Source organism: Pseudanabaena sp. lw0831 (genome assembly GCF_016584665.1).
GTDB lineage: Bacteria > Cyanobacteriota > Cyanobacteriia > Pseudanabaenales > Pseudanabaenaceae > Pseudanabaena.
On the sequence record NZ_BBJB01000056.1, the window covers coordinates 57,672 to 115,342 of the forward strand.

Consider the following 57,671-nt stretch of genomic DNA (forward strand, 5'->3'; position numbering starts at 1 on the left):
ACGAAAGTGTCGCCACACTTTCGTGGATTGGTATAATTAGTTTGCTTGACATATAATGAGGTTAAATTTTGTAAAAATTTAACCCTATACATGACCACTACTATTGCGCCCGAAACCGTGACCGTTAAGCACGAGATTAAGGATATTACTCTTGCACCTCTAGGCAAACAACGCATCGAATGGGCTAGCCGCGAAATGCCCGTATTGCGTCAAATCCGCGATCGCTTTGCTGCTGAGAAGCCCCTTGCAGGTATCCGCATCGCCGCTTGCTGCCATGTCACCACTGAAACTGCTAACCTCGCGATCGCCCTCAAAGCCGCTGGTGCAGATGCAGTTTTGATCGCCAGTAACCCTCTCTCGACCCAAGACGATGTTGCCGCATCCTTGGTTTACGATCACGGCATCTCGGTATTTGCCATCAAAGGCGAAGATAATGCTACATACCATCGCCACGTCGAAATGGCTCTTGCTCACCGTCCCCACATCATCGTTGATGACGGTAGCGACGTAACCACCACTTTGGTATTGCATCACGCCGATCAAGTTTCCGAAATCATCGGTACTACCGAAGAAACCACCACAGGACTAGTTCGCCTCAATGCCATGTTCCGCGATGGCAAGCTGACCTTCCCTGCGATCGCCGTTAATGATGCAGAAACCAAGCATTTCTTTGATAATCGCTACGGTACTGGTCAATCCACCCTTGATGGGATCATCCGCGCTACTAATATCTTATTGGCTGGCAAAGTGATCGTCGTTGCAGGCTATGGCTGGTGTGGTAAGGGTGTTGCCCTTCGCGCACGCGGTATGGGCGCAAATGTTGTCGTCACTGAAATCAATCCTGTAGCTGCGATCGAAGCTGCAATGGATGGATTCAGAGTCATGACCATGGACGAAGCAGCTAAAATCGGCGATATCTTTATCACCGTTACTGGCAATAAGCACGTCATCCGTCGCGAACATTTTGAAACCATGAAAGATGGTGCGATCGTCGCTAACTCTGGTCACTTTGATTTGGAAATTGACCTTGTTTCCCTCAACGATCTCAGCGAATCTGCTAGCTTTGTTCGCAACTTCACTCAAGAGTACCAACTCAAAACTGGCAAATCGATCATCGTCATCGGGGAAGGTCGTCTAGTGAACCTTGCCGCTGCTGAAGGTCATCCTGCTAGCGTTATGGATATGAGTTTCGCTAACCAAGCTCTTGCTTGCGAATTCTTAGTTAAGAACAAGGGCAATTTACCTGCGGGTGTTGTGCCAATTCCTAAGGATATCGATCAAGAAATCGCTCGCTTGAAGTTACAAGCAATGGGCATCACCATTGACACTCTAACTCCTGAGCAAGTTCATTATCTCAATTCTTGGACAGAAGGAACATAAGCTTTCTAAAAAAAAGAGGGAGCGCAGCGCGCTCCCTCTTTTTTTTGTAATTAATATCATTTTATAAGTTATGCCCCAAACAAAAATCTATGGAAACGCTGATTTTATTCAGCAAAATCGTGAACCTCTATCAACTACCATTCATTCCTGCGTAGTTGATGCGCTCAACTATCCTCCAGAAAAGAAGTTTCAGAGATTCTTTCCATTGCAATCTGAAGACTTTGAGTATCCTAGCGATCGCACTGAAAAATATATCATCATCGAAATCCTACTGTTTGCAGGACGTACTGTAGAAGCAAAGAAAAATCTCTATCGCTTATTATTTGAACGTCTAAAAGAAAAATTGGATATTGCTCCATTAGATATTGAAATTATTTTAATCGAGACTCCAAGCCATAATTGGGGCATTCGTGGGGTGTCTGGGGATGAGTTGAACTTGAACTATAAGGTAAACGTCTAGTCTATGAGTGAACTTAATCTTGATTTTCGCCTAGCACAATTTATTGATATCGATCCACTGATGGAACTTGTGCAGGAGTTCTATCAATTTGAGAGTATCGCTTTTGATGAAGGTGTAGTCAAAGCATTTATTGCTTTGCTGAGTGATGAACAATTTGGAGTGATTTGGCTAATTTGCGATCGAGATCGACCGATTGGATATGTTGCCCTGACCTTCTTTTTTAGTATGGAATATCACGGACGCTGTGGACTTGTTGATGAGTTATATATCCGTGAAGACTATCGTGGTCGAGGTATTGGCAAAAAAGTATTTAAGCTGATTGAAGGATATCTACAAAGTCAAAAAATGCGATCGCTATCTCTAGTTGTAGACTTCTGGAACGAGCCAGCCGAAGCCCTCTATACCAAACTAGGGTTTTGCCGCGAAAAACGTCACTTGATGGTCAAGCAGATAGACAGCTATTATCCATTGCTATAGAAGTCAGCTTAAATAGTTGTTAGGGACTTGCCATTAATTAAAGTACCTGTGGCTTCGACTTCGTTCAGCCAACTTTGGCTGAACGAAGTCGAAGCCACGGGTACTTAGTGGGACATTTTTTCTCAGTAAGTACCTTAAGACAAAAAATGATAGGGCGGCAAAGCATCACTCCATGAAATCTGCCAATAGGAATGTTGAGCTTCCCAGGATCGCAATGATTTTTGCAAAAAGTCAACCTGCGATCGCGGCAACAAAGCATACACCCGCACATCCTCCGAACCTTGAGTCTCCACATGCTGAAATTCAGGTTTATAGATATCAGGATTTAAGCTGTTAGTAATCATCTGACGATAGTCGAGAACTTCCTCTTGTAACTGCGATCGCCATTGTTCCTGTTGCAGATATTGCGATCGCTTAGCCAAGAGATAATCTTTGCCTTTGAGATTAGCAACAGCTTCAGTTTTAGGTGCGATCGCCGAACCAGTAATCAAAAATTCCGCATATCCATCTAATCTCTCCAAACTTGCTAATAATCTTTCACCTTCTTCTTTCAAATAAGTTTCTAAAGCCCCAGTAGACACAAACGCCGTCCCAAATCGCAAAGGTAAAAGCGTGCGCTGATTAAACAACTCACAAATTAAGCGATCGTGCTGAACGATCGCCTGCATTAAAGACTGCTCAGGCAAAAGCTTCAATGCCTCAATATCCACATCTGGCTCAACTACCGCAATTAAGCGATCGCACTGCAAATACTGAATAGGCTTACCCATAATTCCCATCGGCAAATCGTCTGGAGTGGGCGCAAGTAAAATCGCAAAGGTATAAAGCATTGTTTCTGTTTTCTTGTTCTCCTCTCCCTCTGGGAGCTACCGTGTACACACAAGTCTAACTGTCTACGTTTCGATTTTTCTAAGCCCCCTAAATCCCCCAATTCTGGGGGAGTTTGAAAGAGTTTTATTTTCTTGTCCCCCCAGAATTGGGGGCTAGGGGGCGATTAATTGTTGACTTGACTGGGTTTTATGACTTGTGTGTACACGGTAGCCCTCTGGGAGAGAGGGGCTAGGGGTGAGAGCTATCTTTTCAGCTTAATCTGCTTAGGAACCTTAATCTCATGGGTCTTGTGAAAATCGTCTTGTACCTTTGCTGTTAGGCTTTTAGAGACGCGCTTTACCACAAACCCCAGCACTCCATCACCTGTTTTTTGGAGCATATCCTGAGACAAGAGCTGAATGAATTGGGGAAATTGCAGCGTCACAGTGAGATTTAAATCCCACTCAATACTGGTCATCACCCAATTTTGTCCTAACTTCTGACCTGCTTGTAAATCTAGAGGCTTCTCCTCCAAGCGCATCTCGGCTTGAAAATCCACCTCATAGCCCTGTGGAGCTTGATTTGGAATCGGAATTGTGGTGATGCGATATACCGAGTTTTCATCAGGAGGTAATAAATTTAGCCCTACCCGCGCATCAACTTGGAAACCCATAGCACCGACTTGCCCCACACCCATGGCATAGCCCATTTCCCCAATCGGGTCAGCCTTAAAGGGATGAGCGCAACGCCTGAACCAACCTTGATGAGCATTAAGGTACTTCATCACCGTCAGCTTATCGGCAAACAAATCCATGTAGCCAATGTAGTGATTATGAAATGAACTTTTATCACCCTTTAGAGATTGCTTAAGATCCTGATTTTGCTCAGGGCTTTGCTTATTTTCTGAGACCTGTTCATCAGCATCTGGATCTTGAAGATCGAACTTAGAATCATCATTACCTGTGCCATAGGTAGCCAGCATGGCGGCTTCCTGTGCAGGTGTTAACAAAAAATCAGAGTCGCTTTCTCCCAATATTTCTGGATTTGGCTCTTGATTTGCAGGCGATCGCATTGGTTCTTGCTGCATGACAAATATCCTAAAGCTGCTTATGCGCTAGTTGTTAACTATTTCCATCATAATAGTCTTAGAAGTTCGATTAGGGAAAGCATATGGCTCCGCGTACAGCAGTGATGGAGGCCGTCGAAAAGCTCAACTATCGGGTCACGATAGGTGATGTGGCGGCACAATCTGGACTTAGTTTGAATGTAGCACAGCGTGAAGTTCTGGCGCTTGCCTCGGAGACTGGGGGCAATATCCAAGTTGCCGAGTCGGGCGAAATTGCCTATAAATTTGCGCCAAATTTTCGTCAAGTCCTTGTCAGTCGTTCATTTTGGCTACAGGTCAAGGAATGGCTAAAGGGCGCATGGAAATGGGTGTTTTACGCGATCCGTATTTCCTTTGGTATTTTGCTGATTGTTTCGATTTTGATCGTAGTACTGGGCATTATTGCCGCGACGATCGCGATCCAAAGTCAGGGACGCAGCGACAACGATCGCGATGATCGCCGTAACGAAAATCGTGGCGGTGGTGGTGGCTTTATTTGGCTCGGTGGTTGGGGTAGTCCCTTCGGCAACCCATTCATCATGTTCGATCCTTACTACTACGAACCAGAGCAAGTCCGTAAGCGCGATCCCGATGAAATGGGCTTTTTGGAAAGCGTATTTTCATTTTTGTTTGGCGATGGCAACCCCAACGCCGATCTTGATGAACGTCGTTGGCGTGATATCGCATCAATGATCCGTAGTAATAATGGAGTTGTCATTGCTGAGCAAATAGCGCCCTATCTCGATGAAACTAGCCGTCTAGAGGGTGATGAATATTTTGTGATCCCCGTGCTGTCAAAATTCAATGGTTTTCCTGAAGTCAGCGACGCGGGAACCCTTGCCTATAAATTTCCTGAATTGCAAAAGGTCGCCTCAGAGCGCAAATCCAAAACTAGCAGTTCCTATTTGCAAGAAAAACTTTGGAAATTCAGCCAAGCCTCTCAAGGCAAAATAGCTTTAGCGATCGGCTTAGGTGTTTTTTATCTAGTTGCCTCGCTATATCTGGGCAGTTTGTTAGGCGATCCGCGCCTCGCTAAGTCCCTTGTCGGATTTTTAGGCTTTATCAAAGCGGCTTATGGCTTCCTGTTAGGCTATGCAGTGCTATTCCTGTCAACACCTGCGGTGCGATATTTTGTCCTGCAATTTTTGAATAAGGGTATAGAAGATCGCAACCAAAAGCGGGCGACCAATGCTGAAAAGTTACAAAAGCCATCGACAGCTTTGCGTGAAAAGCTAGATTTTGCGAAGACTTTTGCGATGAAACAAGAGGCGATCGATCAAGATAATCTTGCCTACACCACCGAGCAAGATTTGGCGGATCAAGAATATGCCAAAATGCTCAAAGAGCAAAACCCATAGTTTTGGGGCAGCTAAGCTGCCCCAAAATATTTATTCGCGATTTTTTTAAAGATAAACAATGAGTCAAAAAGAAGTAATCCTAACCGACAAAGCGCCTGCTCCTGTTGGCCCCTATAATCAAGCGATCGCAGTTCCTGCCACCAGCAAGTTAGTTTTCATGGCGGGACAAATTGCGATCGATCCTGCTGTTGGCAAAGTCGTTGCTACCACAATCGAAGAACAAACCGAGCAGGTTCTCAAAAACATTCAAGCTGTTCTCGCTGAAGCAGGTGCAGATTTTGCCAATGTCGTTAAAACCACCGTCTTCCTAGTAGATATGGCAGACTTCGCCGCCATGAATGCAATCTATGGCAAATATTTCACTGCTCCCTATCCTGCTCGTTCTTCAATTCAAGTCGCCAAATTGCCCCTTGATGTTCGAGTAGAAATCGAGTGTATCGTCGCGATTTAACGTAGGGTGGGCAATGCCCACCTCAATCAATTTTAAATAGGTGGGCATTCCACCCTACATTCAGAATTTGAGGTAATAGTGAAAAGTTTGTGGAGCGATCGCGAGGCTGCAAAATATCAAAGTGATTTGGGATTAAGAGTATATACATCACAGCTACTGGGACGAGATCCATCGTTGGTGCTGCATGGTGGTGGTAATACTTCCGTCAAAATCCGTGAGCAGAATCTGGTTGGGGAAGAAGAAGAGATTCTCTATGTTAAAGGAAGCGGCTGGGATTTAGAAACGATCGCAGAGGCAGGTTTTGCCCCTGTCCGCATGGCGCATTTATTGAAATTAGCCAAGTTGCAAGTTCTCTCCGATTCACAAATGGTGAATGAACTGAAAACGCAGATGACTAGAGCCAGTGCTCCTGCACCTTCCGTAGAGACGATTTTACATGCTAGTTTGCCATACAAATTTGTCGATCATACCCATGCTGATGCGGTAATTTCGGTGACGAATACTGCGAATGGATGGGAGAGAATTCAGGAAATATATGGCGATGATGTGGTGATTATTCCCTACGTGATGCCAGGGTTTGATCTTGCGCGAGTCTGCGCCGAGAAGTTTGCCGCAGAAAAGAGCGATCGCACCATCGGCATGGTGTTAATGAATCATGGTATTTTCTCCTTCGGCGCAACGGCTCATGAATCCTATGAACGGATGATTGATTTAGTTGATCGTGCTGAAGTTTATCTTCAAAAACATCATGCTTGGGAAATTTCACCGCCAGCTTCTCTAATTATGGAAAGCGAGGCAAGATTAGAGATTTCCAAACTCCGCTCTGAAGTTTCTCAAGTTGCCAAGTTTCCCGTAGTTTTAAGTTCTCACGCCGACGAAAAAAGTTTAGCCTTTGCGCAAAGGAAAGATGTAAACATCATTTCGCAACAGGGCTGTGCGACTCCCGATCACGTCATTCGTACTAAGCGCTTGCCCTTAGTGGGGAGAGATACAAAGGCTTATGCTGAATCCTATCGCACCTATTTTGCGGAAGAATCTGCTAAGTCAACCCAGTCTGTGACAATCCTTGATACAGCCCCCCGTGTAATTATCGATCGCAAATTAGGGCTAGTCACAGTTGGCAAATCCGCTAAAGATGCCGCGATTGTGGCTGATATCTACGAACATACGATGGAAATCATCCAGAGATCGCAACTTTTGGGGGGCTATCAAGCATTACCTACCAGCGATATCTTTGCTGTGGAATATTGGGAATTAGAACAAGCTAAGCTCAAAAAAGGTGGTTCTTCTCCTGCTTTTACTGGGGAAATTGCATTAGTTACGGGTGCGGCTTCAGGTATTGGGAAAGCTTGCGTAGATTCATTACTAAAACGCGGCGCGGCAGTAGTGGGGTTAGATATCAATCCCGAAATTGAGAAGTTATATGATCGCCCCGATTTTGTCGGTGTTACCTGTGATGTCAGTGATGAAACTGCGATCGCTAATGCTCTCGATCAAGCCGTAAAAGCTTTTGGAGGTCTAGATATTCTCATTCTCAATGCAGGAATTTTCCCATCTGGCTGTCGCATTGAGAATCTTGATACTGCCACATGGCAAAAGGTGATGCATATCAATCTTGATGCAAATTTAATTATGATGCGTGAATGTTATCCATTGCTGAAATTTGCGCCCAACGGTGGTCGAGTTGTCGCGATCGGGTCTAAGAATGTCCCTGCCCCTGGTCCTGCGGCGGCGGCATATTCTGCCTCGAAGGCGGCGTTAACTCAACTGATGCGCGTGGCGGCTTTGGAATGGAGTAGCGATCGCATTCGCATCAACACCTTACATCCCAATGCGGTCTTTGATACGGGCATTTGGACAGAGGATGTGTTGACATCGCGCGCTCAGCATTATGGATTAACGGTTGAGGAATATAAAACCAATAATCTACTCAAAGTGGAAGTCACCAGCCGCCATGTTGCCGAACTTGCAGCAGAGATGTGCGGTGCGCTGTTTGCCTGTACGACTGCGGCTCAAGTTCCCATTGATGGCGGTAACGATCGCGTGATTTAACCAAGCAAGGCTCGCATTGCGAGTCTTGCTTTTATGACAGTCCTTTTCTTTCATCAATCAGACCAATCAAGTTTCCATTCATGCTAAGCGATGGTAGAGTTCAGCATTCTTTGAGCAGCAAAAGTTTTTGGTTTTTGTATTACGTTAGGGTACTTGCAACCCAGAAGGTTAGCAGCGCACAAAGATCTGTCAAGCAAACAAGAAAATCTACTAATAGTGTGATCAATAATTTTTGTTTAGTCTTTGACACTAAATGTGAGTTAAGGTATTATCTGACCCAACGTTAAAACAAAAGCATTTTTATGGTGCAAGAATTCACCCGCCTCTCCAAAGAGGTTAGATTCCCCGACAGCGCTCCTGCCGCTTATCCCGTATTTTTTAGGACATACAGCCGCAAATATAATAACAAGCGCGAAAGCTGGGCTGAAGTATGCGATCGCACACTTACAGGTTTAAAAACGCTAGGCAAGCTGACCAAAGAACAAGCTGACCTGATCGACAAAATGCAGAAACAGCTCAAGTCCCTCACCTCTGGACGTTGGCTGTGGGTTGGTGGTACGGAATGGGTCGATCGCCCCGAAAATTTCTCAGGCTCCTATAACTGCACCAGTACCAATGTAATCGATTGGCGCTCTTTTGGCTTGATGATGGATCTCGCGATGCAGGGATCTGGCACTGGCGGCGTATTAGAGCCGCAGTACATTAGCCAATTGCCTGTAATCCGTAACCAGTTGCAGGTAAATGTGATCGGTGCGATCGGGGCAACACCTGTTAGCGATCGCCGCCACAATACCGAAGTAGAATTTGACTATGCCAACAATGCCGTTAAGTTCTTCGTTGGTGATAGTCGCCAAGGTTGGGTCAAGTCCTACCAATCGCTACTTGAGCTATGCAGCGATGAGCAGTTTGACGCAGCTAAGCCTGTCCAAGTCACCGTTGACATCAGCGATGTTCGCCCCAGTGGTGAAGCCCTCAAAGGTTTTGGCGGTATGGCAAATCCTGTCAAGTTGCCTACGCTTTACGATCGCTGCGCCAATGTTTTAAATAAAGCGATCGGTCGTCAACTCACCTCGGTTGAGTGCTGCATCCTCATCGATGAAGCCGCAGTCTGTATCGTGGCTGGGAACATCCGCAGAAGTGCGGGCATGAGACAGTTTTCTTCAGAGGATACACTCGGTTCTGTCGCGAAGGATAATCTCTGGCAACAGGATGAAGCTGGTAACTGGCGTATCGATCCCGAACGCGATGCTTTGAGAATGGCAAATCATACCCGTGTATTCCATCGCAAGCCGACTGAACAAGAATGTGTTGATGCAGTTCGCAAACAATACTATTCAGGTGAAGGTGCAATTCAATGGGCGGGTGAAGCGATCGCGCGTTCTAATGCTGATTTGATTACGACTCCCGAACTTAAGCGTGATTTTCTGTCCACCTATGTCAAAGGTGCAGGAAAAGAATGGTTGCGATCGCAGCAGCCTGAAGTCTCTGAACATGAGCTAGAGCATAGATTACAGCGTTATGCTCTAAATCCCTGTGGTGAAATTTTGGGAGCAGATTTCCATTGCAATCTCTCGGAGGTGCATCTTAATCTGATTAATCCTAAGGATGAAAAAGAACAGGAAGCAGCCTTTAAAGCTGGTGCTTTATCAGTTGCATCACTTCTTAATCATCAATTCATCGAGAAGCGCTATCAATTTAGCCGTGATGTTGATCCGATTGTCGGTGTATCTTTCACAGGACTATTTGACTTCTTCGTTCATGCCTTTGGTGTGGATTGGTTGCGCTGGTTTGAGGCGGGTCGTCCTGATACTGTGCAGGGGCTAGACTTCAAAGAGAAAGAAGCAAATTATCTCAATCGCTGGCGTGAGATTGTGCATCAGACGGTTTGGGAATATTGCGACGCGCATGGCTTACGCCGTCCGAATCGCTGCACAACGACACAGCCAGCAGGCACAAAATCCTTGCTGACAGGGGCTTCCCCAGGTTGGCATCCTCCCAAGGCACAGCGCTTTATCCGTCGGATTACTTTCCGTAAGGATGATCCTGTGGCACGGGCTTGCATGGACTACGGCTATAGCATTATTCCTTCGCAATCAGATAAGGATGAGAACGGACAATTGTTGAATGATCCCTTCGATCCGAGATGTACAGAATGGCTGGTGGAGATTCCTGTGAGCGTTTCTTGGGCTGACCTTGATGGTGCGGACAAGGTTGACATCAGCAAGTTCGATGTGATGGCGCAGTTTGATTTCTATATGCAGGTGCAGAAGCATTACACTCGTCATAATACTTCTGCAACTTTGGAGTTGCGTGAGGCGGAAATCGAGCCTTTAGGGAAGAAGATTTACGAAGCGATTCGTGATGATGAGGGTTATATCTCGGCGGCGCTGTTGGCGCGTTTTGACGACCTGCAAACTTTCCCTCGGTTGCCTTTTGAGCCAATCGATAAGGCTGCCTATGAGAAGCTCAGTGCTGAGGTGCTAGTACGTCGCAAGTCTGATGATTTTTACGCGAGTTTGTTGCGTTATGATTCGGGTGAGTTGATGGATGCGGGCCCTGCGGGTTGCGATTCTGATAAGTGTATGTTTCCTGAACAGAAGCCATAGGAAACGTTTTAACATAATGATTTAGGTGATTAGGTAGAAATTTTCTTGCAAATCACCTAAATTAGTAAGAGTGTGAATTCGGCTATAATCTAAAAATATGCTTTAAGAATGTATGCAAACGCAGGAAATATAAAGCTATGCAAGCAATTCGGTTACATCAAACTATAGAAAAAGATGGTGAAATTCATCTAAGCAATCTTCCTGTTTTTCAAGGGCAACAGGTTGAAGTAGTAGTTTCACTTTCTCCTTTGCCTGAGTCTAAAAAGACTTTTACTGCGCGTCAATTACTGAATTCTGGGTTAATTGGTGTGTGGGAGAATCGTACTGATATTAAGGATAGTTTGACCTATGCTCGTCAGTTGCGCGATCAATCTCAAGCAAAACGTTATGATCTTTTTGGATAGTGACATTATCATAGACTTCCTGCGAAGATATCCGCCAGCAATTAGTTGGTTAGAATCTCTAGAGGATGAGAAGATTGCTTTATCTGGTCATGTGGCAATGGAATTAATGCAAGGCTGTAATAACAAAGTTGAGTTGCGGCAAATCCGAAGATTAATTGCTAATTTTGAGGTTGTCTGGGCGACAGCCGAAACTTGTAATCAAGCTTTAGAAGTGTTTGCAGATTATAATCTCAGTCATGGACTTGGTTTGATTGATACTTTGATTGGTCAAACAGCTATTTCTTTAGGTGTTCCGTTACATACGTTTAATGTCAAGCACTATGCAGTTATTCCAAATCTCACAACTGTGCAACCATACAAAAGACTGTAGCTCAGTTGATTTCAAGTTACGATTGTTCGCGAATGAAACGGAGATAGACCAAGACTATGTTTACTAAAGAAAAATCAAGCGATCTTAAAGTAATTGCTATGTCTATAGATGCTCTTAATCTAACTGAGCAGTTATGGCTTTTGGAGCGTATAGCGCATCAAATTCGGATTAAGAATGAATTAGCAGCAATGGTACAAGATCCGCAAATTCAATCTGAGCTTTCTCAGATTCAGCAAGAATTTGTTGCTTCAGACTTTAAATCTAGGTAGGACGACAATGAAAAAAATTGACTCTAGCAAGGAATTGAACAACTTTGTTGAAGCTAATGTTTACTACTCAGACAACCCATATTTAAATGCGAATGAAAAGCTAGAGGTGGCAATGTGGTTTGCCTTACCTAGTGTTCTAACGTCCTACAGTTTTTTGGCAACTTCTATCTACTCTGTAAACTATTCTTTTAATTGGTTTTGCCTATTTGGAATTCCAATAACTGTAAATCTAATTTCTGGGTTAATTAACTGGTTTTTCTATTCAAAAAAACTTAATATTTTCTTTGGCACGACTATTTTCAATGGTTGGCTATTATTTGTTCTTCAAATTGCTGTCACAATTTTTTTAGTTGTAAAAAGTGCTTATATCTTGGCTGTTTTGCTTGTAATTTTCTCGTATAATCCTTTTTTTAATCCTCTAGAACCACACGCCTATTTGTATTCTTATTTTTCAAATAAAAAGTATAAAATCCATCCTTATTATGCATTTTTCAAACGTTTCTATAAATATAGATTTCCTTTTGAAAATGGTTAAAATAATATGACTGATCTAGAAGAATATCTGAAACAAACAGAAAGTGCTGTTGTCAAACTATTTGAGGGCATTAATTTATATCTCAAAATCCCAAAAGTAATTATCTACATGGGAGATGCGGAAGACAAAGATGCTTGGCAATACTGGCTGAATAAAAATAGCGTTCCAATCCAATCATCACTTAAATTGCAGAGAGAATTCTTTGCAGAAAGTTTTGCATTTGCCACTATGTGTGGTTCTTTACTGCAAATTGCAGCAATGGGAATTCAATTATTTTCTGAAAACAAAAATATCCCTGAACAACTCCCCGAAAATGTACGAAAGCTATTGATGAAGTCTGGAGGTAAACCTGTCAAATTTTGTATAGGACGCTGGGTAAGTAAATTGCCTATTGGTTTGATAATTTATGCTGGTCGTAATCAGTACAACCATATGGACGATGATAAACTTCGTGGACTAAACAAAGCAATATTCAATCATCTTGCAGAAAATCATGACGATGACACGAAAGAGTTTTTTAAAGATCCAGCATTTGATTTAGAAAATAAATTGTTAATAAACTTTTCTAGCAATATTACAGCACTTCTTGGATGGAAAAATTATGAGTCTTATTATTCTGACATGAAGTCATTGATAGTAAGAGATGTATTAAATCAAGAAATAACTGCCAGTCAAGAGCAAAAACTAGACTCTGCGGTAGAATGCTTTCAGCGAGGCTGGGATGATGCGATGAATGGTAGAACTCACCCAATCTCTGAACTTTGGGATGGAATCGATGTCGATTGATCCATTAGTTGAAATTAAATTCTCCGATGAGTTTAAAAATGACCTGCGTAATCTAGCAAAAAAGTACCGAAGCATCAGGAAGGATTTACAACCAATTCTTGACGACTTGCAATCGGGAAATTTTAAAGGAGATCAAATTGCCCATGTTGGTTATACAGTCTTCAAGCTACGGCTTAAAAATAGTGATAATAAAAAGGGTAAAAGTGCTGGCTATCGAGTTATCTACTATGTCAAAACATCTACATCCGTTATTTTGATTGCCATTTACTCTAAATCCGAACAATCAGACATTTCAGCCGCAGAAGTTCGACGCATTATTGAAAGAACTTAGCGATCGCTAATCACATTAACAATTTATGGGGCGATCGCATTGCAAATCAGAGACTAGGCGATCGCAAAGCTATAATCTTAGTCAGTTACAACATTTAAGAGGTTTTTGATGGCTTCTATTACTATTAATCTTCCAGATGAACAACTTCAGAAAATACAAAAGTTAGCTCAAGAGAGTCAAGTATCTCCTGAAGATTTATTACAAGCAAGTATAGAAGATTGGTTGTCTAGCCCCAAAAAAGAGTTTAGCGAAGCTATAAGTTATGTACTGCAAAAGAATGCCGAACTCTACCGTCGTTTAGCATGATTCGTTATCTCACAATAGTAGAAATTCTCGATATCCATCATCAAGTAACCCGACAGTCAGGTGGAGCTGAAGGTATTCGTGATTTTGGGAGATTAGAATCGGCGATCGCTCAACCGCTCATGACATTTGACGGAGAAGATTTATACCCAACAATTGTTGATAAAGCTGCGGCTCTGGGATTTTCAATCGTGATGAATCATCCATTCGTAGATGGAAATAAGCGCACAGGTCACGCAGCAATTGCTTAGTTTGATTACTACATTTTATAGCCTAATCCAAGATTTAGGCAGCCTTTAAACAGGTTGATATGGATTGGTTGAGATATTTTGATTTATCGGGCGATCGCTCAAATAAAACTTACAAATCATTGCTTAGGGAAGTTACATCACTTACCTGCAAATACAACTATTGCTGTAGTCCCTTTGCCTATTCTTTGACTGGGAAGGGGGTAAGACACAGCTAAAACTCTAAGCCATCTGGAAATATCACTTTAGCTACTTTGTACAGCTATTTGACTAAAGATTGAAGAAACTCCGAATAGAGTTTAGATATAGTGGCTCATTGGTAGAGGCGGTATTATTGTGTCCAGCATTGGGAATAAGAACGATTTGTTTTTTTGTCGATGTTGCCTCATACAAACGCTGAGACATCGCCGAAGGGATTAGATCGTCAGCAGTGCCATGAATATAAAGCACAGGTAAAGATAGCGATCGCACTTTGGAGATCGAATCAAAACGTTGATGAATTAACAAATCAATCGGAAAAATACGATATTTAGGATCGAGTTGAGCCATGTCGCTCATCGAAGTGAATGAAGCATCGACAATCATTCCTAATGCATCGGGATGCTTCGCAGCAAGATCGATCGCGATCGCGCCACCTAACGAATGCCCATAAATCATAATCTGACTTGGTTTATAACCTTTTTGGACGAGATAATCCCAAGCCGTCTGTGCGTCTGTGTAAACCGATGATTCTGTAGGGAATGCGCCTTCACTTCTGCCATAGCCACGATAATCAATTACTAGAACTGAGAACCCCATCCGCATTAAGCGATTAGCATGTTTTGCATTGGCACTAATATTTTTACCCTTGCCATGCAAATACAAAATCACTTTGCGATCGACTAAATCACTTTTTGCTTCTTGCTTGGCATTGGGCAACCACCAACCATGAATATTTTCAGTCTTGCCATCGGCACTCTGGACAGGAATTAAGACATCCTCATACTTAGCATTAAACTCGGCGGGTGTAGTCGTAATTTCCTTAACTGGTGAAAAGACCAGCCTCGTTTGCCCAAACCACAATACAGCGCAGACAGAACTGTAAAAACTGGCGATCACAATCCCAGCGATCGCGACAGGGCGAAGCCAACGTTTAGGCGATCGTTTTTGGATCTGCTCATGTTGCAATGATTCTAGGGATGATTCAGACATTGAGGTTTGAGGTTTTGGGTTTAGTTGCTTATAGCAATTTACGAACAAAATAACATATTGGATTTTTTAAAGAATGCTGCAAGCAGCATTCTTTAAACCCCAAAAATCTGTACCGCCCGCGCAGCGGGCGGTACAGATTTTTGGGGTTTATATTGCATATTTGCACTATTGCTGTAATATAGTTAAGCACTAAAAAAGCAATTGCGGTCATGGTGGAATGGTAGACACGCCATCTTGAGGTGGTGGTGGCGAAAGCTGTGAGAGTTCGAGTCTCTCTGACCGCATATTAAAAATAAAAAAGCAGCGCGTAGCGCTGCTTTTTTATTTATCGATAATATTGTAGTAGCCTTGAATTTTAATTTACAAACTGCTTCTAAACTCATGTCTCGTCAAGTCAATTGTCAAGAAGAATGCACCAATGGATGTATCCTCGGTGATCAATGTCCCAACTTAGAATATCTCGCTAAAGCTCGCAAATTTTTAGCTGAAACATCAATCGATAAGCTGATCGAAATTTCTGATTCCCGTTTTCTACGTCCAGATGCACCCGCTGACAAATAAAAAAAGCCTCGCTAAGCGAGGCTTTTTTTATTTGAGTTTCTCTTTGGCAAGTTTCCAGAGATTGTCTAACTCCTCGGCAGTGAAGCTATCGATGGGGCGATCGCTTAATGTCTCAATCACCTCAAGACGCTGAATAAATTTTTGATTTGTTGATTGCAGAGCCACCGATGGATCGAGATCGTACCAACGCGCCACATTAATTAGGGTGAATAGTAAATCTCCTAGCTCCGCCTGTTGATTTTCCTTGGATTCATGCTCTAGAGCATGGCGCAACTCATCCAACTCTTCATGAAATTTCGCCCAGACACCATCGGCATTTTCCCACTCAAAACCATTCGCTGCTGCTTTTTGAGATATTTTCATGCCAGCAGTTAAGGGCGGCAGCGATCGCGCATAGCGCTTGAGTTTGTAGCTCAGTTTTTGAGTTGTTGCTAAGTCTTCACCCTTTTCCTCAGCCTTAATCCTCTCCCAGTTCTGATGGATTTCATCCATACTTTCAGTCTTAACATCACCAAATACGTGGGGATGGCGGCGGATCAGTTTTTGAGCGATCCCTTCTGCAACTTCCGCGATCGCAAATTGATTAGTTTCGCTAGCAATCTGTGACTGCAAAACAACTTGCATTAGCAGATCTCCTAACTCTTCAGCGATCGCCTTACTATCACCACTCTGGATTGCATCCACCACCTCATAAGCTTCCTCGATCACATAGGGGATCAAGCTTTCTGGTGTTTGCTTTAAATCCCAAGGACACCCACCATCAGGCGATCGTAACTTTGCCACCACATCGATTAAATTTTGCATTGCGATCAAGTTCGCCGAAGAATTAACAGTTGGATCAAAAGTCATAATATTTGTTTAATGTTAAGAAAAGTAACGAAATGCTATAATACTGTGTATAAAAAAATATTACTTTTAACACACTATATACAGCATCAAATTTGCCGATGGAGATCCGCCCCATGAGTAATACTGCTAGTCCCGATCCTGAAATGCTCAGACAACTTCTTGAGCCATTACTAGAAGATTTCACGTATTGGTTTAATAGGTCTCAGAAATTACTCTCCAATGAACGCCTAAATTTCTTGCAAGAATCAGATCAGCAAAATTTGCTAGAACGAGTCGAAAATGCTCTCAAAGAAGTTGCTGCGGCGAGAGCTTTGTTTCGCGTTACTGGACATCAAGTTGGCGTAGACATGATGACGATGAGACCTTGGCATGAACTACTTATGGAGTGTCAAGCCGTAGGGATGCGCTACTATCGTAATCAAGCAATTTAAAACTTTAATTTTGATTTTGATTTTAATTTTAGCCCCTGATTTTTCCCTTTAAACCTTAGTTCACTTAATTTACATATTTTTTCAGGAAAGTAGACATGGTACAGATCCTTTATATACTCGCTTTTACGATCCTCTCCATCTTCGCGATCAGCAATCTTATTCGCAGTATGATTGCACTTTCCCAAAATGATTCACGAGGCTATCAAGACAATCGTAGTCGTCGCGTAGCTCCTCAATATGCCCATCCTGAATTGTGGGATAAAGATGGTAAATATATTGATGAACCATTAATGGTAATTAAATCAATTAACGTTGATGATGCTCGTTCAAGACTTGATGCTTTATACAACTCATCACCTAGCGGCGATAAATAATCAAACATAAAACCCATTCATAGAGTTGCGCCGCTTTGCGGCGCAACTCTATGAATGGGTTTTATATAGCTATAACTGTTTTTATTGAGATACGAATGACCCACAGTTTATTAGTTTGTACTACCTGTGCCAGTACTTGGCAAAATGGCAAAAAGGTAGGTGTTAGTGGTGGTGAAACATTACTAAAAGAGCTTTCTCAATTACATCAAAGCTGGGAATCGCGATCGCAGTTTGAGATTCGCGCTGTTTCCTGCATGAGTGCTTGCAGCCATGCCTGTGTTGTCACCTTTGCTTCTGAAGGTAAATATTCCTACTTGTTTGGGGACTTGCCCAGTGATGCTGAAAATATGCCGACAACAGCATCAGCTATATTGTCTTGCGCAGAAATATATCGCGATCGCGCCGATGGAATGCTGTCATGGAAAGAACGTCCCGAACCGCTAAAAAGTGGCGTAATTGCTCGCATACCACCTTTATAGAAAAAAGAGTGCTTAGCGCTCTCTTTTTGTGATTTTTATAGTGAGAATTGCTGCTAAAAAGCCTTAAGATCAAGGTATAGCTGTCGCAGAAAAAATCAAAAAAAAAGAGAGTTGCGGCGTTTGGCGCCGCAACTCTCTTTTCGCTTTTTGATGGCAACAGCTATAACAAAAGAAATTCTGGTAATGTGGACAAATCTTTCTACATATTAAAGACAAAACTCAAATTTGTAACACCTCATGCAAGGCACGCTCAGAGAAATTGACGTACATACAATTATCCACCTAATCGAGTTTGGGCAACGAACTGGAGAGTTGTTGATTGAATCGAGCACAGGAAAATTCTGGTTTTTATTTTTTGATAACGGAGAACTAATCTACGCCACCGATACTGATAGTAACTTGACCCGTCTGCGCGATTATTTGCATGGATTAGGTTTAGACCATGCGCTGGATCATTTATCTAGCTCGAAATTGGGGATTAATGTTTTAGAGTATGGTCAGATTTGGGCGCTCCTAGAAGCCAAAATTCTCACACCTGATCAGGCTAAGTCGATTCTCGAAAGCACAATCCGAGAGGTGCTTTTTGACATTATTGGTCTCTATCAAGGTACTTTTGTTTTTGAAATTAGTGCCGCACTCACACCAAAGCTAACAAAATTCAAGTTTTCACAGATTAGTGCTGAATATTCGCTACAGCTTCAGCAGTGGAAGAGATTTTATCCAATTTTACAGTCAATCGATCAATGTCCTGTATTGCTTACTCAGGAGTCTTTACCGCTCTTAAATACTTGGATTGATGGTAAGACGACAATCCGTCAGTTATCACGATATGCGGGGCAAGATATTAGTCATATTGGTCAGATGATCTACGATGCGATTTCTTTTGGACAAGTTGCGATTACTCCATTAGCTATGAGTGCACCGCAGCAAGTAAAAGTAAAATCGCCCAGAATTTTATGCATTGATGACAGTGTGACAATTTGTCGAGCTGTTGAATATATTCTGCATAATCACGGCTTCCAAGTTATGGCGGTATCTAGTCCTATTAAAGCTTTAAGCTTAATTTTTCAACATAATCCTGATCTGATTTTGTGTGATATCACTATGCCAGAGATCGATGGATATGAATTATGTGGAATGCTTCGTAAGTCCAGTGCGTTTGCGAAGGTTCCGATTATTATGCTCACTGGAAAGGATGGCTTTATTGATCGCGTCAAAGCGCGGATGGTTGGTGCTACTGAATATCTAACCAAACCGTTTGGGGAAAAGGAGTTACTGACGACGGTAGAGAAATATTGCAACCGATAAAGGCGCTGAGATTTACGATAGAAAAAATTTATTGGCTTTTGCAACCCGTTCATTTACAAACCGCCACATCCATAAAACCTTGAGCAGCTATCAGATTAGTTGCAGCAGTTGCATCAACTGCTGGAGAAAACAGAAAACCCTGCCCATAGTCACAGGAAAGAGATCTCAAAACATTAGTATGTGCTTCTTTGTCTATGCCTTCGGCAACTACTTTTAGCTTCAACTGATTAGATAGGTTAATAATCATTGAAGTAATTTCTAGACTATTTGAATTAGTATCAATGTCTTTAATAAAAGAGCGATCAATCTTTAAGGCTGTAATTGGTAGAGATTGGAGATAAGAGAGAGAAGAATAACCTGTACCAAAATCATCAATTGAAATTCCGATAGAGCGATCCCGCAATTGAGCTAGAACATCGATGGCAGTTTCGATGTTTCCCATTAAGACACTCTCAGTAATCTCTAAATTTAAGCTTTCTCCATTCAAGCATGCGGAGCTTAGACTGCGATCGATATCTTCCAATAGCTCTGAATTAATTAATTGCAAACTCGATAGATTAACACTAATGCTGTCAGGACAAATGTCAGGAAATTGGATTTTCCATCGACCCATCTGCGCACAAGCTTCAAATAAGAGCCAACGCCCTAATGGAATAATTAGTCCCGTTTCTTCTGCTAATGGAATGAACTCTAGGGGTGATATCCATCTTTGATTTGGGGTCAGCCACCGTGCCAAAGCTTCAAAGCCTTTAATCTTCCCTGTACTCAGTGAAAAAATCGGCTGATAATATACTAAGATTTGCTTGGATTCTATCGCTTCTTGCAAATTAACTTCAAGGTTTACTCGATGGATAGCCTTCTTTTGCATACTATCATCATAGAAAATCGTACGTTCCCTATCATGTCTTGCGTAGTCAAAGGCAGTGTCAGCCGCCCTCAAAAAGTCTTCTGGTTGGCTATCTTCTAAGTCGCTAGTGACAGCCCCTATATGCGTCTTTGATGATACGGTAATCTCCGCAAGTTGAACGGGAAGATTGAAAAGTTGATGAAGCTGTTCAATATGATTTTCAATAGTGGATAAATTTTCAACATCCTGTAGCAATATCGCAAATTCATTGCTTTCCAATCGGGCCACGACCTTAGATGGAATATCCCAGTTTCCCAATCGATGGGCAATTTCAACTAAGAGGCGATCTCCAAGTGTATGGCCAAACCCAGACTTAATGATGGGATAGCGTTCTACATCTAGCTTTAATACGGCGAAAGAAATACCTTTTGTTCGCTTTAATTCAATGCTTTTAGCGATTTTCTGGATCAGTCCATAGCGATTGCTTAAGCCAGTCAGTTGGTCATAGAATACTAAGCTATGGAGTCGATCTAGAGTTGACTGAAGCTTTTGCTTTTGTGCTCTCAAATCATGAACAAATGCCAGCGTTTTGTTAATTGTAATTTCTAAGTCTTCAAAATCGATAGGCTTAATCAAAAAGTCGAAAGCCCCACGATTCATCGCTGTGCGAATGTTCTTCATGTCCCCAAATGCGGAAATAACTACGGCTTTTAGCGGACATTCAAGCTCTGCTAGGTTTGTCAACAAGGTTAATCCATCCATCTTTGGCATCTGGATATCGGTTAAGATCATGTCAATCGAATTCGATTCCCGTAGAATCTCTAGTGCTTCCACCCCATTTTGAGCAAACAGAAAACTTATCTCTCCATTCCGAATTCTTTTTCTAAATATTTGCTTAAACAGTCTTTGAATTTCAAACTCATCATCAACGACTAGTACTAAATTTATCCCTTCTTTCATAGTTGAGTTTTGGTGTAGGTATCCTTAATACCAATGTATGAATTATTCTAATTTGGAATTAGGATCTTGATTTTTTAAGTATATCTGTTGGGTATCGTAACAATTATTTCAGTAAATTGGCTAGTATCAGGATTAATCGTTAAAGTGCCTTTATGTTGCTTGACAATTATATCGTGAGTGAGAGAAAGACCTTACCCAGTAGCATCTCCAGGCGGTTTAGTTGTAAAGAAAGGGTCTAAGATCTTGGTTTGAATCTCTGGAGCAATGCCACAACCATTGTCACGAATCCTAATCTCGACGCGATCGCCAAGACCGCGTATCGAAAGGCTGAGCGTGGGATGATAGTTTTCTGCGTCTTTCGAGAAATCCAGAAGATTGTTTTGATAGCGCATGGCATCACAATCATTATCAATTAGATTAATGAAAGCCCGACTCATGGCTCCCGTGACTAGATCAACTAAATCTAGATCGGTTGTATAGTCAGTCAGAATTGTGATGTTGAAGTTGCTATCTTGCATTTTTTTACTGTGATACGCCAACTTTAAGGATTGGTCGAGTAAATTATTGATTTGATTCGGCTGCGGGATTGCCTTTGCATCATCAGTACGGGCATGTTGCATCATGTTGGAGATGATATTTTCAGCTCTTTGGCTATGAGCGCGAATTGTCGTGGCATTTTCTTGGAGATCGGCGATCAAGGATGTGACAAAATCTGAGGTGTCGATATCTAAAGAAGGAAGCAAAGGCTGAATTGTGTCCAGCAATTCTTGACTCAGTTCGATTGCGCCTTTCGCGTAGTTGGTCCCAAAGTTGAGATGGTTGCGAAGTTCGTGGGCGATTCCAGACGTAAGCGTGCCAAGGGAGGCAAGTTTTTCTTGGGCAATAATTCGCTCTTGGGCGTTTACAAGTGCGGCAGTTCGTTCTTCAACTCGGAGTTCGAGACTTTTATTTAGTTGAGATAATTCTTGGAGAAGCCGATCGCGTTCTAGTTCTGCGGATTTGCGATCGCTAATATCTTCAGAAATACAGATTAAATAATCAGGGTTGCCATGCTCATCGAATATAGGTACTTTAATGGTATGCAGAATTCTGCGACCCAAAGTCAAACTGTCAATTGGTTCTTCAGGAATATCTTCAATTTTACCGAGCGCAAATGATGAACGATCTTTCTGATTAAAGAAATCAGATTGCTCTTTTGGGAAAAAATTATAGACTGATTTGCCAAGTGCTTGCTCTTTACTACAACCGAACATGAGTTCGCAGGTATTATTCCACAACAAAAATTCGCCAAATCTTTCTTCTTTGCCATTTTTGACAAATAGAGCTACTGGTATATTCTCAATAATTGCTTCTAAAAAGTTACGAGTTTTTAACATTTCCTGTGTTCTTTCCTGTACACGCTGCTCTAGCTCTGCATTCAATATTTGCAAATCCTCAAACACCTGCATTCTCTCTAGTTCGGCAGATGCCCTCGCCCCAAAGATACGTAGTAGTAGTTCCGCCCGTTTTGGATTATCTAAAGGTTCATGATTTAACACACAAATTACCCCGATCTTCTCGCCTGCTGAATTTTGTAAGGCAATTCCCATATAACTCTCAACATTCGATCCCACCAACTCGCGGAGAAGAGGAAATTTCTGTTGCACGCCAAAACAGTTATAGATCCCCTCTCGAAAGGCTAATTCGCATGGAGTATTGGTACTGTTATAAACTACATTTGCTTGAACTTGATTGTCTGCATACCATGCTAAAGTCGCTAGGTTTCCCCCAACAGTTTGGGTGATGAAGACATGGGAAACATCAAGGGCGATCGCAATATGCTTAACTAATTCTGGAAAAAAAATCTTGACCAGTAACAGAAGTAGTACCTTCCAACAAACTTTGGAGCGCTAATTCTGATTGCTTGCGATCGCTAACATCTCTAACTAAAAGCACAACTTTATCTTCTGTATAGGGGACAATTCTCACCTCTTCGGTTTGAATTTTGCCATCCACCGATATCTCTTGCTCGTAAAGTTGAATATCCCCCAGTTTCAAGAGCCTCATGGATCATTTTCATTCTTTGTTCAACTACATTAGGAGGCAAATCCGGTAATGTTGCAGACTTGTTGAAAGAGGTTAAAATAGAGGGGAAGAAATGATGGTAACAGAAGCAGTTCATTGTCCAACTTGCGGAGGCATAGATATTTATCGGCACGGATATAGTGCCACAGGTAAAAAGAGGTACATGTGCCGAAACACAGAATGTACACAGAAGACTTTCATAATTGATTACACGAATAAAGAATATTTACCAAGCGTAAAGCAACAAATTGTGGACATGGCAATGAATGGTAGTGGAATACGAGATACAGGGAGAGTATTGGGTATCAGCCCTACAACCGTAATTAAAGAGTTAGGACTTACGCAAAGGGAAAAAATGATGTAAAAAGGAAGAATGATTTGAGGAAAAGCAATGACAAAAAAGTTTAGCACGCTAGATTATTGTCAGTAACTGCTAAGTAGTCAGATAAACTACACAATCACCAACTTAGCAGACCATATAGAAGGATATAGTCATGACCAGATCAACCGATACCTAAAAGCGGAGAAACTAACGCCGAAATTGCTATGGCAAAACGTGAAACCAACGATTGTGTCAGATGAAGCCAAGTATATGTACGTGCTGTTTGACGACACAGTGTTAGACAAACGCCATGCCAAAGAGATTGAGATGGCACAGAGACAATACAGTGGCAACGAGCATGGAGTTGTGCAGGGTATAGGATTGGTCAACTGTATCTATGTCAATTTCAAACGGCACGAATTTTGGGTGGTAGACTATCGGATTTATGACCCTAATGGTGATGGCAAGAGTAAATTAGACCATGTGTCCGATATGCTCAAGGGATTAGTCCATAGCAAGCAATTAGCATTTCAGACAGTGTTGATGGATAGTTGGTATGCCACGCAACGACTAATGGCAGAAATTGACAACTTCGGCAAAATTTATTATTGTCCACTCAAGTCCAATCGTCTAGTCGATGATAGTGGTGGAGTGGAAAAATATAAGCGGATTGACCAACTCGATTGGTCTGAGAAAGAATTATTGCAGGGAAAATTGATCAAAATCAATAAATTCCCCAAAGATAAAAAGGTGAAGCTATTCTGGGTCACTGTTTCTCCTAGCAGGACAGAATATGTCGTGACTAACGACTTAACTCAAGATTACACCCCTGAAGTACAAGCTATTTGTTCTATCAGGTGGATTATTGAGGAATTTCATCGGGAAATCAAGCAATTGACGGGGATTGAGGCTTGTCAATGCCGTAAATCCAGAATTCAGCGTAATCACATCGCCTGTGCCATGTTGGTTTGGCATCATCTGAAGCGTTTGGCTTTTCAAGCTGGTAACACCATTTACCAACTTAAATCTGGGCTTTTGTCTGATTATTTGCGTTATCAGCTTAAGCATCCTTCTATTTCTATGGCTCTTGCGTAAGTCCTAAGAGTTAAAAAAAACAAGAAGAGGTAGAGCCCGTCAATTACCCCTTGCTAGAAAAGCTTGATACCGATGAACTGGACATAGATATTCATCGGGTTGAAGATGCCGAGATGGACGAAATGTGGAGCTTTGTGGGCAATAAGAAACAACAAAGATGGTTATGCGCCCGCCATTGACCATGCTACGGGAGCAGTTTTGGCATATGTCCTAGCCCCACATCAAGATAATGCTTTAGGTTCCCTGATGAATCTCTTAATACCTTTTGGGATTACCCGATTTTTTACTGATGCTTGGGGAGGATATGAACGTATTCTAGACCCTGAAACCCATGTAATCGGAAAGGAAAATACCCAGAAAATTGAACGCAAACATTTAACGCTGAGAACTCGAATTAAACGATTAGCCAGAAAGACTATTTGTTTTTCCAAGTCGATTTTGATGCACGATATTGTAATTGGTTTGTTTATTAATCGCTATGAATTTCCATCTCTTTCCTGAATAGCTATTCAAAAACTTTGAAGCATTACCCCCTATTTCTCCTTTTTTAAGATAAATATAGAAAATAACTGCGATTTTCTATATTTGTATTAAAACTGCTGCTGAAAAATTGTTGGGGCGTTGACCCGAAAAGGCTCTGCACCTAGAGATTTTGGGTCAATGCGCCAACGCTCCTCTATAGTGCTGTACTCAGCAATCTTCTGATCGCGGCGATTGTGCAATAACACGTTAAAGTTTTGCTTTTGGGCTTCAGTGCCTAGCTTAAATAGAAAACTAAAACGCTGTAAATAATCAGAAGCTGTCCATCTGGTTGTATTAATCGTGACAATTGCCTGTCTTGATTCTGCATCGATCTCAATATTTTCCACCCAACCTTCTTGTAACCGTTGAGTTTTCCACCAGAGACTTGGCTCAACAGGTGCTTGAGGGATACTGATTTTCTCCTCGGCAGCAGCCTGCTTAGCGATCGCGAAAGGAGCGATCGCACCAATACTTAGCACCAATAAAACATGATTAACAATTCGCCTGTCAGCCATCCTAAACCTCATGATGTATTTTTCAGGACTTTAGCCATTATATAACCATATCAAAACCGAAAGAGGGATGGTGGCGCTAAGCACCGCCATCCCTCTTTCGGTTAAACTGAAATGGCGACAGCTATAATCGCTTTAAGTACCTCGGCGTAATTAAAATCCAGATTCAAAACCTATACCCCCCACTGCGCGGGCGGCATAGGTTTTGGGGTTTTGTGTTTAATTGCGTCTACTTACTTAGAAGGAGTAACGGGGCTTAAAGTTCCCCATCGCAAGACTATTAAACAGGAGTAACATCATGCCAGTTGTGGCAGTGATCGACTACGACATGGGCAACCTGCACTCAGCCTGCAAAGGTTTAGAGATGGCAGGCGCAACCCCAATCGTCACCAATGATCCGCAAGAGTTGGCTGATGCCGATGGTATTGTTTTACCAGGGGTAGGAGCATTTGATCCTGCGATGCAGAAATTGCGGGCAACCAAACTAGAACAACCTATACATGATGCGATCTCTTCGGGCAAGCCATTTTTAGGAATTTGCTTAGGAATGCAAATCCTATTTGAAAGCAGCGAAGAGGGGCAAGAATCTGGCTTAGGAATCATCAAAGGGCAAGTCAAGCGATTTAGGCACGAGCCAAATCTGACGATCCCGCATATGGGCTGGAACCAGCTAGAGCTAAGGCAAGCCAATTGCCCGCTTTGGCAAGACTTGGGGGCTAGTCCTTGGATGTATTTTGTGCATTCCTATTACACTGCACCCGTTGATAGCTCCGTGACGGCAGCAACAACAACCCATGGCAGCCAAACAGTTACAGTCGCGATCGCCAAAGATAATGTGATGGCTGTGCAATTTCATCCCGAAAAATCATCCAATGACGGGATACATTTGCTATCAAATTTCGTCAGAATGATCAGTGCGTAGCATAATAGTATGTGTCTTGTGAGATTTATGAAGATCCAAATGATCAAAAAACTGGGTATTGTTTCTTGTCTAGCTGTAGCTTGTGCTGTGGTTTCGCCATCAGTAGTTCGCGCCCAAAATAATGCAGGATTTATTCTGTTTGGCGGAATAAAAGATAGCGCACTTGACTATTGTCTTGACAATGGCGGTAGTGGTCGTAATGATCGTTATTATTTAGAAGTAAAGCCACAGAAGTTTAAAGTTTCCGAAGTAATCATTACCTATCCTGAGCATTTCAATGGTAGCTTTGATACTAGTGAAATGAAACTGCGTGTAACTGATCAATGCCGTGGGGGCAAAGATTTGGAGATTGAATCGGCTACTTGGGATAAAGAAACTCGCCGCATTACGATCATCCCTAAAGAGGAAATCCCCTCCAAAACAGCAATTCGAGCCGTGCTATCCAACGTCCGAAATCCCGACTATAGCGGTTTCTATCAGCTTGATGGTAGAGTCATGCGTGCTGACATCCCCGTACCTCAATATATTGGCTCATGGGTAATCACCCTCGACTAAAACTATAAAGGCTCGCAACGCGAGCCTTTATAGTTAGGTGGTTCTTACAGCGCTTTGCGCTGAAACCAGAACCAAGAGTTTTGTTAAAAGTGCTGCAAAACAGTACTTTTAACAAAACTCTTGTGGTTATTTTGATTACAAATTGCTGTAAATTTCATACTTGAAAATGAATATTCTTATTAGTAATGATGATGGCATTTATGCAGCGGGGGTAAGAGCGCTAGCCGAGGCACTTAGTGATACTGAGCATCGGATTACGGTTGTCTGTCCAGATCGTGAGCGATCGGCAACAGGACATGCGCTAACTTTGCAAGAGCCTTTACGAGTTGATCAAATTTCTGGTGTTTATCCTGCGGGAATTGAAGCTTGGGCTTGTTCGGGTACGCCTTCGGATACGGTGAAATTAGCACTTGATGCATTACTAGGCGATCGCCCAGATCTAGTTTTATCAGGAATTAATCGCGGCGCAAATTTGGGAACGGATGTTTTGTACTCTGGTACTGTATCGGCGGCGATGGAGGGAGTACTAGAAGGCTTACCTAGTATTGCCTTTAGTTTGGCTAGTTTCACACATCCAGACTTTAGTGCTGCTGCCAATTTTGCCAAAAAAATAGTCAAGATGATCGCAACTTATCCTCTCAAAGAAGCAATTCTACTTAATGTAAATATCCCTGCAATTCCCGAAGCAGATATTTGCGGAGCTGTAGTCACTCGTTTAGGGATTCGTCGCTATAAGGATCTATTTGAGAAGCGCATCGATCCGCGTGGCAAAACATACTACTGGCTATCTGGTGTAGTCGTTGAAGAAGAAGCGGAAGCAGATACAGATATTCAAGCGATTCGAGATAATTACGTGACGATTACGCCGCTTAAGTATGATTTAACTCTCTCTTCGGCGATGCCATTTTTGCAAACATGGACAGAAAAATTAACTACTTTGTCATCTTTCTAAAACAAAGTGAGTGTTTGCGCGAAGCGCAAACACTCACTTTTTGATTGATCGTGAGAAGGATAACGTTCCATTATCGGCATCAATTTCAGCGATACAACCAACAGGTAAGGGAGCATTTTCGCCATCATGTCCGAATGGCAAATGCATCACAATCGGAATCCCTAAATTAGTCAGCCGATCGCGCCATACTTCTTCCATTGTAAAACTGAGAGTAGAAACTTCCGATTGACTAAAACGCCCGATCGCAATCCCTTTTAATTTTTGTAAATGTCCCGACCAACGCCAATGGGTTAACATGCGATCTACCCGATAAGGAGCTTCGGATACATCCTCGATCGCTAAAATTACATTTTCCAAATCAGGACAAAGATCTGTGCCGATGATATGCGTTGCGAGAGTTAAGTTTGCAGGTAAGAGAACACCTGTTGCTTGACCATTATTCCAGCCTTCCCCTGATAATGCGATCACATTAACTTTTCCTTCGAGCCAATCAAATAATTGCTGTTGAGATCGCGCTGGTTCATTGCCTAATGTGGTGATGACTGGTGCATGTAAGCCACCAATTCCCTTGTGTTTCGCTAAACCCCAGAGTAAAGCCGTAATATCAGAAAAACCAATTAACCATTTAGGGCGATCGCTAAGCTCTTGCCAATCAAGTTTTTCGAGTAGCCGCATTGAGCCATAGCCTCCCCGCGCACAGGCGATCGCGACACAGTCAGGATCGTTCCATGCCTCGATAAATTGCTGACAGCGATGCTCGTCGGTTCCAGCCAGATAGCCCCAAGGCTGACTAAGATCATCAGGTATGGTCAATTCATAACCGCGATCGCGCCAGATTTTTAGTCCTTGCTCAAAGCGTTCCCTTTCGCGTAATGCACCACTAGGAGCAATGACGCGCACTTTTTGAGAAGGTGTAATAATCGATGGGAATTTGGTTGGCTGCATAGTTGATTTCGATTAAGAGAAACACAAAATATTTGTTAAATATGCTGCAATGCAGCATATTTAACAAATATTTTGTTTGCCAAAAAGCCTCGCTAAGCGAGGCTTTTTGGGGTTAAGACTGACGAATTTGGAAGTGTTGTTGAGGAACAGGGAATCCAGATTCACTAAAGCTTTCGCGAATAACTCGATTGGTGTCAAAATAGACTTGCCAATAGTGAGCATTGTTGCAGAAAGGACGTACTGCAAGCACTGGTCCCATTGGTGTGAAGTCGATAATTTCAATTACAGGTGCAGGATTGCTAACCACATTGGGAATGTTACTAATCCGTTCTTGGAGAACTCGCACTGCTTCATTGGAGTTAACAGAATGGTCTAGTTGCGCTTGAAGGTCAACGCGACGATATGGATTTGTAGAAAAGTTTTGAATATTGTCAGAGAAAAGTTTGTTGTTACCGACAAATGTACGAACGTTATCAGGTGTATCGATGGTCGTTACAAACAAGCCAATTTCTACAACTGTGCCTGTAGTACCCCCAGCAGAGATAAAATCGCCAACTTGAAATGGACGTAAAACAATCAGGAAGACACCTGCGGCGAAGTTAGCTAATAACCCACTCCATGCTGCCCCAATCGCGATACCAGCCGCCGCTAAAAGCGCAGCAAAGGAGGTTGTTTCAACACCAAAGTAACCGAGAATGGCTACGACTAGAATGATATTGAGTAACACTGAAAGACTAGAAGTTAGATAGCTAATCAGTGTTGCATCAATACGTTGTCTTTTTAGCGTACTGGAGGTAATGGAGATCGAAAAATCGATCAGTTTGCGCCCAATAAACCAGAGGATTATCGCGGCAATAACTTTAAATGCTGCTCCAGCAAGCAAATTTAAGTTAGTTGCAATAAAAGTTTGAATAGTTGCTGAATCCATCGGAGTAAAAATTTTCTCCCTTTTGAAGTAGGTGAAGTAAGCAGAATTTACGTCAATAATAATTGGTGAGCGCACAAATAGCGAACAAAGCGCTAACATCGTCACAGAAGCAAAGGTAAAGTTATGAGCCGTTATTCTAAGCGCGATCGCCAAATCGAGAAGCCAGAACAAATATCTCGCGATTCGACCAAAGAACGAATTGAAATGTTTTTTTGTTTAATGCCAGTATTTGGGCTGATCCCATCGGCGATCGCCTTGGTGCGACAGCGAAGCAGTCGTAAAGTCCGCGATGTTAGTCAAGTGGCGATCGCCTTGATGTTGACTTGGGCGATCGCCTATGGGGCAATGGGTGGAGTACCAACGGATGGTGAAACTTTACAAGTTACCGCAGAACTATTGAAAGCAACCTTAAGTTCGGGCTATTTTGCGCTCTGTATGTATTTGATGTATCGCTTGTATCGTCATCAGGCGATCTCTTTACCATCGTTAAAGATTTTGGCTGAACTTAACGAATCGAGATCGGTAAAACGGGATCAAAAGCCTGATAATTAAAATCTGTTTATTTATAACAATTTACGATCAAAATACTCATAATCAATTTTTTAAAAGTTGTGCTTTGCAACACTTTTAAAAAATTGATTTGTTCTGGTTTGAGCGTAAAGCGTTATAAGTAATGGGCGGCGAGCAACGCCACTCATTAAAACCATGCGTAGTTTGAGGAGATGTATTTTATGGCTTTACAAAATGGTAGACGTGCTGCTGGAGGTTTTATGAAAGACTTTCAGGACTTTATCATGAAGGGTAATGTGATTGATTTGGCAGTTGCTGTAGTCATTGGTGGCGCTTTTGGCAAAATTGTCACTTCTTTGATCGAGGACATCATCACCCCTTTGCTCCTGAATCCAGCGCTCCAAGCCGCCAATGTTAAGGATCTTGCTCTGTTGCAAATCAATGGGATTAAATATGGTGTGTTTCTTGCCTCAGTGATTAACTTTCTCGTCATCGCTTTTGTAATTTTCTTGATCATTCGTTCTTTTGAGGCGATGAAGCGTAAAGAAGTTAGGGTGGAAGCTGCGGCTGAAGTCAAGCCTGATCCTCAAGAACGTTTGACATTAGCTGTCGAACGCTTAGCAGAAGTGATGGAATCCAAATAAAATAAATTCCCAAATCTGTAAGGTTTCGCCTCTGCGGGGCGAAACCTTACAGATTTGGGCTTGCAATTAATTACGTCTATTTACATAAAATATAAGTGTGTGCAAAGCATACACTTATATTTTTGAGACAGATACCTCTAGACTGCTCGCATATCATGCCATTTAGACAATTCAGAAATAAAATTCGCTACTCAATATCTGCATCTCTTGTAATTTTAGGAATTGCTATTGGTCTCAATGCTTGCGTTAGTCCCAATAACGACAAAAAACCTGAAGTGGATAAACCACCTGTCCCTATTTTCCTGTTCATCCAATCTTCTCCCGATGGCAAGACGATCGAAGGCATTGTCCCATCCGATTTGGTAGAACAGTTCGGCAGTTTAGATCGGGTAATTCAATCGATCCCTGTGGGCAGTAAATTTGCATTGATGCAGTTTGGTAAACCCCTTGGTATGTTTCAAGTGATTGCAGTGCGTGGTTCAGATGCTTTTGGTGCGATCGCTAGCTTTAAAGTACAAGCACCAACCGAAAGCGATAAAAATCAACAGACAAAAAGCCTCGATCCTGCAATTTTGCGTCAGCCCAATTTAACAATTGTGGCTAGCGATCGCATTAATACGGCAAGCGATCGCACCTACTTTTTTAACTGCCCCAGTAAAATTCAACCCCGTATACTGGAAAAATCGCGTAATTTATTTCTGAAACTTGGTGCAAATCAAGCGGCAACCTCACAAGTAGCGATCGCCTCATTAGTATGTGCAGATATCGACGGCGACAACCAGCCTGAAATCATTGCAGGTTTACGCCTCGACAATCCAATTCGTCCAGCAGGATTTGATCCCCAAGTGTGGAAAGATTTTCTATCTCGATCCGCTCTTGAGCGCCAAGAGTACAGCATGTTAGTAATGTTACGGAAATCGGCGAACGGAGATTGGTCACCAGAGCCAATTTTGACCCATACTAGAGCGCTTTCCTACATTAACGATAGCGTAAGTAGTTATGCCCTCTATGGTATCCAAGAACTCAATGGCGATCGCTACCCCGAAATTATCGTCCAAGAAATTGGTTTAAATTCGCTTGATGTGCGCGTGTTTACACCCAATGTCGATGCACAAGGCAAATGGCAATGGCGCAGTTATTACCAAAATCAGCGATCGCTAAATATTGTTCAATAAAAAAAGTGATGAGGCGCAAAGCGCCTCATCACTTTTTTGGGTTGTGACGCACATCGCACTATACAGTAAAAAGAAAATCCTTTTGCCATGCACTTAGACAATTCCATCGACTATCCAGTTCTCTACAAGCAAGTACGCATTCTTCACACTGATTCATCCTCAGAGATTGCGGAAACTTTTGCCGATGTTTTTGTTGATAGCGATCGCCAAATCCACACTAACTTTGATCAATCCCAAATTCCTCAGGCAATAAATATTGATGAGCGTTCAGGTATTTTCCTAGGAACTGGGCTGATTGACCTTTACAGCACTAGTAGCGAGCCAGGGCATGAATCTAGAGAAACGATATCTGAGCTAGTGCAAGCAGCTAAAAATGGCGGGTTTGCCAAGATTGGCATTTTGCCCAATACCCAGCCCGCGATCGATGATATTGCTGCCCTAGAATTTTGGCGCAATGTGCAGCAAAAACATGGAGATATTCTGCAACCTTGGGGCGCTATTACCAAAGGATTAGAGGGCAAACAACTCACCGATATTGCCGAGCTAGCCGAATCCGTAATTGGCTTTACCGATAGCAAACCGATCGCCAATTTACTGCTGGTTCGCCGCGCTATGGAATATATCAAACCACTTGGTAAAACAATTGCTCTATTTCCTCAAAACCCTGACCTCGCAGGTAGTGGCGTAATTCGTGAAGGTCGATGGTCGCTACAGTATGGAATGACTGGCTATCCCGCCGCCGCCGAAACCACTGCCCTCGCCGCCTTAATCGAGTTAGTCCGCCTCACCAAAACCCCGACCCATTTCATGCGAATCTCTACCGCTCAGAGTGTGGAATTAATTTCTCAAGCTAAAAATGATGGATTACCTGTAACCGCTAGTTCAACTTGGTTACATCTCTGTCACTGCGATCGCGATTTAGAAACCTATGATTCCAATCTCCGCCTCAGCCCTCCCCTCGGCAGCGAAAGCGATCGCCTAGCTCTAATTGCAGGTGTCAAATCAGGCGCAATTGATAGCATTGCGATCGACCATACTCCCTGCGCTTATGAAGAAAAAGTCGTGCCTTTTGAGGTTGCGCCCGTAGGTGCGATCGGCTTAGAGTTTGCCCTCCCCGTCCTCTGGCAAAACTTAGTTGCAACAGGATTGTTAACTGCTAGTGAGCTTTGGCAAGCTCTTAGCGTTAACCCAGCTAAAATCTTAGGACTCCCTCAACCCAAACTCTCAACTCTTTTCGAGCCAAGTTTAGAATGGCTAGTTGCGAGTGGTGAGATCTCATCTCAATCGAGAAATAGTAATTATATGGGGCGATCGCTCATCGGCAAAGTTTTATGAAAATCATTGCTTTGATGAAAATTTTCCGACCACGTAACCAGAAGCTCCAGCTGCAAACTCACAGGTTTTCATAAATAACATCCCAATTCCTAAAAATGGGTTCTTGAAAAGCTTGACAGGGTTTGCAAAGAAAACTCCGTATCTACGAATAATTGAAGTTTGTTTATGTAGCCGATCTTTGTTCGTATCCTTATGAATATATAGATCTAAGGTTTTTGCGTAGTAAAACTTTTTGCGACAGGATGTAAACAAATTCAGGTTCCGCTCGTTATGATAGATTAACGTTTTAACACGACCAATACTCCCAGCCCCATGCTTTGACTCGATACGATTCGGTAGATCGTAGTCTTCCCATCCCGTCATAGCCTCGTCATAGCCGCCAGCTTCAAGATACGCATTCTTATCAAAAAACCTCGAAGCTTCTTGCCAATCAACACCACTATAAAAGGATCTTTCTAGCTTCTTACATTTAGCCCAAACACCTTCACCAAAGGATTCTTCAGGAATAATTAATGCTTTAAGTTGTAAATCTTTCTGGATAACTTCAACACAAGCTCGCACAACCCCCTTCGTCAATACCATATCGCTGTCAATCATCAAAACATACTCACCACTGGATTGATGGACACCAAAATTTCTCTGAGCGCTTCTTTCGTCACCTTTGTTGTAGACATGCTCTGTGTATCGCTTTGCAATCATTTGAGTATTGTCATCCGAGCTATTATCGACAACAATTAGTTCAGTTTTTTCATAGCACTGTTCTAGGATAGATTTCAGACATGGCTCCAAAAAATCAGCAGAGTTATAAGTTGGAACGATAACAGATACCAATGGAAATTCCATATAATGCTCTCTCAATTCACAGATTTCAATTTTTTCACTATTCAAAATATCTTAGATCAATACAGATTATGTTAAATCATTATAGTCTTGTGATTTATTGCGATCGTCATCCCTACTGGGGCAGACAAAGGACTTAAGGCTCTTATTCCTCAAGTTATTTAATGACCAAAGTAGGTAGGCACAATCAAATGTAAAGCCTTAAAAACTTTACTGCCAGATGGGTGGGCGGTGTAGATTTTGACTCTAGGTTTTAATTATTCTGAGTTACTTAATACCCCCACGACAAATACAGTTTTATGGTTTCTTTAAACTTCGTTTAAAGAAACCATAAAACTGTATTCAGAAAGGAATCACTTTTTTGAATAAAAAGTAAATACTCGATCTAAAGCATTTTTGATGCTTTGGTCTTGTGTTAGCTGATGATAATAACTTAGCCCCTTCACCAATGCCAAGTAATCTACTGTTTTCTCTTTATCAAAATAAGTTTCCCCTCCCACAGCAACTCTAGTATTGCCTTTTGTATTGACTTCACCACTAGGCAGAATGGATTTTAGTTCGAGCGCAACAGCTCGCTTAATAGCATCCCACACAATCGGTCTTTGATTAGCTTGAGAACTCAGATTTGTGTAAAATAGCACCGCTTGCTGAATAGAAACGCCTTGGTAGCTACTGTCAAAACCATATAGCTCTAAAAATGCACCTTCAGTATTCTGTTGTTGCAATGACATTATGGCAAATTTTTCACCTAGTCTTACTGCATCTTTTCGATCTAAAGCTCTACCTGTCAGATAATAGGCATTAGCATCTTTCCACAGACGATTTGTAGCTCTTCCATTTCCGTCTCCTTTGATTAGTTCAGATTCTTGTGACATCAACCAAGTTAGAGAATTGGAAATGGATGGATTCATTTTGATGATTTTTGTTCGCAAATAACTAGTTTCATTGCTTTCTTGAAACCATCTGGAATTCTTACATAGCAATAGGCTTTCACCTAAATCATTTAAGTAAAATGCCACACTACTTGCAGAACTCTTCCCCTTACTCTCAGGAGCATAATCCTCAAAGCTTCCTTCTGTCTTCTGAAAAGATAGAGGATATTCTATGATTTTGATTCCAATATCAACCAACTGCACATTTTTAGTCAAAATTCCATAGGTAATAAATCGACTGGAGTAGCGTTGAAACCCAACAGACATAAATCCTTCCCGATTTCGACCGATCGCACCAGTTTGGCTATCTACAACAACAGCTTTTACTAAGAAAGCCAGCAAATTGGGATCGACTTTGGTTAGAACACTCCACTGCGAACCTGAAGGCGTTTGAGCCTCAGCAACTGATGCTCTATTTCCTGTAGTAGACCATAAAAAATTTTCTGGAGAGAAGACAAAAGAAGTCAATACTGTGGTCAGTGCTAATAAATATTTGAGAATCATCTTTTTCTTGAGCCTATTATTTTGTGGTTTTTAAGCCTTTGGAATCTAGCAACAAAATTATGGCTCCAGGGAGCGCGAGAATCCAACCAAGTATTGTAAAAGTAAGAGATAAAAGGACTGCCTGTTCAGCTGTTAAGCCAATTCTAGTAAATAAATATGCCCACAATCCTTCTTGAATACCTAACCCGCCCAAGGAAATCGGCATCAAGGTCACAACTATAGAAATGGGTGTAAATACCAAAAGTTCCAAATATGAGATGGGAATTTGTAATTGTTGAGCAAGGAGATATTGATAAAAAATTATTGATAACTGAATAACAAAAGAAATTGCGATCGCCAGACCAAGGGATTGGCGATGTTTAAGGTATTGAATAACGATAATCTGAACTTTGTCAAGGCGATCGCAAACACTTCCAAGCCTTATTTTCGATAACCATGGCCTACTCCAACTAAGTAGCAAAGGACTAGCGATTAAAAGAAAACCTCCCCAAATAATGCCAGCACATACAAGGAAGAGCAAAACAATATCCCAACTGCCAATAATTTTCAGTGCGGGTGGTATACCCACAAGAGCAAGAGCAAAAACGGCTGCTAACCCTGTAAATCTCTCCAAAAAAACCGAAGCAAAAGCTACTTCTGGAGCGTCAATTACTTTAGTAATTCGATAAACACGATAAACATCTCCCCCAACAGAGCTAGGCAAAAAAATGCTGACAAACATCCCTGCAAAATAACTGCTAAGTAAATAGTGAATTGGTATATGGTAACCCGCAGATTTGAGAACGACTTGCCATCTTAGACAACTAAGCCATTGACAGCCAGTATAAAATAGCAAAGCAAAAAGAACAAAAGGTAAAGAAAGAAATTGCAAGCGGCTCAGAACTTGATTGAGATCAATACGTGTAAGAATAAAGACAAGTAGCCCCAAACTAACTGTTGTCTTTAAAAAAATCGGTAACTTATCTTTCATAGATGGCTTCTAACAGCTTTAAAAATTGGGTAAAATTCAATAATTTCCTATGTCTTTGCCTTGATTTGTCTCGCTTGGAAGCATACCATCCGCTTTTTGCCATAGACGCAGGCGAACCCCATAAGGTTCAAACACCGATTTTCCTAGTGCCCGAACGTAGTTATATAGTTTTCTTTGATTTGGTTCTTTGGGTTGTGGATTGTCATCTAGCTGAATCCAGACTCGATTTGACTTACTTAATATTTCAGAAAATTGATCGATGCTGTTAACTACCTTACCACCTGCCCAGCGATCAATCATTTGCCCTTTCTTTAAGTAAAATCCATCAAGGCTTAAAATACCTTGAGATGGCAAAAAGTAATCAAGTTTACCAAGCGAGACAGCGGCAGCAGCTGGTAAGTTGGCTACTACAACATCATCAGGCTGCAAATTTTGTTTGACATAGTCAAATAATTGTGGGTTTTGCCTAGCGAGAGCATCTTGATAAGCCGCTAGTACCCTGTTCGGTTCTAAATTACCAATAAACAGTAGCGCAGCGCAAAAAAGTGCGATCGCTCTCAAAGGTAATAAGTTGCTAATTCCGTTTTCGAGTATTCTCCCAAGACTTCCTGAAATACAAAATGCACTGTAAACAGATAAGGTCACAAAAAGCGGATAAATTGCAAAAGTATAACGAGGAGAAATTTGAACTACTAAAATTGTAATTGACAATAAAAAAAGGCAGACGCTACTAAACAGAAAGATTAGTTTGGCATTTCTTTTGATTAGAAAATAAACAAATCCTAATAAAAAAAATAAACTATAGATTACATTAATTCTGCTATTGCCAACTAGCAAACCTTCTGCAAAACCAGTAATATCCCCTAGCTGTAGTTTAACTTGTACAGATGATCCACTAGATATACCTACAGGTGGAGTCAAGCAACGAATAAGAAAGAAGATACCATTAAAGCCAAATATTACTAACACCATGACACTACTCATAACAATTGACCAATCCTTCTTCAGAGAAAATGGTCTGTAAAAGCAGAGAAATCCAACTAGAAAACAAGGTAAAAGCGTCAAGTATCCTTCTTGGCTAAGCAAAAAAGCCATCGCCGAAACAAAAAACAGATGTTGATAAATTTTCCCCTCTTTGAAAATAAATCCCTTAGCGAAGAACCAGAAGGCAAACATAACATTCATTTGGAGGAACTGATAGAACCTCGTATTGCGCGAAATAGCTAACTCCCATGGATCGATCGCTAAAATTGCTGTAACCAAAAGAGCTAGCCATATTTTCCCAGTAAACTTACGGGTCAGCAAAAAGACTAGAACTAGGGTGATTGTCCCAAAAATAACGGATGTAAATCGGGCATTTTCAGAAGAGAAGCCAAATATCTTGAGCCAGAGAGCAACAGAGTAGTGATAGAGAGGTCCGCGAGTATACCAAATACCCGAGGTGGCAACAGGTGCACCTGTATTGAGAATTCCTCTGATGGCATCAAGGGAAGTATTTTCATCGGAGTCTCTTGCTGTCGCGCCCAAGTCATATGCTCTCAAGCCAAACCCGATCGCAACAATAGTCGTTAGCCAAATCCATTGTCCCCAGCTAGATAATTGCAACTTAGCGAATAACCAGCCCCAATCTTTCAGCAAAGGTGCTGTGTTTTTATCATCTGCCAATGAGACTTTTAATTTATTGCTATCTGGGTATTGTGAATTGTGCCAAATGCAACCTAACAAGGTGATTACTTGAATGGCAACAAACCCAATCAATATGAGGATATTGATAGAAGGATGAGCAAATAATATGCCCATCTCTGACTCAGCATAACGGTGTTTTAGCAATCCCATGCCGATTAGGAATAATGTTCCTGGCATCATTATTCCTGCTCCAGCAATCAACGAATTTAAAGCACCCGAAGTGTAAAATCCCAATTGCCCAATCAGCAAAGTATTAGCAATAGCTAATCCCATACCCAATAATTGCCAGCCGATATTATGGAGTAAAAAGTTAGGATAGTTAAGCAAATAGGCATTGCCTTCAAATTCACGGTTAAATTCTTGAGAAGAAGGAGGTCTTAATAAGATCGCACTCGGACTAGATTCATCAAGGCTTGGTTTTGATGACGTTTTCCAACTTGAATCAGTAGCGATCGTATCAACAATTTCATCATTGATAGTTTCTCTCCAACCATCTAAGTAAAAGCCTAAAGGGCTTTTTTGCGAATCATTTGAATTAATAGTTAGCGATCGGGCTACCCTCGCACTCAGAACATTTTTACCTTTTTGGATTAAATCGGTAACTTCAAATAGGTGTAGACTTTTACTGTCAGCGCTTCCATACTCACTAACCATTTGACCGTTTAACAACAACGAATATTCTCCATCCCCAGAAAATCGAATAAAAGAACGTCCTCGAGATTGTGGAATATTCCAAACTCCATGGAACCAAAGCTCCCCTCTATTACTCTCAGTTCCAGTAACCCAAGAGCCTTCTAGAAAGCGTTCATAAATATTTGGACTCAATCTACTAAAAGTTTTTTCTGTAATTACACCTGCTAACTTTGCTTCTACCCAGCGTTCATCGGGAAAATCTGGTTCAACCCAAGAAGTACTTTGGTTGTTTTCTGCAAGTGAAGATACTTTCCATTCTGATTCGCCAGTTGTAACACTTAGAGGCTTTGCTCCCTTCACAGGATAAATATATCCTTCAACCACAACACGAGCATCCTGTCGCTGCTTTTGAACCTCTAAGGCAATTACATTTTTGCCAGTACTCAAAACTTTAGATAAATCAACATAAAACGTTTGTTTCCAGTGGTGATGATATCCTATGAATCGATTTTCAAGACGAACATCATAAGGTTCACTATCATTTATATTTTGATTGGCTAAGGTATTACGAGCAGCAAAAGATAAAGAACTATTTGTCGTTGCTAATTGCCGTCCAAATTGTTTGCCGTTAACATAAAGAATAAAGCTATTATCAGCACTCAGCCGTAACCATGCTGCCTCTGGCTTATTGGTTAGATTGACTGTATGACGAGCATATAGTCGATAACTTGGCTGCGGTGATTCGATCCACTGTGCCGCAGGAGACCAAGAGACTGAAGTCAATGGCGTTGGGGCTTTATCCCATATTGCAAAGCCCAACATCCCTAGTAAACAGCCTAGAGTCAGAACCAACGCTAAAGCTAATAGAGAATGCCCAAATCTCTTCATTGCTCTTCCTCAACAACAATTTTCCAAGCGCTATCATCCAATGATTGTCGATATCGTAGCCAAGCATTTTTATAATCTTTATCTTTAAAGCCTTTCCAAGCAAGGTGTAAATATGCCTGCCCCAATAAAGCTGAACGTGGACGTTGAGCATATTTTTGCGTCTCTATAATTTTTAAGGCAGTATCCGCAGACTTGTCAAACTCACCATTAACTGCTCTAGCTAACATCAAGTCATACAAAGCTTCAGTATGATTTGGAAAGATTGTTAAAATTCTTTCAAAAGAATCAGCCGCACTTGCAGCGTTACGATTACTCGGACTATTAAAATTTCTAATACCCTGATTTAAGATCGCAGCAGCGAGGTATCCTCTCACTAAAAAGTTTTTCGGTTGCAGGTTAAGTGATTCCTGAAAATGAGTTTCAGCATTATCCCAATCTTTTTGGCGATAGCCTTCTAAACCTTTTACTAGTTCAACTAGAGAAGTGTTAGGTTGCTCATTGTAATAACCAGCTTTTGCCATTCGCTCCCAAAAGAAATTATCACCCTGTAAGGGTGGATATAACGTTGCCAGAGTTTTACTCATACTCTGAACAAAGCCATATTCACCTTTAGCATAGTATATATTTAATTGATAATTAATAATATTAGGTACTAGTACTGATATAGCTAAGAATAACAAGCCTACTAAAAACCATGGCAGCAAGTTCCGCATATCTCTAGCCATTAATTGTAATGCTTTATCGCTTTCACCTAAATATAGTCCAAATAAACTAATCGAAAAGCCAAGAATTGCGATCGCCCAATTTAGACTTATGTATCCAAAAAAACTTACATCGTAGCCAAGGACACTAGCAATAAACTTCTCTAGAGAAGGCACCTGTAAAAAACTACTATTTTTGATTAAAGCGTTTAAACTTGCATATGGGGTATCTGGTTCATCCAAGAGTATATTTTGTTTCCATTGAGATTGAATCTCTGAAAAATTCCTTTCTACATGACGATCAACTCTAGCGTTCTGGCTAGAATAATTATTAGCTAAAAATGTAATTGCAGGTGACCAAGTAACTTGAAAATAGGGAAATAGTAAAACTATAAGTAAGCCACTCCAAAAAAGTAATCGCAGAGCTTGTTTTCTGACTTGCCAAACAGTCAAAAATATCCCAAGCAAGCCAAACAAAACTGGTACTATTCTGTAGTAGTTAGCGATTGTAAGACTGACACCAAAGGATTCTAGAGTGTCAGAGGGTAGTGTATACCATGCTGATCTAGCACTCAAGATTAGGACAAGAGAACCGACAAAAAGAATGATCTTTTGCCTATTCACTTGAGACAATGTCCAATTAAGCGATCGCGATACAATTTTCATTGGTATACAAATTTAACTCATAAAAATCTCTAATACTTGTTTTGATTACGATTTCTAATTTCCTCTTGATTACAAAAAAATTGTTGGCATCAAAATATTCAAGGCTTTTTTCTACCTTATATTAAGATTTTTTTTAATCTGCTCTTTGATCTTTTTAGCTTCTTCGCGATCGCCAGCTGTCGTTAGCCCAAATAATCGGTGCTTAAGCGTACTGATCGGGTTATAAAGTTTGGCAAGCAGAGCTTTCAGTGGAGAGACTTCCTTAGTTGCCCAAACAGTTGGTCTGCGAGGTGGTACTTGGCTTAGTTCAACTTCTCGATAGAAATTTACTAAAATTGATTTCCGCGTTATATCCTCAGGCAAATTTAACCGCCGATAGCCATGAAAAGTTGTCTCGTCAGACTTTATAATCGTGCATCGATTAAATACTGGAGAAACCTCATATACTTTGGGATTGTCATGATGGTGCATCAGCAACTCACCGCCATAATCGTCTTGCCAATCCCTATTGAGATAAATCAAGAGAGTTAGCTCATGTATCCAAGTCTCATTTTTAGGATGCAAATTAAAATCAACATGCATGTCTAAAAATCCGCCATCACGCGCTTGATGAAGTTCACCACAGTAATCAGCATCCATGAATACTTTCTTGCCAGCGACCTGGCTAATGAATTCACTAAATTCATCCGAGAGCAAGTCTTGATGCAATTGAGAGAACAAATCAGATACTTGAGACCAAAATGACAACTCGTACTTTTGTGAGAACAAATAGTGATGAGAAGAATGCATCAATGACAATGCAGGGAATTGTGAAACTAGCGTGTTCGCCAAATCTTCATGCAAGAAATTTTCTATGACAATATGAGCGAATGGAATTGCATTCAAGAATTGATTATTTAGACTTTTAGGATCTTTGCAGACTTCCTCATTAATGACTTTTAGCATTTACTTATCCTTAAACTAAACTGCAAAAAAAATTTGTACTTATCAAAAAATTGAAAAATATAAAGCTAAGTCTCAAGCTTATCACCAGGATTTAAAGGGCTGGGGGAAAGAACTACGCGATCGCCTAAAGCCAATCCATCTAAAACTTCGCGTTGACTAGCAAAGGTTCTTCCCAGTTTAACTTTCCTGACTACGGCTCTACCTGCTTCGGCAAGCATGACCATACCTTCGCCAGCAGATAGATGGATGACAGCACTTTCGGGGATTACCATGCTATTTCTACCTTGATCAAATTGCACATATCCTTGTAATCCAGGAGCCATTTCCAAATCTTGCACTCTAATCCAAACCGAGTAAGTAAATTGTCGGTTGGCTCCAGCATTGCCTTGAGTAGGATTAGTTTCAACAGTGGGATTTAGTCGGATCACTTGCCCCGTATAAGTCTTACCTGGGTAAGCTACAAATCTCACTGTTGCTTGATCGCCGACTTTAACCGTATTTAGGCGGGCTTGATCGATATAAGCCTTAAACACAATATCTTGAGTTAAGGTCATCAACTTTGTATTCAAGTTAGCGACCTCACCACTATGAATATTTATTCGGCTCACTAATCCGTTGTTTGGGGCATAAATTACGGTACGCTCTAAATTTGTGAGTGCATTTTGCAAGGCAAGTTGTTCATTTTTTAGCTTGAATTCAAGGCTTTCTGCCTGACGCGCAAGATCATTTCTAGTACGGTCCAATTCTCTTTCAGCAGTGTAGAGATCGCGTTTGCGAATCAGATATAAGTCCTCAGTATCTGCTAGTTGAAACCTTGAGAGCGCGCCTTCTTTAACTAAAGTTTCTGATTGACTGAGTTTAGTATCAAAAATTGCCACTCGCCCCCTTAGGCTTTGGACGTTTGCTTCCAACGAAGCTATCTGCTCTTGTGCGGTCTGCTCTATGCTTTGAAGCCCGACTTCAGAGATCGCAATATTATTACGAGCTGTGTCAACCATGTTTTCAAAAAGTTCTTTGTTCAGCTCGATTAATTGTTGACCTTTAGTTACGCGATCGCCCTCTTGTACATATACTTTTGCAACAGATCCCGATACTAGTGGCTGAAGTTCAACTTCTTGTAAGGCGACCGACTCACCAGGTGCTGAGACAGAATCATCTATAGGTTGCTGACTCACTACTGCTGTTTCCACCTTAATTGGTTTACCTGCTTTACGCTGTTGGGCGGGATAGCCAATATCGGATGAATAGCTGCGAGATTCAGGATTTCTCAAAGCTGGCAATAAAATAGTAACTGCTAGAACGCCAATAATTCCTAGTGGAACAACGACCAGAAGTACCAGCATAAGACGTGACAAGGGACGAGGGACTGCCATATTTACACTTACATAGATGAATAGAATCTAGTTTTTGCAATTATCTAAATTATGTTTTCGCCAAGGCTTTTGTAAACATATCCTGCCATAACAAAATAAGTCGTGACCATCCAAAACGCACTTGAATATCTTTGAGTCCGCGCTGCCCCAATTCCTCTGCTCGAACAGGATCGGCAATTAGCTCAATAATTGATTGAGAGAGAGCTTCAGGATCTTTTTCATTCACTAGTAACCCTGTAACACCAGATTGAATAACATCAACAATACCGCCAACAGCACTGGCAATTACAGGCTTTTCGTGAGCTAATGCTTCAATCATAACAATCCCTAAGCCTTCGGTATCTCCTTTGCTATCTACAATAGCTGGTAAAACAAAAATATTGCAAGATGCATACTCATTCGCTAATTCTTCTTTACTCACAAACCCCAAGAAATCAATTACTTTCTCAAGTTTTAGTTCTTGGCATTGCTGCTTGATCTCCTGTTCTAAGATCCCTTTACCCACAATGCGTAAACGTACTGGATATTTGCTAAGAACTAACGGTAAAGCCTCTAGTAAATACCGCAGCCCTTTCCGTTCATCCAGCCTTCCTACAAACAAAAGTTTGGTATCTTCTTCAAGATTTCTCACGCAAGGAGCTTTAGGCTCAATTGTTAAGCCATAGGGGATGACACTAACATCTCCACTGTAGAGCTTTTGAATTAGAGCTTGTGTAAATGAAGAATTTGCCGTGACGCTCTTAGCCATTGGTATTTGCCATCGCAAGATAGCCCCAACAAAACTAAATTTTTTAGCTAGCAGAAGCTCAGCTCCATGAAAGCTAAAAAGCATAGGAATGCCAAGTAGTTTATTTACAGGATAAGCCATCAAACCATGAGGAAATGGCCAGTTAACATGGATTAAGTCAGGTTTTTGTTTTTTACATAGCCAAAACAGTTGCCATGCCCCAAGCACAATATATAAAAGGGCAACTAGTATATATAAAGGTTGCTTTTGTAGTTTTGTGGGTGCACCGTCCCGAACTAGATTTTCAAACCGTTTAAAAAAGTATCGAAATCGATAAACTTCAATATCATCTAAGCTATGAGTCTGTGACCCTTCGTAAGCTGGGGCGAAAATTGTAAATCGGATTCCAAGCGATCGCATCTGCAAAACTGTTTCACGGATAAATGCTCCATGATTACCATCAGGTGTGGTGGGATAAACCGATGAGATTACAAGGATATGTTTGTCACGAAGATCAATAGACATAAGTAAAGTGCTCAAAATAATGTTCTAATGATTTATTTATGAAATTTAAACCGAATAAATCCATGCAAAAATTTGCCATCGATTTTTATTTCATAAATTATTTTTTAAATGAACATTCGCCGATGGATGGCTTTCATTATGCGGGATTCGCAGCAAGTCTTTGGGGTTATAAATCCCACACAGCATAGAAAGACTTAACTAAAAGCTTGTCTGATATCTTCTGACAAAATTTGTCTAAGCCAAAATACATAGAATGAAATATTATTTTATAAAGTATTTTATGAAAAATCATGAATAAATAATATAAATTATGATTTACAAAACCAGAACATTACATAGCCTTCTATCTTTATGTCAGGATCTTCAATGCTTACAGCTAATCTACCTCAACAACTGCCTTTAGAAAGTCGGTCTGTAACCATTGTCATTCCTGCATTAAATGAGGAAGGTAACCTTGAAAGACTTTTTCATTTAATTGAAAAAGCATTTTTGCGTCTGGGATTTACTTTGCCTGTAGTCCTGATTGATGATGGAAGTACTGATGAAAGTCCCCGGATTTTAGCTCAGTTACAGCAAAAACATGATTTTTTGACAGTAATTACTCATCCTCAACGACTTGGGGTAACAGGTGTATGGAAAACTGCGATCTCTAATACCAAAAACGATTGGATTCTTTGGGGACAAGCAGATTTGGAATCTAATCCTGAGTTGGATATTCCCTTATTATTAGAAGCTTGTACTAATGAAGTCCACGGAGTAGCAGGGTGGAGACAAAATCGTGGGGATGGTAAAAAACTGGCTTCTAAGGTAGCAAATACAACATGCCGTCTTCTCTTTGGCTTAAAAATTCACGATATGAACTGGATCAAGCTTGTACCTAGAGAATTAGTTGCTGCTCTTCCTATGGATGTTGTTACTCATCGTTATTTGCTGGCTGTTTTATCTGGCTTGGGTTACAACATTACAGAGGTTCCTACCCCTTGGTTCCCTCGATATTCTGGATATACTAAGTTCGGTAAAAAACGCTTGCTGACCTCTAGCTTCGATTTTATTAGAGCATTTAGTTGGTTTATCAGTAAACGATTTTCTAGAACAAGTTCTGATTCTACAAGTCCTGAGAAGGAAAATTTGGCATATCCACCAAATTTTCCTTCTCAGAATTAATAACAATTTTTATGCGCCGCTAAAAAGCTTAAAATCCAAAAAGGCAAAGCGCCCGCTACGCGGGCACTTTGCCTTTTTGGATTTTATACTTATTACTCACAAAACTCGTAGTACTGTCGGAATGCTGTGTAAGGTTGGTAACTCGCGGATAGATGCGATCGCTTGCTGGAAGTTATACTCGCTCACCCTTTGGGTTACTACCACAATTTCAGCAAGTCCATCATGAATCGTATTTTTTTGCAAAATTGCATTCAAGCTAACGCAGTGCTTGCCAAAAGCAGTTCCAAGATCGCCAATTACCCCTGGCTTATCATGGGTTAGCAACCGTGCATAAAACTGCGTTACTGTATTTTCAATTGGGGCAATTTTAGCGTAATGCTCGTGGGAACAGCCCATCAATTGATTGACGTGATTGGGCATAGATTTCAGGGCTGCGACAACATTAATAATATCTGCAACCACGGCGCTAGCAGTTGCGCCTGCACCTGCACCAGGACCAGAGAATACGACTTCACCGATGGGATCTCCTTCAATGCGCACAGCATTGGTTACGCCATGAATATTTGCAAGCGGATGTTGAATCGGTATTAGCGTTGGATGTACGCGAATTTCCAGATTGCTGTCATCTTTGCCGTCAGTACGTCGCGCAATGCCTAAGAGCTTAATCGTAAAACCTAACTCTTTGGCATAGCCAATATCAGCACTAGTAATCGAACGAATACCTTCACGATAAATATCTTCAAGTTTGATGCGATCGCCAAAGGCAAGACTCGCCAAAATTGCCATTTTGTCCGCTGCATCATAGCCATCGACATCAGCTGTAGGATCGGCTTCGGCGTATCCCAATTGTTGCGCTTCAGCAAGAGTTGCATCAAAATCTGCGCCTTCAAAATACATCCGACTCAGGATGTAATTGGTCGTGCCATTGACAATCCCTGTTAATTCACTAATCCGATTTCCGCCGAGACTTTGTTTCAGTGCTTGGATTACAGGAATACCGCCACATGCGGCAGCTTCCAACATCACATATACGCCCTTTTGTTTTGCTGCCGTAAAAATTTCATTCCCATGTCTGGCGATTACGGCTTTATTTGCTGTAACAACGTGCTTACCATTGCCGATCGCCTTTAATATCAAACTTTTGGCTGGCTCGATCCCGCCAACAACCTCAACGACGATATCGATCGCAGGATCATTAACGATCGACTCCAAATCATCTGTGACAATATTGCGATCGATCTCCACATCACGCTGCTTAGTTAGCGATCGCACACCCACGCGAGAAATTTCGATATTAGGTAGTAGGGGATGGCGACCCGCAGGGTCTTGGAGAATTTTGGCAACACCCGTGCCAACTGTTCCTAATCCGAGAAGTCCAACTTTATATGTCACAGTCTTAATTTATTTTGATTTTTGTCGATTTCTATTAGCTTTTATTGTAGTTTTTTTGGGACGCGATGAATTTTAAAACCCAGAAAGTAGAAGGGGGCGCTTTGCGCCCCCTTCTACTTTCTGGGTTTTATATGATCAAGATTAAGCAGCTACAGCAAATGCATCTTGAGAATTTCTATGCAATTCTTTAGCAATCGCAATATTTTGTTTCATATTTAAATCTGTAGCGATCGCTAACTGATAGCAGGGAATAGTATCACTCTGAATTGAACCCGAAATTACCCCTTCACACACTTCTAAAAAAGCATCAGCAGATGTAGAGAATTGAATGCATTGATTTGGTAGGACGACTCTCTCAAAAAAAGCAACATTAGTTTGCGATATGCGAATAATTTGCATTATTTCGCTTTCGTTGCGATAAATACAAGTTATTTGATTAAGCTGATTTTCTAAGTTATCGGGGTTGATCTTACGTGATTGAATATTAAACATTTTCTTAAAACCTGTTAGTAGCTACTAACTTTGCCAATCTATGATCCCAGATTATTAGATAGTCCCATGACTAGCAGTGACCTAGCGCACATATTCCAAGTTTCTTAAGCTTTGGGATCGCTTTTTCAACTAAATAAAAAAACTTCGTTTTTTATTTAGTTAGTAATTTTTTGCGATCTCTTGACCATGTACTTAGTCAGATCTACAAAGGTATCGCGACGCAAATAAGGATAATCTCCAACCCATAGATTGTATTGAGGAATATATGCATCAGAGGTGATGCGACTAACCCGTCCAAAACGGCGATCATTAGAAAATAGCAACAAATATACTGTTTGATCAGGTCTAATCCTTTTGAGTTCTCGCTTCATCGGTAATCGCAAAGTGGTCACAAACTCGGTCTCATCTCCAAGCTCAATATTTAAAAAACTTTCCGCGTCATAGCTAACATCCATGCGTCCCCGCGAGTCTACTTTTTCAGCACGAGCCAGCACTTCTTGAGAGACATACACATCCAACACTTCAGCCTGCCAAAATCCACAATAGGCAAAACGCCGCAACTTGGCATTACGAAAGCTCGCTAGGGCAATTGGCTCCAACATCCAATACAATCCACCCAATGCTGCACATACAAACATAATTAAGGCGGCAAAACTACTGGGATTATTCTCGTGAACACGGTTATAGAGAATTGTGAACACAATCACACAAGCGATCGAAATAGCTATACGACGAAATACACTCTGTCCATCGCCCCAGTAATATTGATACTGCTCTGAGGTGGGTACGGCAGGAATAAGCTCATCAAAATTTTTGCGCTTGAGTGGGGTAATCATAGGGATATTTTAGCTAATAACGCAGCACCATAAGCCGCTTCAGTTTGGATCGCTTGTTGCATAGGGATTTGTAAATAGCGATCGCGTATTTTTGCCCAAATCTGATTTTTTGCTCCCCCACCTGCGGTATAAATTTGCTGAATCGGTGAAGACCCTAATTCTTGCAAAAGTTTATAGCCCTGAGCCTCAATTCTTGCCATACTTTCCAGCAATCCATGCAAAAACTCTACAGGATCATCAGGACGTGGTTTTAATCTTGGCGCGAGGTTGGGATCGTTAATCGGAAAGCGATCGCCTTTTTTGGGCAAGGGATAATAGTCTAGCGAACTAGAAATATTCGGATCAATGCGATCGCTCAACTCTTGTAACTGCTGATCTGTAAAAAATTGTCGCAATACTGCCCCACCGACATTTGAAGCCCCACCGACTAACCATAAACAGCCCAACTCACGATGCTCAAACCGATGGCTATAGATACCATAACGCGCATCATTGATCGGGCGATCGCTTAAAACTTTCAGCACCATCGTCGATCCAAGCGAAGTAACCGCTGTACCGATCTCTGGTTTCATCGTCCCAATACTAGCTAAAAAAGCAGCATTACTATCAGTCGTTCCCGCACCGATCTCACAATCAAGTGACAAATTTAATTTTGAGGCGATCTCCTCCTGAATTATTCCTACAGTTTTACTAGGCGCAAATACTTCAGGCAAAATTACCGCAGGGTTTCGTAACGCCCAATCTTTTAGCCAATTAGGATAGTTTAAAAGCATGGGATCGTAACCTAATTTCAGAGCATTGTGATAATCACTCAAGCCCAATTTGCCATGTAGCAGATAACCCAGCCAATCAGCTTGATGCAGCAAATACAAACTTGAGAATAAAGGTTGCAGCCCTTCGTTCTCAAGAAATAAAACTAATTTGGCAAGACTCGAAGTTGCGCTACAGACTGAATGTTGTGGTGGCACAATTTTTTTCATGTGCTCTAAAACTTCTTGACTACATGCATCGCTATAGATCATTGGTGGCGCGATCGCTTTCCCCTCGAGATCGCAAATTAAAACCGTTGCGGAAGTACCATCAATGACTATTTTTTTCGTAGTTTGTCTAATTTCCTTTGGCAAACTAGCAATTACTTCATAAAGTGCCGCTTGCCATGTTTCGTAATCACGAATGTCATATTCAGTGCGAGAGATCGCCACAATTTCGCCATCCATATTAATGGCGATCGCTCTTACTCCTGAAGTCCCAAAGTCAATCCCCACAAAGTAGTTCATAAATTCCTTATAGCGAATAGGAGTGACGCTTCGCGTCACTCCTATTCTTTGGGTTGTACTAAGATTTTTTTAAAGGAATATGTTTTTCCAAACAAGTTCTGAGCATTTGTGGATCAAATAAAACTGGCAAGAAATGAATACTTTTTACTTCTTTAAAATAAAACAAAATCGGAAATCCAAACCAAAACACTTTCCAATCTTGCCATTCTTGATAGGGAAAAGTACGGAATTTTTCTTGCGATCGATAAACATCTAAATCTGTTGCGGTAAATACTAATCGAATCGTAGCTGTTTGATAAACTAAGAACAATCCAAAAATTGCAAATACACCCGCAGCAATCGGTTGAACCCATATAAGTGGCAATCCTGCCAACACAATTACAATAGATATTGCATAGCTTGGACTTAATTCTGTAGCCTGTGATGCAATATTTGGGTCAACAAAAGGGTTTGAAGTAGTCATAATGATTTAAATTATTGATTTCTATCTATAGATATACATTTAATTTTAAATCTATGGCTAACTTATTGGAATGATAGGATGAATATTAATAAGCTAATTGTGTGCTTTAGTTTAGTTCGCTCTTCACTAATCGCTACATTATCTTTCCCCTGTAATCTCTATATAAGCTTAGGAAATGTCTATGAACTTATCCTCAACAGCGAATGACTTGGATCTCCCTTTGCATGAAGCCGCCAAAGATCCTAAAGTCTGGAGTCACCTCAAACAAGCGATCGCAACCAGTTCAGGATTTGACAAATGGCAGCGTTCTCGAAACGGTGACCCCAAAGGCGATCCCAAAGATGTTGCCCCAGTACAAGAAAGCGTTCTTGATGATCTCGTTCGTAGCTACTTACGTGAGACACTAGAAACGTTAGCGTATTAATTGCGAGATTTTCTTGTGAGCGAAACATTAGAAACTCAGTTTGAATCCTTAAGAGAGCAACTAGCAACTGATGATATGGGTGTTCGGATGAAAGCCCTTCATGCTAGTCGCTCTCTTCCCATTTCTGAGAGATTTACTTTACTCTCGATCGCGGCGATCGATCCCTATGCCCGCATCCGATATGATGCAGTTAGCCAAATTGGGACAGTCGGCACTGTTGATTTAGAAAAGTCCTTAGAAATTTTAAGCGATCGCCTATCGATCGATCCTGAAATTGATGTACGTGCAGCAGCGGCAGCTTCACTTGGTTCTCTACAACTTACCCAATCCTTTGATCTGCTTAAAACTGCCTACGAGTCCACCAACGACTGGATGTTTCAATTTAGCATCATTGCTGCGATCGGCGAGCTAGGCAATCCTCGAGGCTTTGAGTTACTTACCGAGGCATTACAAAGTCCTAATGAACTCGTTAAAATCGCTGCGATCGGATCTCTTGGCGATCTTGGTAATCCCGCATCGGTGTCACTCTTGTTACCTCTGATCGAAGATCCCGATTGGCAAATCCGACATCGAGTTGCCCAGTCTCTCGTCCAGCTCGGTGGCTCTGAAGCCAAAGTTGCTTTAGAAAAGCTTGCCAATGATCCAATGCCCCAAGTCGCTGAAGCAACGCGATCGTTTCTAGCATCAAAATGAATAACCCCGCCGCAAGCGGAAGGGGTATCAAATTCTTTTTTACTAGAATTACTCACACCGCAGAGCGGTGGGGTATTTACCCTCTTAGTTTAAATAAAAAAACAAAATCGCGGCGGTGGGCTTTGCCCACCACCGCGATTTTGTTTCTGCAAAGCGAGGCGTTTTACGCGTCGCTTTTTTAGGTTTTAATCAACCAAGTTTTAGAAGGAGAATGTGGTACGAATTACACCAACAGTCGCAGTGCCGTTAGCACTGGCGCTGTTTTGGTTGAATACAAAGAACACACCAGGAGTGATGCTGATATTCTTAGAAACACGGAAGCGATAGAAAGCTTCCAAGTGATAAGGAGTATCTGCACTACCTTGCGCTACGCCACCAACGTTGGTTCTAAGTAGTGGTTGGCCAAACATAATAGCAGCTAGATCGCCTTCGGTGAACAAGTCTTTACCAGACAATGCAGCCATCCAGCTGGTAAAGGTTGTTGATGCAGTAGTTGCGCCAGTTGTATCAGCAAAAGTCCAAGCACCCCAAGTATTGAAGGTAAACTTCTTGGTAATATCCCAAACCAAACTACCTACAACAGTGTTGCTTCTGATACCACTTATCCCAGCAGCATTGGCAGCAGAGGCTCCAATTGAATCAACGTTTAAGCCAGAACCAAGACTGTTACCAACAGTATAGGCATTAGCATAACCAACACCGAGAGTTAATACATCAGCAGGCTTGAACACAAATTGAGCGGCAATCTTGGTGTCACTACCAGTTAAACCACCTTGTCCATTTGCAGAACCAGCATTAGATGCGGTGTATGCAAGTTCGAGATTAACTTTATCGCTAAACTTGAAATTCAAGCCTGCAATTGCTAATCCACTAGTACCACCGCCAGATGCAATACGAATCAAAGGACTGTATTTCCCAAATCGAGAAATTGTACCTTGGCTGTCACTTTCAAGAGGATTAAGAGGGCTAAGAACATCTTCGGGAGAGCCAATTGGCGCGACGTATGCTGTGATGTTTTCGCCAATTGGAAAACGGTAGTACAAGCGATTAACTTCAAAAGTATTATCCGTTCTACCACTTTCAAAGGACAAACGGTTAGCATTCCATGAGTTCGTGCCATTGTTTAGAGATGGACCAATATTTGGAGTATTGCTGGCTTGTAAGCGGGTTCTCAACAAATCCTTACCAGTAAAGCTGGTGTCAAAGTTAAGACGAACGCGATAGCTGAAAATGGTATTAGTTCTGTCAAAAGGAGCACCAACACCATCGGTTGCACCCGCAAGAGCAAAGACCGCCTCGCCGCGTAGCTTGGTGGTGGTGGAGAATTGTTGAGCTTCGAGCTTCGCGGTCTTAGCATCAAGAGCATCGACACGACCACGAAGGGTTGCTAGTTCAGCAGCAAACTCTTCTTGAAGCTTTTGCAAAGTAGCTAGGTCTTCTTTGCTAACCTTGTCAGCCAAACCTGCGGAGATGATTTCGTTGATCTTATCCAAGCAAGCATTCAAACCAGCAGCAAACTCGTAACGGCTAGTTGCTTGCTTACCACGAAAAGTGCTGTCAGGGTATCCAGCGATACAACCGTAACGCTCTACTAAGGATTGCAATGCGGTGAAAGCCCAGTCAGTAGGACGAACATCGCTGAGTTGAGATACTGAAGTTACATTTTGTGCAACAGCACTAGGACGCAGCTGAACTTGTTCAACAAGGGTGTCAGCACCTACGGAGCGAACAACTTCAGATTCTTTAGAAGCTTGAGCATTGGCAGCACCAGCAATAAGAGCAGATGCAGCAACAGCCGCTGAAATTACTAAGCCGCAATTTTTCTTAGAAAACTTAGACATATGAATTACTTTTCCTCACAACATGACATGATTAAATATGTCAAATACAAATGTAGCAACAATTGCAGCCAAAAGTGAAGTGTTGCTGGACACATCTGCTGTGTTTTATAGCTAAAACGATATTTCAACAAGTCATAGATTCCATGGCATACCCCAGTTAAGGTGGTCAACCAACTTGCGTGATCCTAGCAATATAGATCCGCAAAGTTTCATGTCGAAAGTTTAAAAAAATGGATTTTTGAAGGCTGAAACAACCAATCTACGTTCGCTATTTTTGCACCTTAACTGGGGTAATTCCATGGCATTAAACTTAAAAGACTATTGGGGGATCTTTGCGCCACCTACAATTTATTGGTGTAATGCTCTAGTTAATATTTAGCTATAGCAGCGATCGCTAAATTAAAGTCAAATAAAATTAATATACAAAATATTTGCTGGAGCAATTGGGCTAAAATGGGATCGTCAGGGGAAAACTATAGAAGCTAACTTTGCAAATTCGTAAGTTACCTAAGCCCTACAAGCATGGCAAAAAGCTAGAGCTAAACTCCCTACAGAGATAATCGAAGATAATCGAAAATTTCTTGGGGAATGCAATTCGGGATAAATAGAAATATGCGTTTCGATCCATATTTTCATTATCCCTGTATTCAATCTGTAGTCATGTCGCAGAGCTATCAAGATCGTCTTTAAGAAGATAGATTAACTTCCACAGTTTCGTTTTGATAAGTCGAATCTCTTGAAGTTATTTGTCTGCTCTAATCGCCGAAAGCTTGATTGTCGCTGATTTGCGATTTTGATATCCGCTTGTAGTTTGTGTTCGTAGGTTGCTATTTTGTTACCCCTCGTTTGCTCTAATTTGCTCACCTTAAACAATCTCTCGACCTTCGCCTCATGGAATTCTCGATTAATCAACTGTTAGACAATTTCTCTGATGACAAGCTAGTTACGCCCAAGGCGATCGAAAAAAAACTTGGGATCGGTGATGACAATAAAAGTGTTCGTCGTCTTCAAGTCGCTCTTGATGCGCTCGAAAAAATTGGCATTCTCGAAAAAGACAAGGGTCGATATCGCCGCATCCAAGAAGAAGGGTTGGTGGAAGGTCGCTTGCGTTGTTCAAGCAAAGGTTTTTGCTTTGCGATCCAAGATGTCGAGGGTGCTGAAGATATCTATGTGCGCGAAAGTCGTCTGAGCAATGCTTGGAATGGCGATCGCGTGTTAGTGCGGGTAACTAAAGATGGTGTGCGACGGCGATCGCCTGAAGGCGAAGTACGCTTGATCCTTGAGCGATCGAATCCAACTTTGCTATCGACCGTAAAATTAACTGACGATAGTTATCGAGCTGTGCCACTAGATGATCGCTTGCTGTTTGAAGTCGAGCTAGTGCCAGATGAAGAAACGCCTGATTTAGATGTGGCAGTTGGCAAACTTGTACATTTAGAAATGGTGAGATTTTCACTAGGCAATCACTTGCCATTGGGTCGAGTTTTACAGGTTTTGGGCGATGATGCTGAGTCAACGAATGATATCGATCTGGTATGTTGCAAACATAATTTGCCAAGAAGATTTAGCGCCAAGGCGCTGACGGCTGCCGCAAGTTTGCCGAGGGGCGTAAGAAAAGCAGATCTCAAGCATCGTCTCGATTTACGCAAGACCCTGACTGTCAGAATTGGTAATGCCGCCGCGATTTCGATCGCAGAAGTGGAGAGCGGCTGGGAGTTGGGTGTACATATTCCTGATGTGGCAACCTATGTAACAGCGGGTTCACCTTTGGACTTAGAAGCGCAAAAGCGTCTACGTTCATTTTTCTTGGGTGATACGATTTTGCCGATGTTACCTGAGATGAATGTATTTAATCAGCCTGAATATCTCACGATGTCAGTTTTGATTAAATTGGATCGCGAAGGGAAGATGCTCTCGTTTGAGATTCAGCCTTCAGCAATATTGGTTCGTGCTAACTTGAGTTATCAGAGAGCGCAACAGATTCTTGATGGGAAGATGACAGTTGATGAGGATGCACCTAGCCAAGAAATTGATACGGAAGTAGAAGAGTTGGTACATCTAATTGCTAAGGTGGGGACTTTTCTCCAAGAGCATTCTAATGCAATTAGACTGGTATTGCCACAGATTCCTTCGCAAGAAGCGGATGAGGGCGTGCGCGGCTTGACAGTAGTTCCCTTAACTTTGCAGATTTCTGGAAATGTAACGGAAATAATGATCTTGGCAAATAAAGCGATCGCTTCACACCTACAGTCTCTCTCTATTCCAAGCATCTATTTACGGCAAATTCCTCCCGATCAAGGGAAAGTCGATGACTGGACAAAGTTATTAGAGAGCATGGGGATTTCGGCGCAGCTAGAAACGCCCGATCAGATCCAGATTGCTGATTTGCATCGGATTTTGGAACAGGTGAGTCAGCTTGAACAAGGCGCGACTCGCGATATTCTCAAATATCTTTTGATGTCTATGTTTAAGACTAGCGAATATGTGCTTGCACCTTCACTGCACTTTGGATTGGGCTTAATCGATCTACCCTATGTACATGGCGTATTTCCCCAAAACCATTATGCTGATTTGCTGATCCAGCGCATTTTGCATACTGTGTTTGAAGAAGGTCGCGATCGCCGAAGTATCAGAATTAAGGATGGCGTAAATCTGCGCAGTTCTAGTGCCCATGGTCAAGTAAATTGGAGTGTTTTGCCACCTGAGACAGAACGTCAATTGATTGAGGATTTAGAAGTCGTTGTACCAAAGCTAAATCAAGCTGATGCTTTGTATCATCGTTCAATTTCCGATCTTGATGGATTGCGGAAAGCCGAATTTATGAGATCGCACACAGGCGGGAACTTCTACGGCATCATCACCAGCGTCCAGTCCTATGGATTCTTTGTAGAGATCGAATCTCTCCTAGTTGAAGGTTTAGTCCATGTCAGTTCTCTTAAAGATGACTGGTATGAGTTCCCATTGATTAATGGCAAGGGAAGGGCAAGGGCTTCGACACTGCTAGTTGGACGTCGCAGTGGTCGTCAATATTGTTTAGGCGATCGCGTAGAGGTACAGGTCAAGGGGGTAGACTACTATCGCCAGCAAATCGACTTAGTTGCCGTAGTGAATTCTGAGAGCGATCGCGACCTGTCGAACACATCTGAATCTAATTTAGGATTAGAAGATATTTCAGAAGAATTTCCTGAAGAGATCGATGACGAAAATCTTGAAGAATCGCCAACACAACAATATTAAGTAGATGTACATAATTAATTACAAACCCAAACCCGTAAATTTGTGCCCCTGCGGGGCACAAATTTACGGGTTTGGGTAATTTTACTTGAGATCATGAACTGAAGCATTGTTTCAGTCCATGATCTTAAGCACTGAATTTATTTAGCTCCTAATCACTCCTCTCCGCGAGTTCTCCACCATGTCGCTTTCCCGCCTATTGGTGACTGTTCTAAACCGTCTTCAGCCTTCTGCGGAGACGGTTATGCTTGTTTCTGCGATCGCGGTGGGCGTAATCAGTGGTACTGGTGTAACCCTATTTCGTAAGTTGATTTTATTCACCCAAGAATTCTATTGGCACAAAATAGCCGCAGTTCTTAGCAACCAGTGGCACTGGGCGATCGTCTTTATTCCAATGATTGGAGCGCTAGTGGTTAGCCTTTTACGCTTCAAATTAGATAAATTAGATCAAGCAGAAGCTAAAGCTTCAAATCGAGAGCTAGGGTTATCCTACTCGCAGGTTCCACTAAAAACTGTGGCGGCGGCGCTTTCACTGGGCGCGGGAGCTTCGCTTGGACCAGAAGGTCCAAGCGTTGAGCTAGGTAGCAATATTGGATCATTGCTGGGTCAAATGCTGCAATTTTCCAGCGAACGAATTCGGTTACTGATTGGAGCAGGAGGAGCCGCAGGGCTAGCCGCAGGTTTTAATGCACCGATCGCAGGTGTATTTTTTGCATTAGAAGTATTGCTACGCGATTCCTATCGCACCAATAAATCCAGTCCCAACTCTGATGTCAGTGTTGTCGTTATTGCTTCGGTAATTTCGGCGCTGGTTTCCCAGATTAGCCTCGGTGAGAGACCAGCCTTTAGTCTACCCGTCTATGAGGTGCGCAGCTATTGGGAGTTACCGCTATATCTGGGTTTGGGTGTGTTAGCCAGCGTCGTGGCACTGCTGTTTACCCATGCGATTAAGCAAGCTAAGAAATTCTTTGCAGGGGAATGGGCGATCGCCCCATTCATGCGGGATCTATCCATGCCGATCAAGCTACTGATCGGTGGA

Annotated in this window: 58 protein-coding genes, 1 tRNA gene and 2 pseudogenes (1 of these 61 only partly in view); 37 read left to right on the plus strand and 24 right to left on the minus strand. The window is 41.8% G+C overall.

Going from position 1 to position 57,671, the window contains the following annotated elements:
- The first annotated feature begins 90 nt into the window (after positions 1-90).
- From ahcY to APA_RS10520, 3 genes are all read left to right on the plus strand, one after another.
- The gene (gene ahcY, locus APA_RS10510) at positions 91-1,380 is read left to right on the plus strand and encodes an adenosylhomocysteinase (RefSeq protein WP_201322229.1); all 1,290 of its coding nucleotides are present in this window, start codon (positions 91-93) and stop codon (positions 1,378-1,380) included.
- A 70-nt stretch (positions 1,381-1,450) separates the two neighbouring features.
- Positions 1,451-1,840, plus strand: a complete 390-nt coding sequence (locus APA_RS10515) for a tautomerase family protein (RefSeq protein WP_201322230.1) — start codon at positions 1,451-1,453, stop codon at positions 1,838-1,840.
- Between the two features lie 3 nt (positions 1,841-1,843).
- The gene (locus tag APA_RS10520; protein ID WP_201322231.1) at positions 1,844-2,317 is read left to right on the plus strand and encodes a GNAT family N-acetyltransferase; all 474 of its coding nucleotides are present in this window, start codon (positions 1,844-1,846) and stop codon (positions 2,315-2,317) included.
- Positions 2,318-2,451: 134 nt separating this feature from the next.
- On the opposite strand, the gene APA_RS10525 is transcribed toward APA_RS10520, so the two are convergent.
- Positions 2,452-3,147 (minus strand): GvpL/GvpF family gas vesicle protein, encoded by a 696-nt coding sequence (locus APA_RS10525; protein ID WP_201322232.1) that lies wholly within the window; start codon positions 3,145-3,147, stop codon positions 2,452-2,454.
- A 242-nt stretch (positions 3,148-3,389) separates the two neighbouring features.
- Positions 3,390-4,214, minus strand: a complete 825-nt coding sequence (locus APA_RS10530; protein ID WP_201322233.1) for a DUF1997 domain-containing protein — start codon at positions 4,212-4,214, stop codon at positions 3,390-3,392.
- Between the two features lie 83 nt (positions 4,215-4,297).
- On the opposite strand from APA_RS10530, the gene APA_RS10535 reads away from it, so the two are divergent.
- The 12 genes and pseudogenes from APA_RS10535 to APA_RS10590 form a co-directional block, all read left to right on the plus strand.
- Positions 4,298-5,590 carry a hypothetical protein gene (locus APA_RS10535; protein WP_201322234.1) on the plus strand — a complete coding sequence of 431 codons (1,293 nt, stop codon included), beginning with the start codon at positions 4,298-4,300 and terminating at the stop codon, positions 5,588-5,590.
- A 58-nt stretch (positions 5,591-5,648) separates the two neighbouring features.
- Positions 5,649-6,041 carry a RidA family protein gene (locus APA_RS10540; protein ID WP_201322235.1) on the plus strand — a complete coding sequence of 131 codons (393 nt, stop codon included), beginning with the start codon at positions 5,649-5,651 and terminating at the stop codon, positions 6,039-6,041.
- Between the two features lie 78 nt (positions 6,042-6,119).
- Positions 6,120-8,093: a bifunctional aldolase/short-chain dehydrogenase gene (locus APA_RS10545; protein ID WP_201322236.1), complete on the plus strand. Its 1,974-nt coding sequence runs from the start codon at positions 6,120-6,122 to the stop codon at positions 8,091-8,093.
- A 302-nt stretch (positions 8,094-8,395) separates the two neighbouring features.
- On the plus strand, positions 8,396-10,699 hold the full coding sequence (nrdJ, locus tag APA_RS10550) for a ribonucleoside-triphosphate reductase, adenosylcobalamin-dependent (RefSeq protein ID WP_201322237.1): 2,304 nt from the start codon (positions 8,396-8,398) through the stop codon (positions 10,697-10,699).
- Between the two features lie 137 nt (positions 10,700-10,836).
- Positions 10,837-11,103, plus strand: coding sequence for a hypothetical protein (locus APA_RS10555; RefSeq protein ID WP_201322238.1), 267 nt, complete (start codon positions 10,837-10,839; stop codon positions 11,101-11,103).
- On the plus strand, positions 11,087-11,473 hold the full coding sequence (locus tag APA_RS10560; protein ID WP_201322292.1) for a type II toxin-antitoxin system VapC family toxin: 387 nt from the start codon (positions 11,087-11,089) through the stop codon (positions 11,471-11,473). The genes APA_RS10555 and APA_RS10560 overlap by 17 nt, the downstream gene beginning before the upstream one ends.
- A gap of 56 nt (positions 11,474-11,529) precedes the next feature.
- A complete protein-coding gene (locus APA_RS10565) occupies positions 11,530-11,742 on the plus strand; it encodes a hypothetical protein (RefSeq protein WP_201322239.1) in 213 nt (70 codons plus the stop codon).
- A gap of 7 nt (positions 11,743-11,749) precedes the next feature.
- Positions 11,750-12,277 carry a hypothetical protein gene (locus APA_RS10570; protein WP_201322240.1) on the plus strand — a complete coding sequence of 176 codons (528 nt, stop codon included), beginning with the start codon at positions 11,750-11,752 and terminating at the stop codon, positions 12,275-12,277.
- A 6-nt stretch (positions 12,278-12,283) separates the two neighbouring features.
- Entirely contained in the window at positions 12,284-13,063 is a 780-nt protein-coding gene (locus tag APA_RS10575; protein WP_201322241.1) for a hypothetical protein, read from the plus strand.
- Positions 13,053-13,394 (plus strand): type II toxin-antitoxin system RelE/ParE family toxin, encoded by a 342-nt coding sequence (locus tag APA_RS10580; RefSeq protein WP_201322242.1) that lies wholly within the window; start codon positions 13,053-13,055, stop codon positions 13,392-13,394. The genes APA_RS10575 and APA_RS10580 overlap by 11 nt, the downstream gene beginning before the upstream one ends.
- A gap of 108 nt (positions 13,395-13,502) precedes the next feature.
- Positions 13,503-13,700, plus strand: coding sequence for a DNA-binding protein (locus APA_RS10585; protein ID WP_201322243.1), 198 nt, complete (start codon positions 13,503-13,505; stop codon positions 13,698-13,700).
- Positions 13,697-13,942, plus strand: a pseudogene (locus APA_RS10590) (type II toxin-antitoxin system death-on-curing family toxin); the annotation flags it as partial. The gene APA_RS10585 and the pseudogene APA_RS10590, both read left to right, overlap by 4 nt.
- 273 nt (positions 13,943-14,215) lie before the next feature.
- Here the strand turns inward: APA_RS10590 and APA_RS10595 are convergent.
- On the minus strand, positions 14,216-15,136 hold the full coding sequence (locus tag APA_RS10595; RefSeq protein WP_201322245.1) for an alpha/beta hydrolase: 921 nt from the start codon (positions 15,134-15,136) through the stop codon (positions 14,216-14,218).
- A gap of 203 nt (positions 15,137-15,339) precedes the next feature.
- On the opposite strand from APA_RS10595, the gene APA_RS10600 reads away from it, so the two are divergent.
- Positions 15,340-15,420: transfer RNA gene (locus APA_RS10600), tRNA-Leu, on the plus strand.
- A 97-nt stretch (positions 15,421-15,517) separates the two neighbouring features.
- The gene (locus tag APA_RS10605; protein ID WP_201322246.1) at positions 15,518-15,697 is read left to right on the plus strand and encodes a hypothetical protein; all 180 of its coding nucleotides are present in this window, start codon (positions 15,518-15,520) and stop codon (positions 15,695-15,697) included.
- Between the two features lie 27 nt (positions 15,698-15,724).
- On the opposite strand, the gene mazG is transcribed toward APA_RS10605, so the two are convergent.
- On the minus strand, positions 15,725-16,546 hold the full coding sequence (gene mazG, locus APA_RS10610; RefSeq protein WP_201322247.1) for a nucleoside triphosphate pyrophosphohydrolase: 822 nt from the start codon (positions 16,544-16,546) through the stop codon (positions 15,725-15,727).
- Between the two features lie 113 nt (positions 16,547-16,659).
- On the opposite strand from mazG, the gene APA_RS10615 reads away from it, so the two are divergent.
- From APA_RS10615 to APA_RS10630, 4 genes are all read left to right on the plus strand, one after another.
- Positions 16,660-16,977, plus strand: coding sequence for a DUF2605 domain-containing protein (locus tag APA_RS10615; RefSeq protein WP_201322248.1), 318 nt, complete (start codon positions 16,660-16,662; stop codon positions 16,975-16,977).
- A gap of 95 nt (positions 16,978-17,072) precedes the next feature.
- On the plus strand, positions 17,073-17,351 hold the full coding sequence (locus tag APA_RS10620; protein ID WP_103668346.1) for a DUF2973 domain-containing protein: 279 nt from the start codon (positions 17,073-17,075) through the stop codon (positions 17,349-17,351).
- A gap of 95 nt (positions 17,352-17,446) precedes the next feature.
- The gene (locus APA_RS10625; protein ID WP_201322249.1) at positions 17,447-17,830 is read left to right on the plus strand and encodes a DUF1636 domain-containing protein; all 384 of its coding nucleotides are present in this window, start codon (positions 17,447-17,449) and stop codon (positions 17,828-17,830) included.
- Positions 17,831-18,067: 237 nt separating this feature from the next.
- The gene (locus APA_RS10630; protein ID WP_201322250.1) at positions 18,068-19,138 is read left to right on the plus strand and encodes a response regulator; all 1,071 of its coding nucleotides are present in this window, start codon (positions 18,068-18,070) and stop codon (positions 19,136-19,138) included.
- Positions 19,139-19,187: 49 nt separating this feature from the next.
- Here the strand turns inward: APA_RS10630 and APA_RS10635 are convergent, their stop codons facing one another.
- From APA_RS10635 to APA_RS10645, 3 genes are all read right to left on the minus strand, one after another.
- Positions 19,188-20,945 (minus strand): bifunctional diguanylate cyclase/phosphodiesterase, encoded by a 1,758-nt coding sequence (locus APA_RS10635; RefSeq protein WP_201322251.1) that lies wholly within the window; start codon positions 20,943-20,945, stop codon positions 19,188-19,190.
- A 191-nt stretch (positions 20,946-21,136) separates the two neighbouring features.
- Positions 21,137-22,534: a PAS domain S-box protein gene (locus APA_RS10640; RefSeq protein ID WP_201322252.1), complete on the minus strand. Its 1,398-nt coding sequence runs from the start codon at positions 22,532-22,534 to the stop codon at positions 21,137-21,139.
- Between the two features lie 232 nt (positions 22,535-22,766).
- Positions 22,767-22,991 carry a hypothetical protein gene (locus APA_RS10645; protein ID WP_201322253.1) on the minus strand — a complete coding sequence of 75 codons (225 nt, stop codon included), beginning with the start codon at positions 22,989-22,991 and terminating at the stop codon, positions 22,767-22,769.
- Positions 22,992-23,085: 94 nt separating this feature from the next.
- On the opposite strand from APA_RS10645, the pseudogene APA_RS25485 reads away from it, so the two are divergent.
- The 4 genes and pseudogenes from APA_RS25485 to APA_RS10660 all read left to right on the plus strand — a co-directional run.
- Positions 23,086-23,172, plus strand: a pseudogene (locus APA_RS25485) (IS1 family transposase); the annotation flags it as partial.
- Positions 23,173-23,373 (plus strand): IS1-like element transposase, encoded by a 201-nt coding sequence (locus APA_RS10650; RefSeq protein ID WP_236579502.1) that lies wholly within the window; start codon positions 23,173-23,175, stop codon positions 23,371-23,373. It abuts the pseudogene before it with no gap.
- 66 nt (positions 23,374-23,439) lie between these two features.
- Positions 23,440-24,426, plus strand: coding sequence for a transposase (locus APA_RS10655; protein ID WP_236579503.1), 987 nt, complete (start codon positions 23,440-23,442; stop codon positions 24,424-24,426).
- A gap of 105 nt (positions 24,427-24,531) precedes the next feature.
- The gene (locus tag APA_RS10660; protein ID WP_201322255.1) at positions 24,532-24,927 is read left to right on the plus strand and encodes an IS1 family transposase; all 396 of its coding nucleotides are present in this window, start codon (positions 24,532-24,534) and stop codon (positions 24,925-24,927) included.
- Positions 24,928-25,016: 89 nt separating this feature from the next.
- Here APA_RS10660 and APA_RS10665 read toward each other — a convergent pair whose 3' ends face one another.
- Positions 25,017-25,463, minus strand: a complete 447-nt coding sequence (locus tag APA_RS10665; protein WP_201322256.1) for a hypothetical protein — start codon at positions 25,461-25,463, stop codon at positions 25,017-25,019.
- A 295-nt stretch (positions 25,464-25,758) separates the two neighbouring features.
- On the opposite strand from APA_RS10665, the gene hisH reads away from it, so the two are divergent.
- The 3 genes from hisH to surE all read left to right on the plus strand — a co-directional run bounded on the left by hisH (position 25,759) and on the right by surE (position 27,889).
- Positions 25,759-26,382: an imidazole glycerol phosphate synthase subunit HisH gene (gene hisH / locus APA_RS10670; protein ID WP_201322257.1), complete on the plus strand. Its 624-nt coding sequence runs from the start codon at positions 25,759-25,761 to the stop codon at positions 26,380-26,382.
- 39 nt (positions 26,383-26,421) lie between these two features.
- Positions 26,422-26,937: a DUF2808 domain-containing protein gene (locus APA_RS10675; RefSeq protein ID WP_201322258.1), complete on the plus strand. Its 516-nt coding sequence runs from the start codon at positions 26,422-26,424 to the stop codon at positions 26,935-26,937.
- A gap of 166 nt (positions 26,938-27,103) precedes the next feature.
- On the plus strand, positions 27,104-27,889 hold the full coding sequence (gene surE / locus APA_RS10680) for a 5'/3'-nucleotidase SurE (protein WP_201322259.1): 786 nt from the start codon (positions 27,104-27,106) through the stop codon (positions 27,887-27,889).
- Positions 27,890-27,922: 33 nt separating this feature from the next.
- Here the strand turns inward: surE and APA_RS10685 are convergent, their stop codons facing one another.
- Both APA_RS10685 and APA_RS10690 read right to left on the minus strand, forming a co-directional pair.
- Positions 27,923-28,834 carry an LD-carboxypeptidase gene (locus APA_RS10685; RefSeq protein WP_201322260.1) on the minus strand — a complete coding sequence of 304 codons (912 nt, stop codon included), beginning with the start codon at positions 28,832-28,834 and terminating at the stop codon, positions 27,923-27,925.
- Between the two features lie 112 nt (positions 28,835-28,946).
- Positions 28,947-29,762 carry a mechanosensitive ion channel family protein gene (locus APA_RS10690; RefSeq protein WP_201322261.1) on the minus strand — a complete coding sequence of 272 codons (816 nt, stop codon included), beginning with the start codon at positions 29,760-29,762 and terminating at the stop codon, positions 28,947-28,949.
- Between the two features lie 123 nt (positions 29,763-29,885).
- On the opposite strand from APA_RS10690, the gene APA_RS10695 reads away from it, so the two are divergent.
- From APA_RS10695 to APA_RS10710, 4 genes are all read left to right on the plus strand, one after another.
- Positions 29,886-30,314: a hypothetical protein gene (locus APA_RS10695; protein ID WP_201322262.1), complete on the plus strand. Its 429-nt coding sequence runs from the start codon at positions 29,886-29,888 to the stop codon at positions 30,312-30,314.
- Between the two features lie 179 nt (positions 30,315-30,493).
- Entirely contained in the window at positions 30,494-30,916 is a 423-nt protein-coding gene (mscL, locus tag APA_RS10700; RefSeq protein ID WP_201322263.1) for a large conductance mechanosensitive channel protein MscL, read from the plus strand.
- 155 nt (positions 30,917-31,071) lie between these two features.
- Positions 31,072-32,091, plus strand: coding sequence for a hypothetical protein (locus tag APA_RS10705; RefSeq protein ID WP_201322264.1), 1,020 nt, complete (start codon positions 31,072-31,074; stop codon positions 32,089-32,091).
- 87 nt (positions 32,092-32,178) lie between these two features.
- Positions 32,179-33,426, plus strand: coding sequence for a dihydroorotase (locus APA_RS10710; RefSeq protein ID WP_201322265.1), 1,248 nt, complete (start codon positions 32,179-32,181; stop codon positions 33,424-33,426).
- Between the two features lie 3 nt (positions 33,427-33,429).
- On the opposite strand, the gene APA_RS10715 is transcribed toward APA_RS10710, so the two are convergent.
- The 8 genes from APA_RS10715 to APA_RS10750 all read right to left on the minus strand — a co-directional run bounded on the left by APA_RS10715 (position 33,430) and on the right by APA_RS10750 (position 44,816).
- Entirely contained in the window at positions 33,430-34,269 is an 840-nt protein-coding gene (locus APA_RS10715) for a glycosyltransferase family A protein (RefSeq protein ID WP_201322266.1), read from the minus strand.
- A 350-nt stretch (positions 34,270-34,619) separates the two neighbouring features.
- Positions 34,620-35,702: a hypothetical protein gene (locus APA_RS10720; RefSeq protein WP_201322267.1), complete on the minus strand. Its 1,083-nt coding sequence runs from the start codon at positions 35,700-35,702 to the stop codon at positions 34,620-34,622.
- A gap of 16 nt (positions 35,703-35,718) precedes the next feature.
- Positions 35,719-36,672, minus strand: coding sequence for a lysylphosphatidylglycerol synthase transmembrane domain-containing protein (locus APA_RS10725; protein WP_201322268.1), 954 nt, complete (start codon positions 36,670-36,672; stop codon positions 35,719-35,721).
- Positions 36,673-36,708: 36 nt separating this feature from the next.
- Positions 36,709-39,879 (minus strand): glycosyltransferase family 39 protein, encoded by a 3,171-nt coding sequence (locus APA_RS10730; protein ID WP_201322269.1) that lies wholly within the window; start codon positions 39,877-39,879, stop codon positions 36,709-36,711.
- On the minus strand, positions 39,876-40,823 hold the full coding sequence (locus APA_RS10735; RefSeq protein WP_201322270.1) for a hypothetical protein: 948 nt from the start codon (positions 40,821-40,823) through the stop codon (positions 39,876-39,878). Before APA_RS10735 ends, APA_RS10730 begins: the two co-directional genes overlap by 4 nt.
- Positions 40,824-41,357: 534 nt before the next feature.
- Positions 41,358-42,191, minus strand: coding sequence for a 2OG-Fe(II) oxygenase (locus APA_RS10740; protein ID WP_201322271.1), 834 nt, complete (start codon positions 42,189-42,191; stop codon positions 41,358-41,360).
- Between the two features lie 65 nt (positions 42,192-42,256).
- The gene (locus tag APA_RS10745) at positions 42,257-43,564 is read right to left on the minus strand and encodes an efflux RND transporter periplasmic adaptor subunit (protein ID WP_201322272.1); all 1,308 of its coding nucleotides are present in this window, start codon (positions 43,562-43,564) and stop codon (positions 42,257-42,259) included.
- Positions 43,565-43,613: 49 nt separating this feature from the next.
- The gene (locus tag APA_RS10750; RefSeq protein WP_236579500.1) at positions 43,614-44,816 is read right to left on the minus strand and encodes a glycosyltransferase family 4 protein; all 1,203 of its coding nucleotides are present in this window, start codon (positions 44,814-44,816) and stop codon (positions 43,614-43,616) included.
- A gap of 351 nt (positions 44,817-45,167) precedes the next feature.
- On the opposite strand from APA_RS10750, the gene APA_RS10755 reads away from it, so the two are divergent.
- Positions 45,168-45,980: a glycosyltransferase family 2 protein gene (locus tag APA_RS10755; RefSeq protein WP_201322273.1), complete on the plus strand. Its 813-nt coding sequence runs from the start codon at positions 45,168-45,170 to the stop codon at positions 45,978-45,980.
- A 96-nt stretch (positions 45,981-46,076) separates the two neighbouring features.
- Here APA_RS10755 and APA_RS10760 read toward each other — a convergent pair whose 3' ends face one another.
- The 5 genes from APA_RS10760 to APA_RS10780 all read right to left on the minus strand — a co-directional run bounded on the left by APA_RS10760 (position 46,077) and on the right by APA_RS10780 (position 50,440).
- On the minus strand, positions 46,077-47,372 hold the full coding sequence (locus tag APA_RS10760) for a homoserine dehydrogenase (protein ID WP_201322274.1): 1,296 nt from the start codon (positions 47,370-47,372) through the stop codon (positions 46,077-46,079).
- Positions 47,373-47,513: 141 nt separating this feature from the next.
- On the minus strand, positions 47,514-47,864 hold the full coding sequence (locus APA_RS10765; protein WP_201322275.1) for a DUF1830 domain-containing protein: 351 nt from the start codon (positions 47,862-47,864) through the stop codon (positions 47,514-47,516).
- A gap of 155 nt (positions 47,865-48,019) precedes the next feature.
- Positions 48,020-48,700 carry a hypothetical protein gene (locus APA_RS10770; RefSeq protein ID WP_201322276.1) on the minus strand — a complete coding sequence of 227 codons (681 nt, stop codon included), beginning with the start codon at positions 48,698-48,700 and terminating at the stop codon, positions 48,020-48,022.
- Positions 48,697-49,977 carry an FGGY-family carbohydrate kinase gene (locus tag APA_RS10775; RefSeq protein ID WP_201322277.1) on the minus strand — a complete coding sequence of 427 codons (1,281 nt, stop codon included), beginning with the start codon at positions 49,975-49,977 and terminating at the stop codon, positions 48,697-48,699. The genes APA_RS10770 and APA_RS10775 overlap by 4 nt, the downstream gene beginning before the upstream one ends.
- 58 nt (positions 49,978-50,035) lie before the next feature.
- Positions 50,036-50,440 (minus strand): DUF3119 family protein, encoded by a 405-nt coding sequence (locus APA_RS10780; protein ID WP_201322278.1) that lies wholly within the window; start codon positions 50,438-50,440, stop codon positions 50,036-50,038.
- Between the two features lie 181 nt (positions 50,441-50,621).
- On the opposite strand from APA_RS10780, the gene APA_RS10785 reads away from it, so the two are divergent.
- Positions 50,622-50,864 carry a hypothetical protein gene (locus APA_RS10785; protein ID WP_201322279.1) on the plus strand — a complete coding sequence of 81 codons (243 nt, stop codon included), beginning with the start codon at positions 50,622-50,624 and terminating at the stop codon, positions 50,862-50,864.
- A gap of 15 nt (positions 50,865-50,879) precedes the next feature.
- A complete protein-coding gene (locus APA_RS10790) occupies positions 50,880-51,557 on the plus strand; it encodes a HEAT repeat domain-containing protein (protein WP_201322280.1) in 678 nt (225 codons plus the stop codon).
- 200 nt (positions 51,558-51,757) lie between these two features.
- On the opposite strand, the gene APA_RS10795 is transcribed toward APA_RS10790, so the two are convergent.
- Entirely contained in the window at positions 51,758-53,398 is a 1,641-nt protein-coding gene (locus APA_RS10795; RefSeq protein WP_201322281.1) for an iron uptake porin, read from the minus strand.
- An 891-nt stretch (positions 53,399-54,289) separates the two neighbouring features.
- Here APA_RS10795 and APA_RS10800 point away from each other — a divergent pair.
- Both APA_RS10800 and APA_RS10805 read left to right on the plus strand, forming a co-directional pair.
- Entirely contained in the window at positions 54,290-56,635 is a 2,346-nt protein-coding gene (locus APA_RS10800) for a ribonuclease R family protein (RefSeq protein ID WP_236579501.1), read from the plus strand.
- Between the two features lie 178 nt (positions 56,636-56,813).
- A protein-coding gene (locus tag APA_RS10805) for a chloride channel protein (RefSeq protein WP_201322282.1) crosses the window boundary here: on the plus strand, positions 56,814-57,671 show its 5' portion. The gene runs 1,158 nt beyond the window's last position; the window shows 858 of its 2,016 coding nt (coding positions 1-858); the start codon lies at positions 56,814-56,816; the stop codon falls past the right edge of the window.

Bases quoted from the DNA above. Each gene is read 5' to 3' on its own strand.
- APA_RS10535 (WP_201322234.1), top strand. From the start codon at position 4,298: ATGGCTCCGCGTACAGCAGTGATGGAGGCCGTCGAAAAGCTCAACTAT.
- APA_RS10730 (WP_201322269.1), bottom strand. From the start codon at position 39,879: ATGAAGAGATTTGGGCATTCTCTATTAGCTTTAGCGTTGGTTCTGACT.
- APA_RS10710 (WP_201322265.1), top strand. From the start codon at position 32,179: ATGCACTTAGACAATTCCATCGACTATCCAGTTCTCTACAAGCAAGTA.
- APA_RS10620 (WP_103668346.1), top strand. From the start codon at position 17,073: ATGGTACAGATCCTTTATATACTCGCTTTTACGATCCTCTCCATCTTC.
- APA_RS10720 (WP_201322267.1), bottom strand. From the start codon at position 35,702: ATGATTCTCAAATATTTATTAGCACTGACCACAGTATTGACTTCTTTT.
- APA_RS10530 (WP_201322233.1), bottom strand. From the start codon at position 4,214: ATGCAGCAAGAACCAATGCGATCGCCTGCAAATCAAGAGCCAAATCCA.
- APA_RS10595 (WP_201322245.1), bottom strand. From the start codon at position 15,136: ATGTCTGAATCATCCCTAGAATCATTGCAACATGAGCAGATCCAAAAA.
- APA_RS10580 (WP_201322242.1), top strand. From the start codon at position 13,053: ATGTCGATTGATCCATTAGTTGAAATTAAATTCTCCGATGAGTTTAAA.
- APA_RS10770 (WP_201322276.1), bottom strand. From the start codon at position 48,700: ATGATTACCCCACTCAAGCGCAAAAATTTTGATGAGCTTATTCCTGCC.
- APA_RS10705 (WP_201322264.1), top strand. From the start codon at position 31,072: ATGCCATTTAGACAATTCAGAAATAAAATTCGCTACTCAATATCTGCA.
- APA_RS10570 (WP_201322240.1), top strand. From the start codon at position 11,750: ATGAAAAAAATTGACTCTAGCAAGGAATTGAACAACTTTGTTGAAGCT.
- APA_RS10740 (WP_201322271.1), bottom strand. From the start codon at position 42,191: ATGCTAAAAGTCATTAATGAGGAAGTCTGCAAAGATCCTAAAAGTCTA.
- APA_RS10725 (WP_201322268.1), bottom strand. From the start codon at position 36,672: ATGAAAGATAAGTTACCGATTTTTTTAAAGACAACAGTTAGTTTGGGG.
- APA_RS10690 (WP_201322261.1), bottom strand. From the start codon at position 29,762: ATGGATTCAGCAACTATTCAAACTTTTATTGCAACTAACTTAAATTTG.
- APA_RS10660 (WP_201322255.1), top strand. From the start codon at position 24,532: ATGCCGAGATGGACGAAATGTGGAGCTTTGTGGGCAATAAGAAACAAC.
- mazG (WP_201322247.1), bottom strand. From the start codon at position 16,546: ATGACTTTTGATCCAACTGTTAATTCTTCGGCGAACTTGATCGCAATG.
- APA_RS10520 (WP_201322231.1), top strand. From the start codon at position 1,844: ATGAGTGAACTTAATCTTGATTTTCGCCTAGCACAATTTATTGATATC.
- APA_RS10630 (WP_201322250.1), top strand. From the start codon at position 18,068: ATGCAAGGCACGCTCAGAGAAATTGACGTACATACAATTATCCACCTA.
- APA_RS10615 (WP_201322248.1), top strand. From the start codon at position 16,660: ATGAGTAATACTGCTAGTCCCGATCCTGAAATGCTCAGACAACTTCTT.
- ahcY (WP_201322229.1), top strand. From the start codon at position 91: ATGACCACTACTATTGCGCCCGAAACCGTGACCGTTAAGCACGAGATT.
- APA_RS10715 (WP_201322266.1), bottom strand. From the start codon at position 34,269: ATGGAATTTCCATTGGTATCTGTTATCGTTCCAACTTATAACTCTGCT.
- APA_RS10795 (WP_201322281.1), bottom strand. From the start codon at position 53,398: ATGTCTAAGTTTTCTAAGAAAAATTGCGGCTTAGTAATTTCAGCGGCT.
- APA_RS10625 (WP_201322249.1), top strand. From the start codon at position 17,447: ATGACCCACAGTTTATTAGTTTGTACTACCTGTGCCAGTACTTGGCAA.
- APA_RS10750 (WP_236579500.1), bottom strand. From the start codon at position 44,816: ATGTCTATTGATCTTCGTGACAAACATATCCTTGTAATCTCATCGGTT.
- hisH (WP_201322257.1), top strand. From the start codon at position 25,759: ATGCCAGTTGTGGCAGTGATCGACTACGACATGGGCAACCTGCACTCA.
- APA_RS10745 (WP_201322272.1), bottom strand. From the start codon at position 43,564: ATGGCAGTCCCTCGTCCCTTGTCACGTCTTATGCTGGTACTTCTGGTC.
- APA_RS10775 (WP_201322277.1), bottom strand. From the start codon at position 49,977: ATGAACTACTTTGTGGGGATTGACTTTGGGACTTCAGGAGTAAGAGCG.
- APA_RS10515 (WP_201322230.1), top strand. From the start codon at position 1,451: ATGCCCCAAACAAAAATCTATGGAAACGCTGATTTTATTCAGCAAAAT.
- APA_RS10800 (WP_236579501.1), top strand. From the start codon at position 54,290: ATGGAATTCTCGATTAATCAACTGTTAGACAATTTCTCTGATGACAAG.
- APA_RS10695 (WP_201322262.1), top strand. From the start codon at position 29,886: ATGAGCCGTTATTCTAAGCGCGATCGCCAAATCGAGAAGCCAGAACAA.
- APA_RS10540 (WP_201322235.1), top strand. From the start codon at position 5,649: ATGAGTCAAAAAGAAGTAATCCTAACCGACAAAGCGCCTGCTCCTGTT.
- APA_RS10645 (WP_201322253.1), bottom strand. From the start codon at position 22,991: ATGAGGCTCTTGAAACTGGGGGATATTCAACTTTACGAGCAAGAGATA.
- APA_RS10565 (WP_201322239.1), top strand. From the start codon at position 11,530: ATGTTTACTAAAGAAAAATCAAGCGATCTTAAAGTAATTGCTATGTCT.
- APA_RS10650 (WP_236579502.1), top strand. From the start codon at position 23,173: ATGTGCCGAAACACAGAATGTACACAGAAGACTTTCATAATTGATTAC.
- APA_RS10785 (WP_201322279.1), top strand. From the start codon at position 50,622: ATGAACTTATCCTCAACAGCGAATGACTTGGATCTCCCTTTGCATGAA.
- mscL (WP_201322263.1), top strand. From the start codon at position 30,494: ATGGCTTTACAAAATGGTAGACGTGCTGCTGGAGGTTTTATGAAAGAC.
- APA_RS10585 (WP_201322243.1), top strand. From the start codon at position 13,503: ATGGCTTCTATTACTATTAATCTTCCAGATGAACAACTTCAGAAAATA.
- nrdJ (WP_201322237.1), top strand. From the start codon at position 8,396: ATGGTGCAAGAATTCACCCGCCTCTCCAAAGAGGTTAGATTCCCCGAC.
- APA_RS10780 (WP_201322278.1), bottom strand. From the start codon at position 50,440: ATGACTACTTCAAACCCTTTTGTTGACCCAAATATTGCATCACAGGCT.
- surE (WP_201322259.1), top strand. From the start codon at position 27,104: ATGAATATTCTTATTAGTAATGATGATGGCATTTATGCAGCGGGGGTA.
- APA_RS10525 (WP_201322232.1), bottom strand. From the start codon at position 3,147: ATGCTTTATACCTTTGCGATTTTACTTGCGCCCACTCCAGACGATTTG.
- APA_RS10575 (WP_201322241.1), top strand. From the start codon at position 12,284: ATGACTGATCTAGAAGAATATCTGAAACAAACAGAAAGTGCTGTTGTC.
- APA_RS10560 (WP_201322292.1), top strand. From the start codon at position 11,087: ATGATCTTTTTGGATAGTGACATTATCATAGACTTCCTGCGAAGATAT.
- APA_RS10665 (WP_201322256.1), bottom strand. From the start codon at position 25,463: ATGGCTGACAGGCGAATTGTTAATCATGTTTTATTGGTGCTAAGTATT.
- APA_RS10555 (WP_201322238.1), top strand. From the start codon at position 10,837: ATGCAAGCAATTCGGTTACATCAAACTATAGAAAAAGATGGTGAAATT.
- APA_RS10605 (WP_201322246.1), top strand. From the start codon at position 15,518: ATGTCTCGTCAAGTCAATTGTCAAGAAGAATGCACCAATGGATGTATC.
- APA_RS10635 (WP_201322251.1), bottom strand. From the start codon at position 20,945: ATGAAAGAAGGGATAAATTTAGTACTAGTCGTTGATGATGAGTTTGAA.
- APA_RS10685 (WP_201322260.1), bottom strand. From the start codon at position 28,834: ATGCAGCCAACCAAATTCCCATCGATTATTACACCTTCTCAAAAAGTG.
- APA_RS10755 (WP_201322273.1), top strand. From the start codon at position 45,168: ATGTCAGGATCTTCAATGCTTACAGCTAATCTACCTCAACAACTGCCT.
- APA_RS10675 (WP_201322258.1), top strand. From the start codon at position 26,422: ATGATCAAAAAACTGGGTATTGTTTCTTGTCTAGCTGTAGCTTGTGCT.
- APA_RS10640 (WP_201322252.1), bottom strand. From the start codon at position 22,534: ATGGGAATTGCCTTACAAAATTCAGCAGGCGAGAAGATCGGGGTAATT.
- APA_RS10765 (WP_201322275.1), bottom strand. From the start codon at position 47,864: ATGTTTAATATTCAATCACGTAAGATCAACCCCGATAACTTAGAAAAT.